The following is a 49,813-nucleotide window of genomic DNA, read 5'->3' as shown; positions in this document are numbered from 1 at the left end:
ATTGCCGATTAAACTCCTCAAGAAGCGTATCATACAAATCCGCTTCAACAAGAATGTTGCGAAAACGGCACACGGTAGTACTGTCAGGGACGATATCTTCCATGCCAAGACCTGCAAAGCGACTAAAAGACAGGCGGTCGTTAACCTGTTCTTCAACTTCTCCGTCACTCAGACCATACCAGGTGCGGAGTAATTCAATCTTGAATAAAACAAGGCTGTCATAGCCGGGCCGGCCGGTAGACTTATAGCCTTTTGTATAAGCCACTTCTATTATAGCACGAATAGGTGCCCAATCAATGACTGTGTTTATTTGTGAAAAGAATGTCTGCTTGACCTTTCTTTGCCCAAGGAATAGGTCAGCAAAACTTGGAGAGGATAACTTTTGTTTCATACCATAAAGGTACAAAAAATATTTAAGAAAGACAAATTATAGGAGGAGTTTTGCAGAGGTCTCATATCGCTCAATTCGGATACTTTTGTACGGAATTAATTCAAGAACCATAAACGATGATTATCACAGAAGAATATCTCGACAAAGCTTTCGACAAATACAACATAAAAATGTTCGATAACAAACTGCCGCGACCACGCCTTAGGTTGGCAAAATCAAAAACAAAACTCGGTAGGATGCAATGCAGGCAAACCTGGATGGGAAAATGGTGGACGAAAGACTACACGATTTATGTTTCAACCTATTACGACTTGTCGAGCACGCAGTTCGACGACATCCTGATTCACGAAATGATTCATTACGCGATTTCTTATCTGGGATTGGTCGACACATCGGCCCATGGCACCGTGTTCAAAGCAATGATGGAAACTATCAATCGCAAGTTCCGTCGAAACATAACCGTGACAATGAAAACCGAAGGCTTGGTACCGCGCAACGCCATGGAACGGAAAGATTATCTGGTTCTGGGCGTGACAACAAAAAACGGATCCCATTTTCTGAGTTCCGTTAATCCGAGCGCCGTAAAGAAAATTGAGACTCAACTACAAACAGCAACCGAAATAAAAAGCTACGATTGGTTCAGCTCGAAAGACGATTTCTTCCAGAACATGCCACGCGTTCGGTCTTTGCGTGGCATTCGAGTAGACGAGCTTCGATTCAAAGAAATGATTCGCAAAATGCGACTTCTCACCTCTCCGTTCCTTCTCACTTAGAGCGCATAGTCCAGTTGATGGAAACGATTTTTCCGTTTCGCACAACAGCCTTTATCTGATAGTTTTTTCGCGAAAGTCCGCCCTGGCGGTTTATTTCCAGTCGGGCAGGAATATTAAGATGCTGTTCGGCCGTTCCGTCATCGTTTTTCTCAGTAGTCACATCAGCCCCCTCGCCCAGGAACCAATTAACCGTTTTCACATCGGCCTGATAGAGCTTATCCCTTGAATATTTCTCCACGCTAGCAGCCGTCGCCCCTGCCGAACCAAGGAAATTAAACGATGGCGCAACGGCTTCGGCAATCTGCGCTCCGTTTTTGGTATTTATGCCACGCAGTAGCTTCCGAACTGCTTCGACGGCCTTTGTTTTGTCGGCTTGCGACGCTGTGTGAACCAGCAGAACCTTCAATTTCTCGTCGGCCTCACCGTTGTGCGTTCCGTTTGGCTGACGTTGCTTGTAGGCGAGAAACGACTCCTCGGAATTTCCTTTTACAGCCTCGGCCCAATCCATTTCATCGAGTTTCGTTTCGAGTTCGTGCTTGTATTCCGACGACGGATTGGATTTCAGAAATGCAATGATTTCTGCTCGGCTCGTGCTTTGCAAAATTTTTCTTCTTTCGTCGTTCTTTTGCTTCATTGCCGCGAGTTGGATTTTCACAGCCTTTGTGTGGGCTGCAGGAGCATCGGGATAATCCTCGAGGAACTGTTCGAGTATTCCGGGACTTGCGTTTTTCATTGTATATTCGAACGCCTCGGGTTCGGTGGTGTCGCCATCCTTTTGCTTGTAGAAATAAAAGAGAACGCCACATATAGCCAAAGCAATAATGAACGAAACGAGAAGCTGCACATGATTCTTATTTTGCTGCTCGGCAGGTTCGGCTTCCGACTCCGGAATTTCTTCCATGTCGGCTTGCTGAGCGTAGCTGTTTAACATTTCGGGTTCATAATCGTCTTGCTCATCCTCCCGACTAACGAATTCTTCTATTGGCGACGGCTGATATTGCACTTCGCTTTCTTCAACATCTTCCGACCCGCTATTTTGCGAACCTACGTTGTGAAACTGCTCCGTACTGTGACAATTCGGGCATGTTTCTTCGCTCTTAAAATAGAGTTCGCCGCAGTTTGAACATTTAATGAGATGACCGGCTATTTCTACGCCGCAACTTGGGCAAACAGGTGCTTTGTCGCTCACCTGATGGCCGCACTCCGGACATTTGATAATCATTTTTCTCTGACTATATTTATTTCTTGTGTTACCTGAAAAATCTGTGTGTAAAAAGAGTTCTTAGCGTCTTTTCCTGAAGCGAATTTCGCGCATACTGTGCCTTCCCATCAACCTACTTTTGTCTACATATCCTTTCACGCCATTTATGTGTCCTTTGCCGGTGTATTGCCATGCAAAGATGTCGCGTCCGTCTTTCAACACCGGTTCCTGACGCGAATATTGTGCAATGAAGAGTTTATAGCCGTCAAGAATACCGCTAAGGTATCGGTCGTAAAAATTAGTATAGGTATAAACCAGTGGCCGAACTCCATATTCAGCAGTCATCAATTGCAGAAACTTTTGCAAACTGTCGCGCAGAGCATCTCTTTGCAATCCACCAGTTGTTTCCACATCAACCATAGGAATCAGGTCTTGTTCCTGCGGCCTACATTGCATACGGAAGTTGCGCAATTGCTCAATTTGCGGAACGGCCGGCCTATAGAAATGATACGACCCAACATTCATTCCAACCCGTTTGGCTGCCTCGATATTCTCAAGATACCTCTTGTCGATTCTAGCTCCTCCTTCAGTAGCTTTCAGATAAACGAAGTTGAGTTTGTGGTTGCTGTTTTCGGCAACCGTTTCCCACCAAACACTACCTTGATAATGACTCATATCCAATCCATGAACATGGTTACAGGTGTCTTCGCACTGAACGCCGTATTGCGCGTTGGCACTTAGATAAATGAATGTACTTAAGAAGATTAAAAATGAAATTCGCTTCGTTCTCATGTTTGCAAAGGTAGCATATTAGGTCGATAAATATTTTTGGCGAATATTTTATTACGTCTTTGCCAATTTATTTAACTCCATGTATAATTCATATATCTCCGCTCTATTAAAACCGAACTCGCGTATCTCTTGTTCTAAATCAAGAAAGCGACACTCGTGCACAGGCTAAGCCAATTTCGAGCGAGTTTGTCGATTTAGGAGACGGCATCGAGGCCGAGGTTCAAATTTCCGAATCGGGTACACACATCAAGCCGCGCACTCGAGCAATAATAAATAAGCATTATTCCATACGTGCATATCAAGGTGGGGTGTTGAAAGGCTCTATGAAAGGAACTTTTAATGGTTCCACATTCACTCCCGACGCCAGCTCGGCTACTAAAATGATTCTAGAGCCGGGAAGCTATAATTTTGTATGCTACAACGATAAGTTCCAAGAGGTCGGTAATAATCTGGAGTTAAATATAAATGACGCTAAAGAAGCCTATATCTGCCAGACAACACAAGAGATATATGGTTATACTGCTCAACAGCATATTACTTTCAATATGAGGCACGCATGCTCACGTATAGAAGTATTTCTGGAATGTTATGGCAAATTATCCTCTGGCACAACAGCTTCAGTAACTCCTGTCGGAACTAGCGCCAAAACAAAATTGGTGTATGTTGGGGCGACGAATTCTTTTACACAGACCGCGGGCAGTATTTCTCCATCTACCTTGACCTTTTCTGGAGCAGAACTAACAGGAACGAATGTCTTTGGAGCAGTAACAGCTGATAAAAAAATATATTTATTGCCCGGAACAGACTTTACAAAATTACAAATGAAGTTCACCGGTGGAACCTTTGGGAAAAACCGCAATATGAGTGATGCTCCCGCAATGCTCCCCCGGAGAAAATCGACGCAGAGTGAGGGTCACACAACGCTCCCTCGGATAAAATCGACGCAGAGTGAGGGTCACGCAATGCTCCCCCGGAGAAAATCGACGTAGAGTGAGGGTCATGCAACGTTCCCGCAGATAAAATCGACGTAGAGTGAGGGTCATGCAACGTTCCCGCGGAGAAAATCGATGTAGAGTGAGGGTCACGCAACGCCCCCCCAGAGAAAATCGACGCAAAGTGAGGGTCATGCAACGCTTCGCCAAAGGGCGACGAGTCAAATCCAACGGCGAGAGCGCAGCCTGTCTCACGGCGCTCCCTCATTCGCCCGCGAGTTCCGCAGAACCGATGGCGGACCCCCCAACCCGATCGAGAAGAAGACCCCGGAGAAGATAAAGTATAAGGGGAAATAATTCCCTCTCCCTCCCCGAATCCGGGGAAGAAAGATAAATCGTTTATATAATCATTAAGACCTGCATCCGTCGTGACGACGCGTGCAGGTCGACCGTTTTTATATATACATGTATTCGGTTTAAGAGAAATTATCCTGCCCTTGTCGGACGGGGGCGGGCAGACGTATCGGCATGGGTATCGGACAGACACGGGGTCTGTCCCTACATGCGGCCTGTCGGCCGAGCCCCATAACATTTCTCCTACCTGTTCCGTCTGGGCTTTTATGCCAATTCGGGCGGAACGCCCGCAGGTGTAGGGACAGACCCCGTGTCTGTCCGATACCCATGCCGATTCGGCCTACCCGGCCGAGTGCAGGTTTGCTTTTTATGGGATTAAATGATTTGTGGTATATCCACCCTCTCAAAAACTCACCTTAAAAATAAATATTACCTTTGCCGATGCTTGATAGCAGACGCTTAAACCTGAAAAACAAACGGTTTGCAACCGCACTGGCATCCATAAGAAATACACAAAAAGCAATTATGATTTCAGTTGAAAATTTGAAAGTGGAGTTCGGCGTGAAGCCGCTCTTTCAAGATGTTTCTTTCGTGGTGAACGACCGCGACAGAATTGCTCTTGTGGGGAAAAACGGAGCGGGCAAATCAACCCTGCTGAAAATTCTGTGCGGGGCGCAGAAACCAACCGGCGGAAACGTGGCTACGGCCGGAGATACTACCATTGGGTACCTGCCGCAGGTGATGAAACTTTCAGACGATACATCGGTTAAAGAAGAAACCCGAAAGGCGTTTGCCGATAACACCGAACTGCAACGCCGAATAGAACGGATGCAGAACGAAATGGCCGAACGAACCGACTATGAAAGCGAGGAATACGCACGATTAGTGGAGCAATTCACGCAAGCTCACGAACAATTCATCATGATGGGCGGCGAGAATTATGAGGCCGAAATAGAACGCACACTCATTGGTCTCGGCTTCGAACGCACCGACTTCGAACGACCCACACGCGAGTTCTCCGGTGGATGGCGAATGCGAATAGAACTAGCCAAAATTCTTCTTCGTAAACCTGACGTATTACTCCTCGACGAGCCAACAAACCATCTCGATATAGAATCCATTCAATGGCTCGAACAGTTTCTCGTGCAAGGCGCCAAAGCCGTTGTACTGGTATCGCACGACCGCGCCTTTATCAACAACGTAACCAACCGAACATTGGAGATAAACTGCGGAAGAATCGAGGATTATCGGGTGAAATACGACGAGTATCTCACCCTTCGAAAAGAACGTCGCGAACAGCAACTGCGGGCCTACGAAAATCAACAGAAAGAAATTGCCGATACAAAAGCTTTCATCGAACGTTTCCGCTATCAGGCAACTAAAGCCGTACAGGTTCAACAGCGAATCAGACAGCTGGAAAAGATTGTTCCAATTGAAATCGACCAGGTAGACACATCGGCCCTCCGACTGAAATTTCCGCCCTGTTTGCGAAGCGGCGACTATCCCATTCTCATCGATTCGCTCTCAAAAAGCTTCGGCTCGCACAAGGTCATCGGAGATGTGATGATGGAAATTCGGCGCGGCGAAAAGGTGGCCTTCGTGGGCAAGAATGGCGAAGGCAAGTCAACTCTTGTAAAGTGTATCACCGGCGAACTCGACTATACCGGCGAACTAAAAATCGGACATAACGTTCAGATTGGATATTTTGCCCAAAACCAGGCACAGCTACTCGACGAACAACTAACAATTCGCGAAACAATCGACCGCGTAGCAACCGGCGAAATTCGCCTGCGTATAAACGATATCCTGGGCGCGTTTATGTTCGGCGGAGAAACGGCCGATAAGTATGTAAAAGTGCTCTCGGGTGGCGAGCGTTCGCGATTGGCAATGATAAAACTGCTTCTCGAACCAGTGAATCTGCTCATCCTCGACGAGCCCACCAATCATCTCGACATGGTCTCGAAAGAAGTGCTCAAGGAAGCTATACGAGCTTTCGACGGAACGGCTATAATCGTGTCGCACGACCGCGAATTTCTAGACGGCCTGGTTAGCAAGGTCTACGAATTCGGACACGGGCAGGTGCGCGAACACATCGGCGGGATATACGACTACATTCGCAAACGTAACGCCGGTAGCATTCAGGAGGCAATCGACCGGAACATTGCCCCAACTCAGGATTCCAAACCCGAAATACCTGTAGAAAACAACCGCAAACAGCAATACGACCAGCGCAAACAACAACAAAAGAAACTTCGTAAGGCCGAACGTGCCGTCGAAGAATCTGAAAAGAAAATATCGCAGATGGAAAAGCGAATAAACGAACTCGACCAACTGCTTATGAAGCCTGAAAAAGCTTCCGACATGACACTCGTCACCGAATACACCGAGCTCAAACGCACCCTGGACGACGAAAACAATCGCTGGCTCAAACTCTCCGAAGAGCTCGAACAACTGAAATAAGAGAAACACTTTTAATCTTTTAAATAAACATCAGAACAATGAAAATGAAACAAATCCTACCGATGATGCTCATCGCATCAGCGCCCATGGCAGGTATGGCACAAGAGCAGGCCGGTATAAAAGCCGAAAACCTGAACAAAGCTGTTAAACCTGCCGACGATTTCTATGAGTTCGCAACTGGCGGCTGGCAGAAAAATAATCCGCTTCCAGGAGCCTTTTCACGCTTCGGCTCGTTCGACCAATTACAGGAAAACAACAGCAAACGCATCAACTCAATCCTAACCGGACTGCTCAAAAAGCAAACTAAACCCGGAACGGTTGAGCAGAAATTAGGCGACTTCTACAAGCTCGCAATGGATTCCGTGCGCCGAAACAAAGAAGGCGTTACGCCGGTTATGCCACTGCTACAGGAGATGGAAAACGCTAAGACTGTAGCTGCCCTACGCGACCTGCAGCTCAAATACGCAACCTTCGGCTATGGAGTTCCGATGGGCTACGGATTCGACGCCGACCAAAAGAACGCTAAGCAAAACATCTTGAACATTTCGCAAGGCGGACTAACCCTCGGACTCAAAGAATACTATCTCGACAACGACAAAGCAACTGTCGACATCCGCAACGCCTACAAGCAGTTCATCGTCGATATGTTCAAACTCTTCGGATTCAGCGAGGCCCAGGCTATACAGAAACGTAACGACATCATGCGCTTCGAAACAACTCTGGCGCTCATCTCCAAGAGTCGCACCGAACTGCGCGACGTTGAAGCCAACTACAACAAGATGACCCTGAAAGATTTTGAAGAGAAATATCCCAATATTCCATTGCAGAAAATGGCAAACGCCGAAGGAATCAAAACCGATTACATTCGTGAAATGGTTGTTGGTCAACCCACTTTCTTCGCCGGACTCGACAAACTCATCGCAACCGAAAGCGCCGACGAACTACGCGCCTGCATGCAATGGGATGCCATCATATCTTCGGCTAATCTGCTAAGCGATGAAGTACGTGCACGCTATTTCGACTTCTTCAGCAAAACAATGCGTGGAACCAAGGAAGATTATCCACGCTGGAAACGTGCCACACAGCAAACCGAAAGTCAGATGGGAGAGGCGCTCGGCCGAATCTACTGCGAACGCTACTTCCCCGCAACCAGCAAAAAGCGTATGGAAGAACTCATCCACAACCTTCAAATCAGTCTGGCCGAACGCATCAAGGCACAGGATTGGATGAGCGATGCAACAAAGAAAGCCGCCCTCGACAAGCTCTCCACATTCTATGTTAAAGTGGGCTATCCAAACAAATGGAAAGATATGAGCCGCCTCACAATCGACCCCTCGAAGTCTTACTACGAGAACGTACAGAACTGCCGCAAGTTCTGGTCGGAAATGCAAATCAACGAACGCGCCGGTAAACCTGTCGACAAGGAAGAATGGTTTATGACACCCCAAACCGTCAACGCATACTATAATCCGACAACAAACGAAATATGCTTCCCAGCCGGTATCCTACAATATCCGTTCTTCGACCCCAAAGCCGACGACGCATTCAACTACGGAGCAATCGGAGTTGTCATAGGGCATGAAATGACTCATGGATTCGACGACCAAGGACGACACTACGATAAAGACGGAAACATGACCGATTGGTGGACTGCCGAAGATGGCAAAAACTTCGATGCACGCACCGGAAAATATGCCGACTTCTTCAACGCAATAAAAGTTCTGCCCGACCTAAATGCAAACGGAAAACTAACCCTAGGTGAAAATCTAGCCGACCATGGTGGCCTACAAGTAGCTTTCGTAGCTTTCGAAAACGCTACAAAAGGCAAGAAACAAAAGAACCTCATGGGCTTCACTCCCGAGCAACGTTTCTTCTTGGCCTATGCAGGCGTGTGGGCAGCCAACATCACCGAAGCCGAAATTCGCAACCGTACCAAGAGCGACCCTCACTCACTCGGTCGCTGGCGCGTGAACGGCGCTCTACCTCATATCGACATGTGGTATAAGGCTTTCAATGTTAAACCATCCGACAAGCTCTTCATACCCGAATCAGAACGCCTCCGCCTCTGGTAATATACTCGCCTAAGGCAGAGAAACACCCCACGATCTCCGGCGTTTACGCAATCACAACAAGCGTAAGCGCCGGATTTTTATTCCTAATCTGGCGACACACTTCATTACCTTTGTAGCATGAAAACAGCTATAATCGTTGCGATGGACAAGGAGTTCAAGCAACTCAAATCAATTCTCGATAACATAACAACCGAACAACGAGGAAAAAATGAATTCGTCATCGGTAATACCGCGGGCAAAGAAGTAATTCTGATGAAATGCGGAATCGGAAAGGTTAACGCCGCTGTAGGAACCGTTGAATTGATAAACAATTTCCACCCTGACCTCATCATATCCAGCGGATGCGCCGGCGGAGCTGATAAGGAACTAGAGGTTATGGACGTAGCCGTGGCCTCGGAATGTGCATATCACGACGCATATTGCGGAAACGAAGTAAGCTTCGGACAAATTATCGGCATGCCTGCCCGATTCGAAGCGCCACGCGAACTGGTTGAAAAAGCACTCTCGTTAAATGAATTGGAATGGGAAGGAAAACTCCGGATTCGGAGCGGACTGACTGTGAGCGGAGAATGGTTCGTGGACAGTAGGGAGAAAATGAAATCCATCCTCAACCAATTCCCCGACGCCATGGCTGTTGACATGGAAAGCTGCGCCATCGCACAGGTGTGTCACATCTACGGCGTGAAATTCATTTCCTTCAGAGTGATAAGCGACGTACCACTGAACGACCACCAAGCCAGCCAATACTTCGATTTCTGGGAACGCATAGCCGACGGAAGTTTCGAGGTTACGAAACACTTCCTGAGAATAATTTAACATCAACGATAATGAAAAAAATTCCATCCTTCAACATCGACCACGAGCAATTGCTGCCGGGCATATACGTGAGTCGGAAAGACGATGTGGGAACCGAAACCGTGACCACTTTCGACATCAGAATGAAAGCACCCAATCGCGAGCCGGCACTACACATCGGTGCGCTGCACACCATCGAACATCTTGCGGCAACCTATCTGCGAAACGACAAAGAGTGGGCCGACCGAATTATCTATTGGGGCCCAATGGGATGCCTCACCGGAAACTATCTGATTGTACGAGGAAACCTGGAATCGAAAGATATCGTTGAACTGATGAAGCGCACCTTTGAGTTCATAGCTTCATTCAACAGCGAGATTCCAGGGGCTGCTCCGCGCGACTGCGGTAACTATTTATTGCACGACCTGCCCATGGCTCGATGGGAAGCTCGCCGATTCCTCGACACAACGCTCAATCGCATAAAGGAGGAGAACCTCCGTTATCCGGGATGAGCCCCCCTCCTACCCTATCTTTGCAACCGTAGCTTTTCGCGCAGAAAGCCAATGGTGGTAAAAGGCATTTAAAGTGGGATATCGAGGCTAATAAACGATGGATTAGGAATATAGATTAATCCTTTGAAAAATCCTCCTCGGCTCGTAGGGCCGGGGAGGATTTTTAATGTAATTCTTCAGCAGATGCTAACCTTCGACGACCTTCCCATCTTTCTTCTGCTTCGATACGCGGAAGAACTCAACGTTCTTCAGCCGGCGGAAATCGGCCGTGGGTGTGAAGAGAATCTGCGTTTTCGAGATGCACTCCGTGGGTTTGAAATCCTCTTCTCTCGCTACGGCTTTCGAGGTGAACGTGGGCCGGAACGTCCCGAGCGGACCGCCATCGACGATGTAACCCTTCGAGCAATACTCGTTGAGCACCTTGCGGAACTTGTAGAACACGGCAGCCACGTCGGCGTCGCCCACCGTACTGTCCTCGGCCATCCGCTCGCAGAGTTTGTCGAACGAAATGCGCTGTTTCTGGCAAACCGGGCTTGCCACGAACACTTCCTGCCCTTTTTTAGGGCCAACACTCAGTTTTCGTTTGTTCAATGAATAGTCCATAATACTAAAATTTAGATTGTTAAAAAAACACAGCGGCGACGTTATCTGCACACTTCACAGAACCTTTCGCCCGAGTGTCTGCCTCAAATATAACGAAAAGACGCTGTGCCTCCAAACGAGCCATACTACTTTCCTCGCCTCGGAATACTACTTTTATTCTTATCCGATATTAGCTTTCGCAGAAGACAATAGTACTTTTTGGGCAAAACGATAGTACCCTTCCGAGAAAACGATAGCACTTTCAGGAAAAATGATAGTGCTCTTCCGAGAAGACAATAGTACCTTTCATGAAAGACGATAGTACTCTTCCGAGAAGATGATGGTACTCTTCCGGAAAAACGATAGTACCTTTTGAGCAAAACGATAGTACTTTTTGGGTAAAACGATAGTACTTTTTGGGCAAAACGATAGTACCTTTTTCAGACCTCAATACGACCTTTTCGTGACACGCTGTGTATCAGATGATTATCCGATATATTTTCTCTCCATTTTACCAAGCCTTGATGGGTACGGTTTTCTATGAAATGACTGGAAACAGGTAGGGTTGACAGTTTTTCTTGTGATAAATGAACAGAGCGATTAATCTTATACCCGCCGGCCTGTTGACTTTGAGCGCAGTAACATTCACGGCTTGCGATGAAGGATAGTATTCTTGTTCATTTCTTTATACGATTGAAGCCATACCAAAGCTCTCTAGGAGCTCTGATATGGCTTCCGCTATATCTTACGATAATAAATACAGGAGATGCCGACTACTTCAGCACACCAAGTTGCTTACCGACTTTTACAAATGCTGCGATACACTTGTCGAGCTGTTCACGATTATGGCCTGCCGACAGCTGAACGCGGATGCGGGCCTGGTCTTTCGGAACCACCGGATAGTAGAATCCGGTTACGTAGATACCTTCTTCGAGCATTTTCGACGCGTACACTTGCGATAGTTTGGCATCGTAGAGCATCACGGCGCAGATTGCACTTTGCGTTGGTTTGATGTCGAAGCCGGCTGCCATCATTTTGTCGCGGAAGTAGTTCACATTTTCAACTAAGCGGTCGTGAATCTCATTGCTTTCCTTGAGCATCTTGAAAACCTCCAAGCTGGCTCCGATAATGCACGGAGCAAGAGAGTTGGAGAATAGATAGGGGCGACTGCGTTGACGAAGAAGGTCGATGATTTCTTTTCGTCCGGTGGTAAATCCGCCCAATGCTCCGCCGAAAGCCTTTCCGAGTGTTCCGGTGTAGATATCCACCCGTCCGTAAGTTTTGCATAGTTCGCTCACTCCGTGACCGGTTTCGCCAACAACTCCTGCCGAGTGCGATTCATCTACCATAACGAGGGCATCATATTTTTCGGCTAGGTCGCAAATCTTATCTATTGGAGCTACATTACCATCCATCGAAAATACTCCGTCGGTAACGATTATGCGGAAACGTTGCGCCTGAGCTTCCTGGAGGCATTTCTCGAGTTCGGCCATGTCTGCATTTGCATAGCGATAACGCTTGGCTTTGCAAAGGCGCACACCGTCAATGATTGAAGCATGGTTTAGCGAGTCGGAGATGATTGCATCCTGGTCGGTGAACAGCGGTTCAAACACTCCACCATTAGCATCGAAACAAGCTGCATAGAGAATCGTATCTTCGGTTTTGAAATATTCCGAAATAGCCTGCTCGAGCTCTTTGTGAGCGTCCTGAGTGCCGCAGATAAACCTAACCGACGACATTCCGAAGCCACGTTTGTCCATCATCTTCTTGGCTCCTTCGATGAGTCGAGGATGGTTCGATAACCCCAGATAATTATTAGCGCAGAAATTGAGCACTTCCTTGCCTTTAACCAAAATGGAAGCTTGTTGCGGACTTTCAATCAGACGTTCTTCCTTATAAAGACCTGCTTCTTTAATCTCTGCAAGAGTATTGCTGAGATGTTCTTTCATTTTTCCGTACATAACATTAGATTTTTTAATTTTCGGAGGCAAAGTAACTCAATAATTCCGAGAACAAAGTTGGGCGCTAAAGTTTTTTTATGATGCGTTTATGCTTTTGCACAATTTTAATACTTTAATTTCAGACGTTCGGTTTAAAAGCTCTTATTTTGCATTCCGTAAATAAAACACAACAAATAATAATATGAAAAATATCTTAGTGATTGGTTCTACAGGTCAGATTGGCTCGGAACTTACCAGAGAATTAAGAAAACGTTATGGGAACGAAAATGTCGTTGCTGGCTATATCAAAGGAGCAGAACCGACTGGAGAATTAAAAGAAAACGGCCCATCAGCCGAGTGCGACGTCACTAATCCGGAAATGATTTCCAACGTCGTAAAGAAACATAACATCGACACAATCTACAATCTAGCCGCATTACTTTCTGTTGTTGCCGAAGCCAAACCACGATTGGCATGGAAAATCGGAATAGACGGACTTTGGAACATCCTGGAAATTGCACGCGAAAATAAATGCGCCGTGTTCACCCCGAGTTCAATCGGATCGTTCGGCCCCAACACACCTCATTTGCAAACTCCACAGGATACCGTTCAACGTCCCGGCACGATTTATGGAGTTTCAAAAGTAACAACCGAGTTGTTGAGCGACTACTATCAGAAAAAATATGGTGTCGACACACGCTCGGTGCGCTTCCCGGGCATTATCTCATACGTAACACCTCCCGGAGGCGGCACAACTGATTATGCAGTCGACATATATTATTCGGCCGTCAAAGGCGAACAATTCGTTTGCCCTATTCAGAAAGGCACAATGATGGACATGATGTATATGCCCGATGCCCTGAATGCAGCTATCCAATTAATGGAAGCCGACGCCTCAAAACTCATCCACCACAACGGATTCAATATCGCTTCGATGAGCTTCGACCCGGAAGAAATCTATAATGAGATAAAGAAAAGTAAACCAGACTTCAAAATGGTATATGATGTAGACCCATTGAAACAAAGCATAGCCGAAAGCTGGCCCGACAGTATGGACGACTCTTGCGCACGTGCCGAATGGGGATGGAAACCGCAGTTCGACCTACAATCGATGACAATCGATATGCTCAAACATCTAAGCGAAAAACTCTTGAAATAATTTTTCTTGCGATATACTATTAAGATTAAAGCGCAGGTCTGCAATGAGCAGCACCTGCGCCTTTCGTTATATATAGAGTGGGATTATTATTCTCGGATTTCAAGTCTAACTACATTCTCGACGTGAGGTGTATGAGGGAACATATCGACGGGTTGCACAGCAGTTACTTTATAGTACCTATCTAACAAGGCAAGGTCTCGAGCTTGAGTAGCCGGGTTACAACTCACATAGACAATGCGGGCAGGGCGAGCTTTGATGATAGTATCTATAACATCAGGGTGCATACCAGCTCGTGGCGGGTCGGTTATTATTACATCAGGTCTTCCATGCTCGCTGATGAACTCCGGAATTAGGATATTTTTCATATCGCCTGCGAAGAATAGGGTGTTTTCGATATTGTTTATCTGAGAATTTATACGGGCGTCGTGGATTGCTTCGGGCACATATTCGATTCCGATTACTTGTCGGGCTTGTCGAGCTACGAAGTTGGCAATAGTTCCTGTTCCGGTGTAGAGGTCGTAGACAAGTTCATCACCTGTGAGCTGTACGAATTGTCGGGCCACGGAATATAGTCGGTATGCCTGCTCAGTGTTGGTCTGATAGAAGCTTTTGGGCCCCACCTTGAATTTGAGATTGTCCATGAGTTCGAAGATGTGGTCATTGCCTTTGAACAGTTGAACAGAAAGGTCGCTGAAAGTATCGTTAGCCTTTTGATTATCCACGTAAAGCAGGGATGTTATCTGGGGAAACTTCTGCGCGATATGCTCCATGAGACGGCATGCTGTGTCACGGTCGTCAGGATGTTGGAAGTGAAATTGTATGAGAAGCATCCACTCACCCGTATTCGAGTTACGGAGCATTATGTTGCGCAAGAGTCCTTCGTGTAGTCGCTGATCGTAGAGGCTAATTTCGTTTTGAAGGGCATAGTCTCTGATTTCATTTCGGATAAGATTGTTAAGATTATCCATGAGATGGCATCGCTCGATAGGATATATCTTATCGAATGCTCCGGTTATGTGGAAACCTATAGCAGGTTGGTTTAGTCCAGCATCAACAGGTAACGAGGCTAGTTCTTCCTTGGTATACCATCGTTTGTTGGCACATCCGAATTCGAGTTTATTCCTATAATGTTCCGTTTGTTCGGAGGGCAATATGGGTTGAATTTCGGATAATTCAATCTTACCTATTCTCGTCAACTGGTCAATCACCTGCTGTTGTTTAGCCTTGAGCTGTTCATTGTAGGGAAGATTTTGCCATTTGCATCCACCACATATTCCAAAGTGCTTGCATTTGGGCTCTACCCGCATAGGACTGTAGGTTTTAAATCTCACCGCGGTTGCCTCGCAATGGTTTCGGCGTTTTTTCGTGATTTGCAGGTCAACAATATCACCTGGAACGACGAATGGCACGAATATCACCATATCGTCTACGTGTGCCAGGGCTTTACCCTCGGCTGCCACAGCTTCGATTTCTATGCTTTCGAGTAGAGGCAAGGCTTTTCTTTTTCTGGACATATTCTTGTTCGTGTTTATGAGATGGGCAAAGGTAGCTATTTTAACATGAGCTCTATTGTGACACATAGTGTCTGCAGTCCCATATACTGACAGTTTGATAGCTCACATGCCGGCATTAAAGCTCTAGACTAGAAAAATAGTGGCAAAATGATGTTTGATGTGCCCGTATCTTACTATATTTGCACGGCTGACTATTAAGCCAACGAAATAAATATCTAAACAATAAAAATACAGAACGAGACATGACAACAGACAAAAAATTTCGTGTGGAGAGCGACCTGTTAGGCGAACTCCAAGTGCCTCAAGGGGCGTATTACGGCGTGCAAACACAACGTGCCATCAACAACTATCACATCTCGCGTAAAAAGATGCGCGACTATCCCGACTACGTTATCGCCATTGCCTATGTGAAGCTCGCTGCTATTGAAGCTAACCATGAGCTTGGACAAATCAACGATGAGATTTCGGCCGCAGTTGCTCAAGCCTGTCGCGAAATAATCGACGGTAAATTCCACGAAGATTTCCCCACAGACATGGTGCAGGGTGGAGCCGGAACATCTGTGAACATGAATGCAAACGAGGTGATTGCTAACCGCGCACTCGAAATCATGGGGCATCAGAAAGGCGAATATCAATATTGCTCACCCAACGACCACGTGAACTGCGCACAGTCGACCAACGACGCTTACCCTTCGACGATTCGCCTTACGTTCATTCGCATGAACAAGAATCTCGTGGCCAGTCTGCAAAAACTCATCGCAGCCTTCCGCGCCAAGGGCGATGAGTTCAAAGACGTTATCAAGATGGGCCGTACCCAACTGCAAGACGCTGTGCCAATGACCAGCGGACAAGAATTCCACGCCTATGCAAATAATCTCGAAGAAGAGGTTGCCAACCTGGAGCGCAACGTAAGGTTGCTCCACGAAATCAACATGGGCGGTACAGCCATCGGAACCGGCTTGAACGCTGCGCCAGGTTTTGCCGAACTCTGCACCAAGAAACTGGCCGAACTAACCGGCGAACCATTCGAACTGGCTACCGACTTGGTTGAAGCCACGCCCGACACGGGAGCTTACGTAAGCTACTCCTCGGCCTTGAAACGTCTCGCCGTTAAACTGTCCAAGATTTGCAACGACCTTCGCCTCATGGCCTCCGGTCCGCGTTGCGGCTTGAACGAAATCAACCTTCCACCCATGGCTCCCGGTTCAAGCATCATGCCCGGGAAGGTTAATCCGGTTATCCCCGAAGTAACAAACCAAACCTGCTTCAAGGTAATCGGCAACGACACAACCATCATGATTGCCGCCGAAGCCGGCCAGCTCCAACTCAACGTTATGGAGCCAATCATCACCGAATGTTTGATTGAAAATCTAACCTGGCTGCCGAACGTTATGGATACCTTGCGCGAGAAATGTATCGACGGTATAACCGTGAACAAAGAGCGCTGTCTAAATATGGTTAGAAATTCCATCGGAATAGTTACGGCTCTGAATCCCTACATCGGCTATAAAAATAGCACCAAGATTGCCAAAGAAGCCCTTGCAACTGGCGGTTCGGTATACGACCTCGTGCTCGAAAAGAAACTCCTCACCAAGGAAAAACTCGACGCTATCCTGGATCCATCACACATGCTCGACCCGGAAGAAATGGTGAAATAATTTATATTGATTATCTAATGGTTGTTTAACCCAACCGTTCAATCAAACGGGCTCGCATCCACAAAGGTTGCGAGCCCGTTTTCCATTATCACATTTTATACGTGAATTAGTAGACTTAAGTAGATTCTTAAAACTAACCCACGTATTCTTGTTTTACATCTCCGGAGAATCCCGAACCATATTTACACTATTATTATACAAGTTCGGAAGACTCCGAATATTATTTTCACTACTATTACACTTATTCGGGAAAGTCCGAATACTATTTACATTACTATTATACATCTCAGGAATGTTCCGAACTTAATTCACACTATTATTTTATATCTTCGGGAAGTTCCGAACTATATTTACACTATTATTTTATAATTTCGGGGAATTCCGAATACTATTTACACTACTATTATATATCTCCGGAAAAGTCCAAAGGTTATTTAAACAGTCTTTTATACATTCGGGAAGCTCCGAACTTAATTTAAACTATTATTACATATCTCCGGAAAGTTCCGAACTACATCTATACTATTATTTTATAACTTCGGAACTTTCCGGAATCAATAACCAGAATCGTATAGAGAGATTTTGAATATTTTAGGCTCACGATAAAACCTAAACCTCTTCAAAACCTCTCTCCACGCTACTCACATTTCCAAAATGTTTTTAGAATCTTTATGGAAAGAAACAGCAACCATTCTCTCCCAACTTTGCCGGATATATCTCTTCACCGACCGCAAGGTTAAGCATGAGTTCTTTTCTCAAATAGACAACATAAAATAAAAATCTTAGTATAAACAACTACTTAGCCTTTCTCATCTTACTAAGCCTATTTACGATTAGGCTCTATAATGTTCAACTTCCTACTTCCATAAACTATTGCGGTGTCATATCCACCTTGGAAAAGATTATCACCGTATTTGTAGATTGGTTATTCCATCTCAAAATAGGCATTGGAATGAAAACGTTTAGCACTTGTGTGTCTTGTAGTCGCCCCCCATCATTAATTTCTTGATAACCTTTTTCTATTCTCCATATAGTCGTCTAATTTATACTCCTGCATTTGAATAATTCTGTAGATATATATGTCATTGCCGATTACATATAAAATAGTGTTCATGCATCCCAGGTCTCTGCAATACAATAGGTACTTAGGATGTTTACGCATTATTTTCCGAAAAACTTTTGGAGCGTTCTTTCCAAGCTTTCGCGAAAAAGTTCTGTAATAAGAATCCTGCCAGCTATACTCTCCTTCATCACAATATATGTATAAACGTCCTTTATATCTTTTGCCAAAATAATAAAGATTAAAAGCTAGTTTGCTTGTATCTACCTGCAATGTCTGCCCATCTTTCAGTCTTAAATTCAAAACGTAGAGTGGTGTTCCTGATTTCACACTATTCTCAAATTCTTTAAGATATCGTGCATTCGTAATTTTACAACTTTGGAAATAGTTTGGTGGATACATGCTATCAACTCTGTTTTTCGCCCGAATGACGCTTATACTATCACTACCGGAACACGCAAACTCTACAAGTAAGTCGTATGTCTCTTTATCCGCATTGTCCAACCATTTTGCATAAGACTGTATGATATTGTCAATGTAAGAAGCAGAGTCAAGCCTGTTATAAGCCTGTTCTATCTGTTCAGTTAAACTCTGAGCATTTGAAATGTTCAAAAATAGACACCCCATAATGAAAATTAAACTTATCCTTTTCATATTTACTTTAATCCATTTATATCTATATATATAACCACAATTTGTTATTAACAGAAGATAATTTAAAGAACACCACATATCGCGGAGTTGTGGTGTAGCCCACCAATAAGGCGGAGAGTATTAAAAAGATTGATTTACTCATTTTGGGTATCTTTCTGTAGAGAATAATACTCGTGCCATTATCTGAAGTTTATTCTGTATCGATATTGATTATGCATCTCCCTCTGGAACTCTTCTATGAGTACAGAACAATCTTTTTTCAGGAAACAAGGCTATTAGCCCATGCAGTTTTGTATTGCATTTGCGCTAACAGCGCAAGACCAAACTCCTCCAAGTTGACTAAAAAGTTATCTGAGATATTTTTCGCCAAACTCTTTCAACGTCCATCGCCTCAATATTGTGGAGTCGTTGTAAGAAAACACTTTTACTCCGCCATCGCGAGTTGTGGCAAAAATAACTTTGCCTATATCTCTATGATATTCCATATTGAATAACGAAAAGAAGCCCGTCAGACTGTCGTTCTCAAATTCCTTTATCAGTTCGGCAGGCGGGAATGTTACTTTCACACCCGAATATCGTCCGGTAAACCATCCCATCCAGGCCCATCCGCCATACGTTTTGTCTTTACTGAACACAAAAGAGTCTGTGTGAGGATATTTTTTCTTTCTACTACCTAAGGCTAAGCTATAAATAGGTTCAGCACACACTTTATTAAGGAATCCCGGGCCACAGAAGTCTTCATCTACAAAAGGAGAATTCCTCACGTCGGGATCAATTATATCTACTTTGAAGGGTATGTTGAAGGCTCTTACATGATAAACATATATACTGTCTAAAAACTTCCCTTCACGACTGCGTTTTATCAAATAGCGTGTCAGGTTGTTGAGTTCATTCACCTGTTCTGGCGAGTAGAACATCGACTGTTGTTTGTTTAGCACCACATATCGCGGAGTTGTGGCGCATCCCACCAATAAGGCGGAGAGAATTAAAAAGATTGATTTACTCATTTCTTCATTATGTATTTCTCACCAAACTCTTTTAATGTTAATTTCTCCAGGGTTATGGAGTCGTTGTATGAAAACGCCTTTATATCACCATTGCGAGTTGTAGCAAAAATGGTATTACGGTTTCCGTTTGAAATTCCATATATGCCTAAGGCAAATAACCCCGTCAAACTATCGTTCTCCAATTCTTTTATCAGAGCTGCCGGTGGAACAATCTGCTTAGCCCAACTACGCCCTTTAAACCATTGTGCAGAAACAAAACCGGCATACCTCTTATTTTTATCGAACACGAAAGTGTGTGTATAGGGATATCTTTTTTCCTTTCTCAAGCCCCAAAATCCGTTGTAGACCCAAGAGCTTGGCGATAAATACTTAAAGAAGACAGCCTCGTCGAAATCTTCATCTACAAACTTATAATGAGATATTATAGAATCGTTGGTCCACGAAAGTGGTGTGGTACATATTCTTACGTGATAGATGTATATACTGTCGAGTTCTTTTCGCTCTGTGCCTCTTCCTATTGCAAGACATGCTAAATAGTTGAGTTCTTTTATCTCTTCCGAATTACAGAACATCGACTGTTGTTTATTTAGCACCACATATCGCGGAGTTGTGGCGCATCCCACCAATAAAGTGGAGAGAATTAAAAAGATTGATTTACCCATTTCGATTATTTGTTCTATGGTGAAAAACGACATTGATTATTCGTGCTCGGCAGCATTCGGGCATCTTATATTTCTATCAAGCGAACGTGTAGTCGACCCATCATGATTTCTTGATAACCTTTCTATTCTCCATATAGTCATCTAATTTATATTCCTGCATTTGAGAAATTCTGTAGATATATATGTCATTGCCGATTACATATAAAATAGTGTTCATGCGTTCCAAGTCTGTGCAATACAATAGGTACTTAGAATGTTTACGCATTATTTTCCGAAAAACTTTTGGAGCGTTCTTTCCAAGCTTTCGAGAACAAGTTCTATAATAAGAATCGTACCCACACTCTCCTTCATAACAATATACGTATAAACGTCCTTTATATTTTTTGCCAAAATAATAAAGATTAAAAGCTAGTCTGCTTGTATCTGCCTGCAATGTCTGCCCATCTTTCAGTCTTAAATTCAAAACGTAGAGCGGTATTCCTGATTTTACACGATTCTCGAATTGCTCAACATCTCGCGCATTAGAAATTTTACTACTTTGGAAAAAGTCTGGAAATATACTATCAACTCTGTTTTTCGCCCGAATGACGCTTATACTATCACTACCGGAGCCCAGCATCTTTACAAGTAAGTCGTATGTCTCTTTATCCGCATTGTCCAAACATTTTGCATAAGACTGTATGATATTGTCAATGTAAGAAGCAGAGTCAAGCCTGTTATAAGCTTGTTCTATCTGTTCAGTTAAACTCTGAGCATTTGAAATGTTCAGAAACAGCCAGCCCATAATGACCATTAAACCTATCCTTTTCATATTTACTTCAATCCATTTATATATAATCACCATTCGTTATTCTATATTGTTTGCTGGCCGGCCTGCAAGGTTGAGGCAAAAGTGTTTTACACTTGCAGGAGTTCTGCAAAGCTCATGCAGAATCGTTTTGCGTTTGCAGGCAGACGCAAGGTATATACAAAAAATACGGAACAAAAAATCAGCTCGTCAATGAGTGACCTGCCACCATTGGGTATGGGTTTTGTTTAGAAAGGCCGATTCGTAACTAGAGACGGTGGGATCACTTATGGTTATACCGCTGAAACGTGTCACAGAAATGTATCGACTGGGTGTTTCGCCCAAGTTAGTATAGATACTTGGAGTGGTCGATTTATAGGGTACAAGTCGACTCAGCGTAGATTGGAAGGCGGTATAGAGAGCCGTGCCACCGCAGAGTTTGTCGACATAATCGCCCATATCATAAAAAATGGTATTGCGATAACCATCGAGCTTCTGAACTTGCAGAGTGTCGGCAAGGTTGAAAGTGTATGCGGCGTTGATTTGTTTCATCACTCCGGCCATCTCGTCGGCCACAGCGCAATCAGTTATACCGATGTTGCCACAGGGGGTGCTGTAGGTTGAGTAGAAGTTGTGAAATTCGTTGACGATACGTTGATAATCGGGCGACAACTGGGCCAAATAGCGCCACATTTTATGGTATGGCATTCCGTAGGCCATCACTTCACTTGCACATCCGATGAGGTGTGATGTGACGTTGCGGAGTTCATAGGCCACTTCGATGTTCGACATGTAGCAGTCGTCGAACATAATGAACTGCATATGCATTCCGGCCCTACTAATAGCTTCGGCGAGAGTTGGAATGTTTGTTTGGGTATAAGGTTCCGAGCCGCCAAAATAGCGTGTGGATACTCGTCTGCCACCGTTTGAAAAGAGCCATCCGGTGCCGTGGCATCCTATTATCATTGCGTATTGATTGGCAGGCGCTTTTGATTTCATCGTGCCGAGAACATTGGCTATACCTCCGGCGGTAGTGAGTTCCGGGAGGTTTGCAGCGGCATATCGCTCTAGGGTGTCCTCGTGGCATACGCCGTTTTTATAAGTTATCTCCATCATCACGGCGGAAGACGATGACGTAGAGATGAAGATGATAAGACGGTTACGATATAAGCCGCCATCTGCTTCGATAGCAGTTTTCATGTCGCTGATGTTACGTTGGAAAGCCTGATATAGACTCCCGAAGTTACTATTCCGGGCAGCGCTCCAGGGCATGTAAACAAACAGGGTTTTGTCGGCATGTGCTTGCGGGAGCGGATAAGGTGCCGGCACGTCGGTTTTGCACGAAGCGAGTACGAAAAGCAATGTTCCGAAGAGGAGCTGTAGGAGTTTTTTCATTTCTTTTTAAGTTCTGAAAGTGATTGTTTCAAGGCAGTTATCTTCTCCTCGGAGTCGCTTTGTTTTTTGCGTTCGAGGGCTACGACAGCCTCAGGAGCATTGGCTACGAAACGTTCGTTGGCGAGTTTCTTTTTGATGCCCGCGAGGAATCCCTCAAGATGAGCCAGCTGGGCTTCCTGCTTTTTGATTTCGGCCTCAATGTCAATGAGGCTGCCAACGGGTACGGCATATTCGTCGGTTCCGACCATGAATTGCGCAGTATCGGCAGCCTTTTCACTCACGTTTTCTATGCTGGCGAGATTAGCCATCTTTATAACGATGCCATCGTAAGCTGCGAATCGATTCTGTCCGATAGCGTGGAGAACGAGTTGCTCTTTGGGGGCGATATTCTTTTGATTGCGAACAGTGCGAACGCCGCTAACAATCTGCTTCACGAGTTCAATATCGGAGCTTAGCCGCTTGTCATCCTCCGTAGGAACAGCGATCTGCAATCTTTCGCACATGATGGATTCGCCAGCCTTACGATCGAAAAGATGTTGCCACAATTCTTCGGTGATAAAAGGCATGAATGGGTGAAGCATGTTGAGCAAGGTCTCGAAGAATCGAATCGTAATGTTGTAAGTTACGCGGTCGATAGCCGTACCGTAAGCAGGCTTAATCATTTCGAGATACCAGCTGGAGAACTCGTCCCAAAAGAGACGATAGACAACCATCAAGGCCTCTGAGATGCGATACTTCGAGAATAGATCGTTCAACACCTCGTTGGTTTCGCGAAGTTTGGCTTCGAACCATCGGGTAGCGATTCGGCTGGCTTCGGGCTGTTCGGTATCGGCCACTTCCCACCCCTTCACGAGTCGGAATGCATTCCAAATCTTGTTGTTGAAATTGCGTCCTTGTTCGCACAACGTTTCATCGAAGAGAATATCGTTGCCGGCCGGTGCGGAGAGCATCATTCCCATGCGTACACCGTCGGCACCATATTTATCTATCAATTCTATTGGGTCGGGAGAATTGCCAAGTGATTTCGACATCTTGCGGCCGAGCTTGTCACGCACAATACCCGTGAAATACACATTCTTGAAAGGCATCTTACCCTTGTATTCGTAGCCCGCCATAATCATTCGTGCCACCCAGAAGAAAATAATATCGGGGCCAGTTACGAGGTCGCTCGTGGGATAATAATATTTTATGTCCTCGTTGTCCGGATGGTTGATTCCGTCAAAGATGGAAATAGGCCAGAGCCACGACGAAAACCACGTGTCAAGACAATCTTCATCCTGCTGAAGGTCGGCAGCAGTCAATGCATTGCATTTCTGTTTTGCCTTTGTCAAAGCCTCTTCGGCAGAAGGTGCAACCACATATTCGCGCTTGCCATCGACAATGAAATAATAAGCCGGAATACGATGTCCCCACCATAGTTGTCGTGAGATACACCAGTCTTTGATATTTTCGAGCCAATGGTGATAGGTATTCTTGTATTTCTGCGGATAGAAACGAATGTCATCGTCCATCACCGGCTGCAGTGCAAGGTCGGCAAAGTGCTGCATCTTAAGGAACCATTGTGTAGACAGTTTCGGCTCGATGGGCACGTGCGTACGTTCAGAATATCCAACCTTGTTATCATAATCCTCCACCTTTTCCATTAATCCCGCATCTTCGAGATCTATGGCTATCTGCTTGCGCACGTCCATACGATCCATGCCGACGTAAAGTCCGGCAGCTTCGGAGATTGTTCCGTTGTCGTTGAAAATGTCGATGGTTGCAAGACCGTGCTTCAATCCGAGCTGATGGTCGTTGATATCGTGCGCAGGTGTCACCTTCAGACATCCGGTACCGAACTCTACATCCACATACTCATCTTCGATGACAGGAATCTCTCTACCCACCAACGGAACGACAACGTGCTTGCCTTTGAGCCACGTATTCTTCGGGTCGTTAGGGTTGATACACATGGCCGTGTCGCCCATAATCGTCTCCGGACGCGTGGTAGCCACGATAGCATATCGACCGGGCTCCTCAACCACCATATATTTGAGATAATAGAGCTTTGAATGTTCCTCCTTATATATCACCTCTTCATCGCTCAATGCTGTTTGTGCCTGCGGGTCCCAATTCACCATGCGCACACCGCGATAGATGAAACCTTTATCGTATAAATCGCAGAACACCTTGATGACACTATTCGACCGTTCCTCATCCATTGTGAACGCTGTACGATTCCAGTCGCACGAAGCTCCTAACCGGCGTAATTGCTTCAAGATGATACCACCATGCTCATTCGTCCAATTCCACGCATGTTTCAGGAAATCATCACGAGTGATATCGGTTTTCTTTATTCCCTGCTCGGCCAGCTTAGCTACGACCTTGGCCTCCGTAGCAATCGAGGCATGGTCGGTTCCCGGAACCCAACATGCATTTTTGCCCTCCATACGAGCGCGACGCACCAGAATGTCCTGTATAGTATTGTTCAACATGTGCCCCATGTGCAACACACCGGTTACGTTGGGTGGCGGCATCACAATCGTATATAGTTCCCGTCCGTCGGGCCTCGAACTGAACAATTTGTTTTCCTCCCAATATTTATACCATTTCGACTCCACATTCTGCGAGTCGTATTTACTTGCAAGCTCCATTCTGTGTGTATTATTAATTCTTTATTAACATTAAAAACGAATGCAAAAATACAAAAGCCATGCTAAATAATCTACCTTTGTACCGGTAATATAGTGGTAATGAGAGCTTCTCTACACTTTTAGAAATCAATCATCTTGCACACAAAAGAAGAAAAATTAAAGGCCTTTTCCAGATTGTTAGACATTCAGGAACGACTACGAAAGGAATGCCCTTGGGATAGAAAACAAACCTATGAAAGTTTGCGACCTCACACTGTAGAAGAAGTCTTCGAATTAACCGATGCACTCATCAAAAACGATTCCAAAAACATCTGCAAAGAACTTGGTGATGTGATGGAACACATCGTGCTCTACTCCCTGATCGGAAGCGAAACGGGCGACTTTGACATTGCAGATGTTTGCAATATGCAGTCAGATAAACTCATGTTTCGCCACGACTTTATCGACTGGCAAGGATGGGAACTCTCCAACCATGAGATGAGAATAAACTCCGCTGGACAAGTGGTTTATAAAGATGAATCTGCAACATCTATCCAATATTCACAAGCCCCAGAGACATCGGCCCAAGTAGAATCGACTTGGGAACAACAGAAACAAAAGGAACGCGATGGAAACAAAACCGTTCTTTCCGGAGTTCCCTTATCCCTACCATCGCTCATAAAAGCATTTCGTATCCAAGAAAAAGCCCGCAACGTAGGCTTCGATTGGGAAAATCGAGATGACGTTTGGAACAAAGTGCGCGAAGAACTCAGTGAACTGGAAACGGAACTAAAAAAAGGAGATAAAGAAACCTCCACGCGGGAACTGGGCGACTTCATCTTCTCCATTATCAATGCTGCCCGACTCTACGATCTCAACCCTGACAATGCTCTCGAATTTACCAATCAAAAGTTCATCCAACGATTCAACTATATTGAGAAGAAAGCTTACGAAAGTGGGTGTGAACTCAAATCGCTCACACTCGAAGAGATGGACAAACTGTGGAACGAAGCAAAGAAAATTAATAACGAAAACTAATCAAATGAATATGAAACAACTTTCAACACTAGCAATCCTAGCCATGACATTCCTCATTGCCGCAGGATGCAAAGGCGATAAAGCTAAACCCATGCTCGAAAAGAACATGGAGAACCTAGACTCCATTAACACAGCTGACAGTACCATCTACGGCACAATGGCTGACGGCGGAATGAACTCGCTCATCCTCGTAACCGATAACGGCGATACGCTCGAATTCCTCGAAAACCCTGACGATACAGCCGAAGTCGTTAAAGGCGGGAAACTCGTAGGCGACAGATTCGCTACCATAGGCTACAAACAGTATGGCGACCTCTTCATCAGAAAAGCCATTAATCTAACATCGCTCATGGGAACATGGACAAGCCTCGACCGGAACTTCGAAATTAAAGACGGTGGAGTAATAATCTCAAACCTCGACAGCGAAAAGAATCCATGGACATCATGGAAAATCTACAATGGGCAACTCATTCTCTCGAAAGATACCTTCGACGTTTACGAACTCGACGCCGAAACATTGAGCTTAGAGAACAAAGAAGGAATCTTCAACTTTACACGGAAAAGAAAATAACCTCCACTCCTTGGAACCATTCAAAGTCCACATCATCGGCTGCGGGAGTGCCTTGCCCACACTCCACCACTCGGCTTCTAGCCAAGTAGTTGAAATCAGGGGCAAGATGTTCATGGTCGACTGTGGCGAAGGAACTCAAATACAACTACGGCGTAGCCGAATACACTTCCATAAAATCATTGCCGTCTTTATTTCTCACCTCCACGGCGACCACTGTTTCGGTCTTCCCGGAATGATTTCAACATTTGGAATGACTGGCCGAACAGCTCCCCTACACATCTACGCCCCCTCCGAACTCGGTCCGATGCTCAAAAGCGGAATCGACTTCTTCTGCAAAGGACTCGAGTTCGAAGTAATATTCCACCCCATTGACACCACCCAAAGCCTAACCATATATGAAGACCGAAGTCTAACCATCAGAACCATCCCCCTTGACCACCGCATTCCATGTACCGGATTTCTATTCCGCGAGAAACCTGGGCTACCACACATACGTCGCGAAATGATTGACTTCTACAACATTCCTCTAAGCCAAATAAACAATATCAAAAATGGAATGGATTGGCATACACCAACAGGCGAGACAATTCCATACACTAAACTAACCACCTCGCCCAATCATGTTCGCAGCTACGCTTACTGCTCCGATACCCGTTACATGCCCCAACTTCACGAACTCATCAAAGGCATTAATACCCTATATCACGAAAGCACCTATACCAGTGACTACGTTGCCCGTGCCGCCCAATATTTTCACAGCACTGCTTCCCAAGCTGCCACCGTAGCCCGTGACGCCCAAGTAGGTAAACTCATCCTTGGCCATTATTCGGCACGATACAACGACGAAACACCTCTTCTAAACGAAGCTCGCCAAATATTTGCCAATACCCATCTGGCTGACGAAGAGAAATCTTTCGACATCTAAAAATAATTTCAAACCAATAGAGACAACTCCAATTCGAACCTATCGCTCGGAAGTGGCGTGGTTCTTATTGATATAAATTGATTACCAGCTTATTTCATGACCAATTTATCACTTACGGCTGCCTTAAAGTTCATGTCTAGACCCTTTACACTATGTGTGAGTGCGCCAAAGGAAATGAAATCGACACCTGCTTTTGCATATGGTATCATGTTTTCGAAGGTTATTCCGCCACTCGATTCTGTTTCGCAGCGGCCTGCAACAATATTTACGGCCCTTCGAGTGTCTTCTGGCGTAAAGTTGTCAAACATTATGCGGTCGCAACCTTCGACCAATGCTTCGTTGAGTTCTTTGAAGTTGCGTACTTCGCACTCTATTTTCAAATCTTTACCTTTTTCTTTGCAGTAGGCTTTTGCATGTGAAATAGCATTATGAATACCTCCACAGAAGTCGATATGGTTATCTTTTAAGAGAATCATATCGAAAAGTCCGATACGGTGATTTATTCCTCCACCTATAAGCACAGCCTCTTTTTCGAGCATACGCATACCTGGAGTGGTTTTGCGAGTATCTAAAACTCTCGTTTTCGTGCCGGCATCGATAAGTGCTTGTTGGTATTTGTGGGTCATGGTGGCTATGCCGCTCATACGCTGAAGAATGTTGAGCATTAGGCGTTCGGTTTGCAGCAGACTTTGTTCGCGCCCTTTTACGCTCATAACTATATCGCCTGGGGTTACGTGTGCGCCATCTTCGATATTTATTTCTACCGCGAGCTCGGGATCGAAGCGGTGGAAAACGCGCTTTGCAATGTCTACTCCGGCGAATATTCCTTCTTGTTTTATCATCAATTTGCTTTCGCCTATGGCGTCGGAAGGTATGCAACAAAGAGTTGTATGGTCGCCATCGCCAATATCTTCGCTAAAGGCGAGGTCAATTAATCGGTCGTTTAATTCTTCTACTCTTAACATGTCGTTTGAATATATGTGGAAAGGATTATGGCGTGTTACAACCCGAGTTTCTTTGATATTTCTAGCATCCTATTAATTGGGCGCACTGCCTTTTCAGCTATTTCCGAGCGAATCTCTATCGTAGGCCATTCGTACTTAATGCAATTGTAGAGTTTCCGCATTGTTATTAGTTTCATGTGGTTGCATTCGTTGCAAGCATACGGTTCTTCTATCGATGGTGCCGGAATGAAGGTTTTCTGCGGTGCCTGCCTCTGCATTTCGTGTAGTATGCCTGCCTCCGTAACTACGACAAACTCTTGCGCTTTGTCATTTATACTGAACTTTAGCAAGGCGGCAGTACTACCTATCTTATCGGCAAGTTCGGCTACCTGACTCGTACATTCGGGGTGTGCTAATACTTTTGCGTTAGGGTACTGTTGTTTAAGTTGCTTAATACCTTCAACGGAAAAGCGTTCGTGCACATGGCAAGCACCGTCCCAAAGTAGCATATTGCGACCTGTTATACGATTTATATAACCTCCAAGATTCTTGTCAGGTCCAAAAATAATCTTCGTGTCTTTAGGAAATGACTCTACTATCTGGCAGGCATTACTACTTGTTACAACAATATCACTGAGCGTTTTTGTTGCTGCCGTTGTATTCACATAGCTTATCACGGTGTGGTCGGAATGGTCTTTTATGAACTGCTCGAACGAATCAGTGGGACAGCTCTCCGCCAATGAACAAGATGCATTTAGATCGGGTACAAGAATAGTTTTATCGGGACAAAGTATCTTATTAGTTTCACCCATGAAATGCACCCCGCACATCACTATAATATCAGCGTCGGTATTAGCTGCTTTCTGTGCTAGGGCAAGACTGTCGCCTACAAAATCTGCCAAGTCTTGTACTTTCGGATAAGTGTAATAATGCGCCATAATCACGGCATTCTTCTCTTTACACATACGTTTTATTTCAGCCTTTACATCCGTATTGACAGATATTGGCTCGTCAATAAAACCCTGTTCTATCCATTCTTTCTCTATCATATCTTATTGTCTTATCAATTATTCTTTCTGCGAGTCATTGGCATGCTTCGGATAGTCTATTGTATAATGTAGACCACGACTTTCCTTGCGCTCTATCGCCTGACGGGTGATGAGATAACCAACGTTTATCATATTCCGCAACTCGCAAATATCTTTCGTTGCCTTTACTTGCTTAAAAAGATTCTCGGTTTCTTCATAAAGAAGATCAAGCCTGCTCCATGCACGTTTCAAACGCAAGTTACTCCGCACAATACCAACATAGTTGCTCATTACTTCACCCACTTCCTTAACACTCTGTGTTATCAGCACCCGTTCTTCATAGGTAAGTGTTCCGGTGTCGACCCATTCGGGTATGTTAGCGTTCAACTTATAGTTGTCGATAACACTAATAGAATGCTCTGCAGCCGATTTAGCATAAACAACAGCCTCGACAAGCGAGTTGCTTGCCAAGCGATTTCCTCCATGCAATCCTGTACAAGCGCATTCGCCAACCGCATACAGTCGTTTTATGGTACTCTCGCCATTTAGGTCAACCTTAATGCCACCACACATATAGTGTGCACTTGGACACACTGGAATAAACTCCTTGGTTATGTCGATTCCCAAGCTAAGGCACTTCGCATAGATATGTGGAAAGTGTTTTCTTGTTTCGGCAGCATCTTTGTGCGTCACATCAAGACACACATGGGCAAGTCCGTGTATCTTCATTTCATGGTCTATGGCTCTTGCAACGATATCGCGAGGTGCGAGCGAAAGTCTTTCATCGTACTTCTGCATAAACTCATCACCATTCGGAAGACGAAGAACACCACCATATCCACGCATTGCTTCGGTTATCAGAAAAGCCGGACGAGTTTCTTTCGGATTGTAGAGCACCGTAGGATGGAACTGCACAAACTCCATATCAGCAACCGTTCCTTTTGCTCTATACACCATTGCGATGCCATCGCCAGTAGCTATACTGGGGTTCGACGTTGTACCGTAAACCGCACCGCAACCACCTGTTGCCATAAGTGTAATCTTGCTTAAGTAGGTATCTATTTTCTGTGTGACAGGATTCAAAATATATGCACCGTAACATTCTATATCAGGGGTACGACGCGTTACTTCAATTCCGAGATGGTGTTGAGTAATAATTTCTACGGCATAATGATTCTCGAGCACCGTAATATTCTCATTACTGCACACCGCCGCCATAAGTCCGCGCTGTATTTCTGCTCCCGTGTCATCAGCATGATGAAGTATGCGAAACTCACTATGTCCGCCTTCGCGATGTAAATCGTATGTACCCTCGTTATTCTTATCAAAGTTTACGCCCCATTCCACAAGGTCACTGATGGCTTTTGGAGCATTTCGAACAACATGTTCCACCGCCTGATGATTAGAAATAAAGTCGCCAGCCACTATAGTATCGGCTATGTGCTTCTCGAAGTTGTCTACCGACAAGTTAGTAACTGAAGCTATACCTCCCTGCGCCTTTGTTGTGTTAGCTTCATCAAGAGTTGTCTTGCAAACCAGCACGACTTTCCCTTTACCACCATTTGCTATGCGAAGAGCATAGCTCATTCCGGCAATGCCACCACCTATAACAAGAAAATCTGATTTATGAATCATAGTTCTTCATGTATTCTGTTTTCATACGATCTGAATAATTACGGGCAAAGTTACTCGAATTAAAGCGTTGCTCATACGATGCAAGGAAAAAGTAGTAAGCCTGGAATACTCTACGTGATTATTGCTAGTGCTAACCTAAATTAGTGATCGTCCTCTTTCGACTTTGTATTGATATTCCTAAGTGCAGAATCGCAAAGAAGAGTGTTTATGAACAAACAGCTGTATATTTGCAGCCACTTCTCCAATAGCGGAGAAATACAAAAATTTTTATTTATAACTTCAAAAACAAAAATCTATGAGAAGTAAACTAGCATTATTTGCCTTGACTGGCATCGTGTTAATTACAACAGGTAGTTGTAACAAAGAAGAGAATTATGCCGACTTGAAAGTCGAGAAAACTGAAATCACATTGGCAAAAGGTGATACTACAAAGGTTGTCATCGCGCAAGGAAGTGGTTCTTATCACATTGTCTCGGCCGATACAACCATCGTAAAGCCTGAACTGACTAAAAATCATGAAATCTTACTAATCGGAAAAGCCAAAGGCTCCACTTCAGTTTCCGTCGAAGATGTCTTGAGTAAACAACATAGCCAGATTGCCGTAAAAGTGAATCTCACTTATGTAAACGCCTCCATCAGCAGACTCATCGAACTGTTCGGCATGCGATCCGACAGAACAATCAGCGCGCTGAGCAACGGACAGGAGCCTTCCGAGGTACAGAAATATTCAACCTTGAACCACTTCTTAATATCGTTCGAAGGGAATAATATGAATATGGAGCATGAACAGATTGATTCTCTGAACGTGGTCTTTAAGCTAACGCCGGTGGAAAGAGTCAATAATAAGGAAGTATTCATGAAACTTCTGGAAGTAGTCTCTGCCGAAAAAGAGGCGAAATACCATGTTTCGTTCATCGGGAAATATGATGCGTCAGGGAAACTTCCGAATGCTGATTACAAAAAGTACGTAACCAAAGAACAGTTCGTTCAGGCGTTGAACGATGTAGATTGGCAAACCGATTTGCTCAAAACCAATTTCAGATTCAACGACAAAACAAACCTCGAATTACAGTGTGATAAAGGTAAACTGCAAATCATCGTTGCATCGCTAACTGTACATGACAGATGGAAATGGTATTTCCGCTTCCTTGGCAAGAGCTTCGAAGAAACTCTTCGCGAACAATTCTTCCGAGTAACCAGCACTGGAATAATTCCACCGGGACGACAATTGCTTATGATGAAAGGTACCGACCGATATTCCAATAATTTCAAAGCAGTGTTCATAGCCCCGATGGACGAGCCGATAAAAGAAATCGAGATGTCATACTCCGACATCGAAGGAAATATGGATAAGATAAAAGAGACATGGTTCAAGATGGTCGACAATAACGACCGAGAAAAGAACTTCGGCAAGTTTGACAGAACTATAATCATACCGAAACAGGGAGGTGGCTCACCGGTAATACTCCGGTCGTTCGAAGAAACCAAGCAATGGTTAAATAACAACTCCCCGAGTTCGGTTGCCTCCATCAGTCCCGTATTCCGCTCGGAAAACGACCAAGTGATTATGCCTTCCTTCATTGGCGAGAGGCTCATTGTTGTCCTTACCACAATACCTGCTCCTTCCGATGCAAAACAAATCGTTGGAATATTACATCGATAGCCATTCATAACAACTCGGAGATTTCTTTTGCTATAAGAAATCTCCGAGTTGCCTATAAAATAGCCATTGAAAAACGCAAATCATCCGACTACCAGAACTTAGTTCTCCGTAACTCTATTCAGCAGAAAAGGGTGGAATATTATTGTTCCTCAAAAGTGCGATTGAATATGAAGAGGCGCTCTTGATAAGACTTATGACCAAAGAGGATATTGTCGTATTCCATACTTGGCAAGCGGGTCAACGACCATATCTTAACAAGGCTATAGAGTGACACGAAAGCTATAAAGAGCTTACGGTTGGTGCGAATTGAAAAACACTTGATTAGTTCGCTCCAAAGAATCCAATAAGAGAAGATGAAAAGCATGCCTAAACGCTTGCTTAGCGTGTCGAACTGACTGAAGAAGAAGAAAGCAATTAGATAGCCAAGCAGAGCGTTCACAAAGATTGTATTGCTCTTGTTAAGCGCACGTAGTTTATTGTAGTAGCAAATCACTAAGAAGCTGGTCATGAATCGTTCCATATAGCCAATTGAGAAGGGCGTTGCCTTGTTGTAAAGCTCGGTATAGGCGCGTAGTTTTGCGCTGAACTGCTCGTCTAGTCCCAGCAAAGTTGCGGTTGAGAGAACAACCGGGATGTTGAGCAAGAAGATAATGTTGCACGCGATGATTATGCCTAGATAAACCCACCGGTTCATCTTACGATGCAGCACGAAATAGAGCGGCAGATAGATGAGACCCGTAGCATGGAACGAAGCACCCAGCAAACAGAGCGTGAAATAAGGCACAGGCTGGCGTTTTTCGAGGAACGGCAGGGCGTTGAGGAAAAGCATTATAGCCATTGAGTTTCGGAAGAGGTTGATGCTTATGTCAAGTCCGCCAAACACGAAGTAGAGCATCAGTGCAAAGGGTATGTTATCGATTCGTCCTTTGAAGAAATTGAGCAGAAGAATCAGGTTTGCGAGACATATCACGAACTGAAAGAAGAAAAATTCGTCGAACATTGCTCGGCACACGAGGTTAAGAATCACGAAACCGGGTTCAAAATTATCAATCATCCCAAGTTTATAATCGAAAACATCGCTCAGCTTAGCTTGGTGAAAGTAGGAATAGTAGGTTATCCAGTCGCTGAAGATGAATCCTCGGAAGGCCAGAAAGAAGAAGAAGAAGAAGATGGCAAACCCCGTACTGTATTGCTTCACCCGCTCGTTTGCCGAGGGCGACGCATAGAAGAATGCACACACCTCGAGCAGGGCAACAAGGGTGAAATAGGGTACGGGTGTGGTGACCATCTCTTGTTTTAGGCCTATGAAGTTATTTAAACCAGTCGCGCGGCTTATTCAGCTTTGGCAGTTGCATCTTCGAGAAGTCTGGCATTTTGGGAATCTTCGGTAAACGTGTCCGGGGCAGATGCGGTGCGATGAGCAGTGCCCACACGGCGTCGAGAAGGAAGCCTAGGAAGAAGAAGGCCACGACGATAAGCGACCGCGGAGTGCTCGATGCTTTATAGGGCATCACGGGGCGTTGCAGAACGGTGTAGGCAGGAGTCGACTCTTGCAGCTTGGCCATTGCGCCTTGATATTGGGCCATCATCTGGGTATAGACGTTATATTTCATCTGCATATCGTTCTCGAGTTCTTCGACTTTCGACTGGTAAATTTGCAACGTTAGGTCTTGGTTAGAGTCGGCATAAGCGGCGTATTTCGCCTGTGCTTTCTTGTAGCCTGCGAGTGCCTCGCCGACGAGTTTCTTATAGTAGCGCACGTCGTTACGCGACTTCTTTGTTTTGTATTTGTTGATGTACTCCTGCAGTCGTTGCTGGATAGTGTCGGCCAAGATAGCTGCCACGAGCGGGTCTTGGTCGGTACACGAAATGGTGATGATACTTGTTTTGTTATCCACCAGGCATGCCACGTTTGCTCGGATTATTTCGCACCGGTCGTAGTCGAGCTTCGACATCTGGAACTCATCTTTTTCGCCGGTGCCTGCGCCTGCTTTGAGCAGTTTATCGTTCTTGTTCATTTTCTGCGACAGTTTCAGCATCCACAGCGCCCAGAATGGGGCTTTGTTGTCTTTGGTAAGATGTTCGATATAGGTTCTCACAGTGTCGTTGCCCACGATTCGTACTCGCACGTCGAACAGGTTTCTAATGAATTCTGTCGAGCCCACCACAACGGGATATATCTCGGGATATATGGCATCGGGCGATTTCTTCCCTCCTATATCGAATCCGAATTTAGAAGCCATATCGGATATATTGTCCGACAGACCTCCACTTTGAATCTCGGGGGCTAGAATAACTTCCGACGTGTAAGTTTTCGGGTTATTGACGGCCACGATAATTCCCAACACCGTGAAGGTGATAAGGAATATAGCGAGCGACCATTTTCGCTTGAACATTTTCGAAAGCGCTCGTATGATGTCAAATTCTTTCGATGGATTCTCTTCTTTCATATTCTATAAAACTAGGTGTTCTTTATTAATCACGTATGTTTCCGGGGTGGAGTATAGCTCCGATGTCTGTCCGGTCACCCCTCGCTCCTTAGGCCGAAAAATATGCGAGCCAACAGGCCCGACGTTATCATCGATTACAGAACGCCCCTTGTGGTTGTATCGGGCATATATCCATACTTTATATTCGGGCCCACCGGCCTCTATATGGATTCGGCCTCTTCGGCTCGAGGGGTGATTGGACAGGCATCGGTTTACCGCTTAAGTTAAACGACAATCAACACTTAAGTTAAACGAAAACCGACACTTAAGTTAGACGACAACCGCCCACCCTTAGGAACGACTGTTGCCCACCCTTAGGGACAACTGTTGTCTTCCGCTAGGAACGACTGTTACCCGCCCTTAGGGACAACTGTTGCCCACCCTTAGGGATAACTGTTGTCTTCGACTAAGAACGACAATCGCCCACCCTTAGGAACGGCTGTTATCTGCCGCTAGGGACGACTGTTGCCTACTCTTAGAAACGATTATCACCCGCCGCTAGGGACGACTGTCGCCCACCCTTAGGAGCGATTATTACCCACCCTTAGGGACGACTATCACCCGCCGCTAGAGACAGCTGTTGCCCTCTCGTCGAAGCGACGGAACCCCGTAGGGGTGGCAAGACCACAGGCAGGCGGTGGAGCGACAGCGAAACCCCTGTAATCATGCCCGGTAGACGTTAACCCCGAAGGGGTGACGGACGCCCGTTTGTCGCCTTCGTCGTCTCCCTGCGGTCAGGGATTGTACAGTCTGATTACGTTCCGTCGCCCCTTCGGGGCTCTCCACTTGAGGTCGACTATTGTGCAGGGGTTCCGCCCTGCCGGGCTCCACCACCTGCCTATGGTCCACCGCCCCTCCGGGGCTCCTCCGACTCGACAATCGCCCACCCTTAGGAACGACTATTGTCCGCCCTTAGGAACGGTTGTTGCCTGCCGCTAGGGACGACTGTCGCCCACCCTTAGGAGCGATTATTACCCACCCTTAGGGACGGCTATCACCCACCGCAAGGGACGACTGTCGCCCTCTCGTCGAAGCGACGGAACCCCGTAGGGGTGGCAAGACCACAGGCAGGCGGTGGAGCGACAGCGAAACCCCTGTAATCATGCCCGGTCGACGTTAACCCCGAAGGGGTGACGGAAGGCGATGAAGCATATAACTGCTAGGTAAAAGGAGCATCCCATACGCAATGGTAGTCCACCCCCCTGGGCCGCTCACCTATCTTTCGGGCGGGCACTCCACCGACGATGGCGTAAGGCTCAACATCGCGAGTAACGACAGCGCCGGCACACACTACGGCCCCTTCGCCCACCGTAACGCCCTGCAAAACGGTTGCACCAACGCCCAGCCAGGCATAATCGCCAATGCGGATGGGCAGATAGCTAGCCGAGAAGTGAGGCGAACGGACGGAATGACTGCCGGTGATGAGCCTGCAATCGTAGGATAACGAAACATTCGATCCGATTTCGATTCCCCCGCGGGCGTCGAGCATGCAACCACGGTTAAGATGGGTGTAATTACCTATAACAACGCGGTTGGCGTTCATGATGTAACACCGTTTCATGATGAAACTCTTCTGGCCGATACGCAATCGGGCCACTCGGAGTAGCGGTCGGCGCAAGGCCCAGAAGGGAATATGCGGCAGAATATCGTTAACCATATATTCCTCCAGAAAGGCGAACATCCATCGGTATGCCGTGCTCGACTTGAGCATCTGGCGCACCGTTCCTTTAAGGAAAAAGAGGGTTGTTGCAAGTAGCGAGCCGCCGCGACGGGTGATTCGGTAGTTGTAGAGCAAACTGCGATAGGGGTAATTGGATGTACCCTCGAGCCGGTAGGTTTGCAGGGTGGTGTTTGCCTTGCAGAAGCGACATCCGGAGCGGAAGAGGGTGTATATCATGTGATAGTCGAGTGCGAATCCGAGGGCTTTTGACTGCGCCGTGTCGAAAGGATATTCGAGTTGCAGGCGAGTTCTGACGAGCGATGAACCGTGGCGATATATTGGATAAAGGGCCAACTGCGATGCGTCGTCAGGAGTCGATATGGCCAGACTATCCTGCCCGCTGATTTGAATACTGTCGGCATATATCACATCGGCCTCATCTGCTTTACCAAGCTCGATTACCTGCTCCAGAGCGCGGGGCGAGGCGAAAGTGTCGCCGGAGTTGAGGAAGTTTATCCATTCGCCTGCGGCATGTTGTGCGCCCTTGTTCATAGCATCGAAAATACCATTGTCGGACTCGGACGAGAAATAATCTATCCTGTCGACATATTCATTTATAATCTCCACAGTTCCGTCGGTACTGCCGCCGTCTATGATTATATATTCCTTCTCCTGATAAGTTTGCCCAAGGGCGCTCTCAATGGTTTCCCGAATGTTTGCTGCGTCGTTGAATACAACGGTTATGATGCTCACCTTGTTCTTCATCTTCCGAGAAATTTATTTATCCCATATCCCGCTTGCACGCGAGGTTATGAGCAGTCGGCATTGATAGAAATGAATCGCACCCATCACCAAATAGGCGGCGGCCATACTGAACACTACTCCTTCGATGCCTATGCGGTGACCGAAACAAAGCATGGCAGCCAAATATAGTGCGGTGACAACGATGGAGGTTATCATCTGCACGCGAATTTTGTTGAGACCGTTGATGAGATAGGTCGCAGCATTGTTGAAATTGAACAGCGAGATAAATGCAAATACACTCAACGACACGCTAAGGGGAACGCTCACGGCCGAACCGACCCATAGTCTGTAGAACCAATGCGAAAGGAAAAGCATAACAACGCCAACTACTTCTATCATGAGCCAGGAACATAGAGATGTCCGGAAGTTCGACCTTATCCAGGCATAATCGCCCTTTATGTAGGCGTCGGTATAGGCGTTCCACATGGGTGAAATGATAACCGTGTAGGCAATGGCCATGAGATTGAAGAACTTGTAGGCAATGTTGTAAACCGTTACCGACTCGGGCCCGCAGAACTGAATGATAAACATGTTCGAGGCGCCGTAGATTACCAAACAACTTGTTATCTGGATGAAGAAGAAGTTCAGCCCTTTCCCGACAATTTTCGACAGAAGGTCCTTGCGGAACTCGCCGAACCGAGGGCGAAGCTGCGGATAGCGCACAAAGAATGGTATGGCCGCCAAAAGATAGGTTACAACGGGGGCAGCAGTGAATGCCAAAACAACAAGCAATAGGTTGCCCTGGGTTGTCTTCGTGAGAACATAGACAATTGCAAGGGCGGCAACATTACTCGCAACGGTGAGAAGGTCGGCCAAAGCATACTTCTGCATGGCCATGAACACATAGCTGATATTCTTCATAACGAAGAGCATCATCGTGAAAGCGAAAGCCACAACCATAGCGTTACGAAGCTCGTCGGAAGGTAGTACACGAGTATTGAACACACTGTTGAAATCGAGCAGCGAGAGGGGCAGAATCATCAGCACCACAGCCACCAGAGCAATCACAGTTAGCGCAAAGAGAGTTGTACTGAGATAAGCTCGCGCCTCTGGGTAGTTATTCTTCGAGATAGCCATGGTCATATAGTTGCGCATGCCGTTGCCCATGCCGATATCGAAAACGGATATCCAATAGATTATCGATGTGATGGTCATCCATATGCCATAAATCTCGTTGTTGAGATAGTGCAGTGTGACTCTCACGACAATGAGCGACGTTGCCAGTCCGATGACCTTCAGTATAGCAGAAAACAAGATATTGCGAACCAATATCTTGTTTCTTCCGTTCGTGCCTGTGAGAGCGTTCCTTAGTTTATCCAGCATAACAAGGGCTGTGGTTTTATCTGAGCAGATTCGCAATCGTAGCCATCATGGCGGCAATGCTGGCTGCGCTACTTCCGATACTTAACGTCTCGGCCAGAGACAGCCTGCTTTGCGTGCGATTAGGCACAATGATTTCACAACCGGGGCGCACACGGGCGTTGTGTCCAACCTTAGCCATCTTGCCGTTCATGTAGCATATGTAGGTTTTACTACGCTTGGCATCGGAAGCGAATCCGCCAGCCTGGTCAATGTAGTAGGCCACATTCTTACCCTCGACAAAACCCACCGAATTGGGCGACATAACGGCTCCGCTAATCTTCACCGTTCCATCGTATTGCGGCACAATGATGCGGTCGCCCTCGCGGAGAACTACGTCGGCATCGCTGCCTGGATTAGCGATTGCCTTGTCAAGTTCGATACCCACAGGATAGCTGTCGGGCAAGCGGAACTTCTTCTCGGCAGCCTCGCGATTGTTCTGCATGGCTTGCATGATGGCGGCGTTGTTACTCTTGATGGCTAGCTGAACCATGTCCTTCTGTTCCTGGTCGAGTTTCTGTTTGAAGTTCTCCTCTATTCGTTTCTTCTCCAAATCGTTGAGTCTGCGTTCTATTCGCGCTCCTTGTATATAGGCCATATCGGTTGCCCCGCCGGCCGACTTAAAAATGTCGCTCAACCTGGTATTGCGTGAGCTCATGGTATAACTTCCGGCAAACATCACCTCGCCTTCGATGGTAACGTTCTGCTGGCGCGATGTACCAGGGCTCTTACGCACAAACACCTCGTCATAGGGCTCGAGCACGAAGCCGGGAACGCCGTCAACAACAAAACCGTCTTTGAGGGCGAACGAATATGTTCGGGCTATGATGGAGTCGGTTGTAAAGGCTCGCGGATTAACCATTCTGCGCGACACGTCGACCCTTACGGTGGAGGCCGATTGTTTCAATCCGCCGGCCTGGAGTATGAAGTCTTCAAGCGATTCGTTATCGGCATACTTATATGTTCCGGGATAGAGAACTTCACCGTGTATGGTTATAGTTTGTTCTTCTTTCACCTCGGTTCGGGTAGGCACGAAAAGCAAATCTTCGTTCTGCAGAGGGATGTCGGCCGTCTTACCGGTGAGGATTCCTGCGATGTCTACAGATATAACCTCGAGCGTACGGTCGGCCTTCATACGGTGAAGCACGCCTCGTGTGCCGAAAGCCACTTCGGTTAGTCCTTCGGCGGCGTGAATGAGCGAACGCACACTGTTAATTTGTCCGCCAACCTCATACATCCCTGGGCGGAACACGGCGCCTTTAATCTCGACCATGTTTTCATATCTCGGAATAACCGAATCAACACTAACGGAGTCTTCATCGGCCAGTCGGAAACGACTCATCTCGAATTCATTCACGTTGAAGATGGAATATTGTCGCCCCGTTTTACGCCTCACGCGCACTGACTTGGAGTAAGCATCGCCCGCAAATCCGCCAGCATAACGAATGAGCGTGCCTAGACTTTCGCCGCGCTTCATTTCGTAAAACATCGGACGCTTAACCTTTCCACTCACCTGTACCAGCATGTCGTAAGCTCCAACCACAATCACGTCGTTATCGGCCAATCGGACATTACCGCTCAAGTGTCCACGACGCAGGAAGTCGTAGACGTCAACAGTGCTGATGAGACGTCCGCCGCGATAGACCTTTATGTTTCGAAGTGTACCGAGGTCGCCTATTCCGCCGGCCATATAAAGTGCGTTGAACACTGTGGCAAAAGCCGATAGGGTATAGGTTCCCGGCGTTTTCACCTCGCCCACCACGTTCACGATGATGGTATGGGTTTGTCCTACCGACAAGCGTATAGTTGAGTTGCTATAGCGCTGCCCCATTTTCTGACGTATGCGTTCGTTGGCCTGCGCCACGGTTAGACCGCTAACCTGAATAGGACCGAAACCTTCGATGGTTACTATTCCGTCGGGAGCAACGGTTGTTTCGATAGATTTTTGCGATGCACCGTAGATATCGATAAAGACGGCATCTCCCGGGCCTAGTCTGTAATTGCGCGGAAGCGCCATGTTCATATTCGGCTCGAACGATAGGTTGCGGTTGTTGAAAATGTCGCGTCCCCAGACCTCTTTCTTATTCTTGCCGAGTCGTTTAATTAGGGCCTCATACATCGCCACGGTGTCCTGCGGCAACCAGTCGTCCATTTCCTCCTGCATCTCGAGAAATTCACCGTCTTTCTCATCGTAGGTGTTGCGTATTGAACGTTCCTTACTGATTCGTCCGACGGCATATTCATCGTTCTCGCGATAATCTTTCAGTGTTTCTTCGGCAATTACCTTACGATTCTTTGGAGTTGGTGTGAGTTGTCCGTTATTCTTCCGGGTTCTATCATCGCTTGAACCATCGGTTTTAGCGCCATCAGTGGCTCCGAAAGCCTCGCTACCTTTTTTCATCTTTTCATAAGTTCTCCTCACGCGACGAATCTGCGAAATATCAACACCACTTTGCATTAGTTTAGTTACTATCTGCGATTGCGGCGTACCTTTCTTGATTTCCTTTCGCAAAAACTCCATAACCTGCGTGTCGGTCATAGACGATTGTGCCGCCATGCTCATTGCATATAGTGAGAAGAGGATGAAGAAGATATATCTTTTCATAAAATGTTTAGAATTTCTTACCACTGACTCTGTTCAGAACAGACGAGCAAATAACGCTCAAATTGTTCTATTTATTTTGTTTGATGAAGAATTTTCGTTCGGTTTGCAGTCTCACAAACAAGAAGTTGCTGCCCTTTACACTCATTCAGATTATCTCAAGTTTGATGGTGTTTATCGTTCCGTATTTAGTTCATCACACATTTCTTGTTGCAAAGGTAAGATAATAACCCTTAAACAACCACTAACTCAATGTTGTTGCCTTCTCACAACGTAGCTTTTAGGGGTATAGCAAACTGTTTCGCTCTATATCACGTGTTAGAAGAGTCGCCAGCAATTTTTTTCGTTGTTATGATGCATCAGATGAATAGTAAATAAACTTTTTCGCTATTCTGACGTATCAGATTAGATAAAGAGTTTCTAGGAACTCAAAATAGATTGTCGAGAATCACTTTTTGATTGCTTTGATGAATCGTACACAGGTGAATCGGTCGGCGTGAGTTTCGATGTTGGTATAATTCAGTGTGGTTAATAAGTCATGAATCTCGGGGAGGTAATTCGGATTTGTTTCGAAGTATATCGCACCGCCGTTCTGCAAAGATTCCATGCCGAATAGAGATATTACGCGATAGAACAGGAGAGGATTCGAATCGGGAACGAATAGGGCAGTTGCCGGCTCATAACGAATCACATTTGGCTCCATGGTTTGCCTCTCATGCTCGGTTATATAGGGCGGGTTGCTTACGATTATGTTCTGGTTCGTGCTAATGGGCGGAGGGTTGAGGGCGTCGACAAGTTGGAAGTTCACGGCGGCATTGAGATTTATGGCGTTTTCGCGGGCTGTGAGGAGAGCGTCGGCCGATATATCCCAAGCCGAGACTTGGGCGTTCGGTGTGTCTAGAGCAAGGGTCACGGCTATGCAACCGCTGCCGGTTCCGATGTCGAGAATCTTTAAGGCCGGCGGAGGTTGCAGACCGCAAAACGGGCGGGTTACGTCCGAAAGAATCCATCGACATAAATCCTCGGTTTCGGGACGCGGAATTAAGACGTTCGGGTTCACTTTAAACCATCGACCAAAGAACTCGGTGCGGCCCAGAACATATTGCACCGGTTCGGCGTTGGCTAGTCTTTCAATGATTCTAGCAAGTAGTCTCGAATGCTCAGCTGGCAATTGGTTAACTTTGTCCGTGTAAAGGTCGGCCTGCGAGAATCCGAACTCGGTTTCGAGCAACATTCTAACAATGGCACGAGCCTCGGATGGTTCGTATAAAGGAATGAGTTTGAGATATAAATCTTTGTAGGTCATGACGACGCAAAATTAAAAATTAAGAGAATGAACAGAATAGAGCTGGACGAGATGTTTATGCGGCGATGCCTACAATTGGCTCGCAACGGGAGAGTGGGAGCGCGACCGAATCCTATGGTTGGTGCGGTTATCGTCGATAGCACCGGTAGGATTATCGGTGAGGGTTATCATGCAAAATTCGGCGAAGCGCATGCCGAGGTGAATGCTTTCGAGTCGATTAGTGCATCCAACGAACATCTGCTTTCCGGCGCTACGGTGTATGTTAGCTTGGAACCATGTTCGCACTACGGGAAGACTCCACCCTGCGCCGACTTGATTATAAGGAAAGGTGTTCGTAGGGTTGTTTGCGGTTCGATAGACCCATTCTCGTCGGTTCACGGCAGAGGAATAGAACGAATCAAAAAAGCTGGAATCGAAATTGCGGTGGGAGTTCTAGAGGCCGAATGTCTTGAGCTGAACAGGCAGTTCGTTGTTCGCAACACCTTGCATAGACCTTATATTATATTGAAATGGGCGCAGACGGCCGATGGATTCATCGGAACCGGAACTACGCAACAACTTCACATCTCGACGACGTTCACACAGATGCTTGTTCACAAGATGCGCGCCGAGACAGATGCAATAATCGTGGGGAACAGAACCGAACAACTGGAACATCCGCAGCTTAACGTGCGATTTTGGAGCGGCAGGAATCCTGAAAAGATTGTTCTTAGTGGCGATATAAATATTCTCGGCCTGCTTTCATCGCTCTACGACAAAGGCGCACAAAGTATCATAGTGGAAGGCGGTGCTAATACTCTCAATAGCTTCATAAATGAGGAGCTCTGGGATGAATTGCGCGTTGAAACATCTACTTATTCAGTTGGCCCGATACCTTCGGGAGTTAGGGCGCCGCTTGTCCCATCTTCGGCCCGACTGATTCGGGTGGAGAACTATGGAAACATTATCGAAACTTATTTGAAATGTAGAACAGCAGGAAGTAAATTATAACCGCGCTAATTAAACCAGCAATGGCATCTACAAGATAGTGCGCCTGGATGTAGACCGTTGCGCAGCAAAGCAAAATATATAATGGCGCCATCACGGCCAGAAGTTTTCGGTTGCCACTATGCCAAATCAGCATCATGCAAATGGTGCTCACACCTACATGCGAGCTAGGGAATGCCGCCGTTGGACGTTCGCCAGCTTCTTTAGCACTCTCGACAAGATTGTAAAACAGTCCGCTTGTGTATCCAGGACTCGGCAGGCACTCCTGATGCGTGTTGAAATAGTCGTGAACGTTGGGGAAGACTCCGTCGGATATGTTTTTGATTCCCACCGCATGATAGTAGAAAGTTGGGCCTACGACGGGGACGAAAATAAATATCACGTAGTAAATGAAAAACGATGCCAAAACAATGAACGATGCTCGCTCGAACTCCTTATATCGCCAGATGAAATAATAAACAACCGTTAGGGCTATCATTGGATAATAGGCCGCATAACCCATATCGAAAAGTTCACTGAAAACGGCGTCGGGAAATTCCTTGTGGAACAGCAATGCTGGCTGAAAACCGAATATCGACTGCTCCCAGGCGGCAAACAAATGGTCAAGATTAGGCAGAAGCCGGTTCATTTCGTAGGTATCAGGATACCACCAGGCTAGCAATCCCATTTGCGCACCTACCCGCACTAGTCGGTTGAATCGGCAAGGCGCAATTCTATAGACTCCCCACAGTGCAGCGGTCATTGCAACGACGCGCAATCGGCCGAATATAAGTTCCTGCGGGTTATTCATCTTGGTGTATAAAAAGAGAATAACTATGAGTGTGAAGAGCAAATAGCCCATCACAACCCACTCTAAAGGCATGAGACCTTTGAGGGGTTTCTTTTCGAGCTGAAAAAGATTCTTTATTGTTGTTTTTTGCATGATAATTTCTGTGTGTTTCTCTGGCTTGAGAAAGTTTTATAACCATCCGTTCGCTTTATACCATTCAATGGTTTCGCGCACGCCTTTCTTCAGGTTATATTCAGGTGCGAACCCAAGTTCGTTGATTGCCGGACGGATATTACAACGCCAGTTACGTTGTTTCAAGATGTGATATTTGTCGTTGTTAAGGGCTGATATTTTGCCCGTGATGTGTGCGATGGCGTCACCGAAGAACGTGATGACGCGCAGCACCCATACGGGTGCGGTTATTCTTATCCACCACGGGCGTCCGAGGGCTTCGTGAATGAGCTTACTGAACGTAGCGCTTTGATAAACCTCTCCGTCGGTGAGGAAATATGCACTTCCAGGTTTTCCACGGTCGAGTGCTAGGAACACGGCTTGCACAACGTCTTTCACATAGACGAAAGTTATGTCTTGCTGTTTATAGCCCACGGCGAAATCCACATGTCCTTTGATTGATTTTGCCATCAGGAAATAATCCTTCTCCCGCGGACCATAGACACCTGTTGGACGAAGAATGACAGATGGGATTCCCGACTCTGTCACAATCCTCTCAGCCTTTAGTTTACTTTCCCCATAAGCTGTATTAGGTTTCGGCTGATCAGTAGGCTCGATATCCTTGTAAGGTTGCTGTTCCCTAATTGCTCCGAAGATACTGAGACTCGACAGAAATACCATTCTTCGGGGCATCCAGTCGGGCTCTGATAGCACATTTACCAGATTGGCTGTTCCGTTGGTGTTCATACGGAAGAAATCGTTTTTGTCGAGGCATTTGGTTACGCCCGCAGCATGAACAACATAGTCGAACTTGTGTCCGGCCAGTTGCTTTCTCAGATTCTCTTCCGACGAGAAATCGAGTTCTATAAATCTGATTCGTGTATCTTGCAGAAACTTGCGCGATGAAGAGGAGCGCACCGCTACCCATGTTTCCATATTTCGATTTAAAGCCTCTTCTACGATAAACGACCCGATGAATCCGGAACCGCCCGTTATAAGTATCTTATCCATTAATAATTAGCTTGGAACGCTTGCAAAGGTATAAACTTTTGAGTTACTTTGTCGGGAAATAAATTCACAGTCAAAGCCCTATGAAAAAAGAACATAAAAGCACAAAACGACTCACTAAAAAACAAATCTTCGAAATGCTGACAAGCTTTTTCCAGGCGCAGCCCGAACGTATATTCAGTATCAAACAAATCTTCCATTCTCTCAAACTCAACACCCATCCGCTGAAGATGCTTGCAATCGATGTGATGGAAGATATGGCGTGGGATGACTTCCTATCAAAAGCCGGCGAAAATGCATACATGCTCAACACGAAAGGACAGGTTCAGGAGGGTACGTTCATTCGCAAAGCCAATGGGAAGAATACATTCCAACCCGACGATGGAGGTACACCCGTGTTTGTTTCGGAGCGTAACTCGATGTCGGCACTCAACGGCGACCGAGTAAAGGTACAGTTCATGGCCCGAAGGCGCAATCACATCAAAGAAGCAATGGTTATCGAGATTCTGCAAAGAAGAAAAGATACATTCGTAGGTAAACTGAAGGTTGAACGCGACTTTGCCCTACTCATCACTCAGGAGAATATGTTCGTGCACGACATCATCATTCCCAAAAAGAAACTCAAAGGTGGTACAACGGGCGACCGCGCCTTGGTGCAGATAACCAAATGGCCCGATTCAGACAGCAAGAACCTAATCGGAGAAGTTATTGATGTGCTGGGCAAGGCGGGCGACAACGATGTTGAAATGAACTCCATTCTGGCACAATACGGTTTGCCCTATAGATACCCCAAACGCGTTGAGGAAGCGGCCGAGAAAATTAACGCAGAAATAACCGAAAAGGATATTGCCGAGCGCGAGGATTTCCGCGATGTGTGGACTTGTACCATCGACCCGAAAGACGCTAAAGATTTCGACGATGCGCTCTCCCTGCGCCAGCTCGACAAGAATCTATGGCAAGTGGGAGTGCATATTGCAGACGTTTCGCACTACGTGAAAGAGGGCGACATAATAGACCGTGAGGCTCGACAACGCGCCACCTCAATCTACCTTGTCGACCGAACCATTCCTATGCTGCCCGAACGCCTCTGCAACTTCATCTGCTCGCTTCGGCCGAACGAGGAAAAACTTGCCTTCAGCGCGATATTCGACCTCGACAACGACGCCAACGTAAAAGCATTCCGCGTGGTTCACACCGTCATCAAAAGCAATCGACGCTATGCCTACGAGGAGGCACAACAGATTCTCGAGCAAAACGGAGTGGTTGACGGAACAGGCAGGCCCGCCCCCAAACCAGGCAAAAACGGATATAAAGGCGAATATGCCGAGCAAATCATAACTCTCGACCGATTAGCAAAGCAGCTCCGCAAACAACGTTTCAAAGACGGCAGCGTGAACTTCGATTCTGAAGAGCTCCATTTCGACGTCGACAAAGACGGGCACCCAACAAGTTGCTACTTCAAACATTCCAAAGACGCTAACAAGCTCATCGAAGAGTTCATGCTGCTGGCCAACCGCCATGTAGCCGAAAGTGTCGGTAAGGTTGCGAAAGGTAAGAAAGCCAAGACCCTACCCTATCGTGTGCACGACAATCCCGACCCGCAGAAATTCGAGAATCTCCGCCAGTTCTCCGCTAAGTTCGGCTATCGGCTCAAATCGTCGTCAACCAAAGGCGCAACAGCACGTGCAATCAACACCCTTATTGAAGATGTGCAGGGAACACCGCAAGAAAAACTCATTCAAACCATAGCCCTGCGCTCGATGATGAAAGCCAAATACACCACGCACAACATAGGGCACTTCGGTCTAGCCTTCGACTACTATACGCATTTCACTTCACCCATCCGACGCTATCCCGACACGATGGTACACCGACTAATAACTCGCTATCAAAACGGCGGTCGATCGGTGAACAAAGAGCGATGCGAAGAACTTTGCGAGCATTGCTCCGACATGGAGCAGGTTGCACAGAACGCCGAACGCGATTCAATCAAATATAAAATGGTAGAGTTCATGAGCAATCATCTAGGAGAAATCTACGACGCCCACATAAGCGGCATCCAGAGCTATGGCATCTACGCTGAAATCGACGAAAATCATTGCGAAGGACTCGTTCCGATGCGCGACCTGGACGATGATTATTATGACTTCGACGAAGACAACTATTGTCTCATCGGTCGACGCCGACACCATAAATATCAGCTCGGCGACCCGATACGCATACAAGTGGCAAACGCCAATCTCGATCGAAAGCAGTTAGATTTCACTCTGGCCGATTCGCCTGCCCGAAATACAAAGCAAAGTTCTCTTGCAAAGGACCGCAAGAAATCCAAACGAAAAAGATAAAATCTCATCATCACAATCTCCTCTCCCCTAAACAGAGAGGAGTTTTTACATACCACAAACCGCATGACAACCCGAAAAATATTCTTCTCGCACCGCGAAGAGCTATGGAACGCCTGGAGTCACGGAGCCGGAATAATCCTTGGTTTAATCTTCGGAATCTTATTCCTCTCACGAACCATCGTCGCCCACAGCCGCTGGGCAATATTCGCCATAACGCTCTACATCTTCGGAATGCTTGCAAGCTATATTTCATCAACCGCCTATCACGCCCTCTCGGCCCACTCACGATACAAGGAAACGCTCCGAAAGTTCGACCACGCCGCAATCTACTGGCACATTGCCGGCTCCTACTCGCCCATAACCCTCATAGCCCTACGAAATCAAAGTTTATGGGGATGGGCACTATTTGCATTCGTGTGGTTATGCGCACTAGCAGGTACGATGCTCACATTCCGTAAACTCAAAGACCACAGTAATCTCGAAACCCTCTCTTTCGTCGGTATGGGACTCTCGGTCGTCGTTGCCTTCCGTCCGCTTTTCCAAGTTCTTGCCTCCCAAACCATCGCATGGATAATAGCCGAGGGCGTGATGTATATAACCGGTGCAGCTTTTTACTCTCTCCATCGCCGCAAATACATGCACACCGTTTTCCATTTCTTCGTTATCCTCGGTACACTCTGCCACCTCGTCGCCGTTTGGCAAATTCTTTCAGAATATCTCTGATTCTATCCGTAATACATCCCGTTAAATACTCCCCTTCAACTCGACATGCTTTCCAACACGTTGGAAGAGCCGAACTAAAAAACAGCAACGTTTCAAACACGTTGGAAGAGCCAAACCAAAAAACAGTAACGCTTCAAACACGTTGGAAGAGCCGAACCAAAAAACAGTAACGCTTCAAACACGTTGGAAGAGCCGAACTAAAAAACAGTAACGCTTCAAACACGTTGGAAGAGCCGAACTAAAAAACAGTAACGCTTCAAACACGTTGGAAGAGCCGAACTAAAAAACAGTAACGCTTCAAACACGTTGGAAGAGCCGAACTAAAAAAAAGTAACGCTTCAAACACGTTGGACGGGTCGAACCAAAAAGCAGCGACGTTTTCAAACACTTTGGATACGTTAGAATCTCCCTATTCGTCTTAAAACTAGTTGTAGAGGTCTCAATTTGTCCATAAAGAATTGCTACTTTTGCGGC

38 protein-coding genes are annotated in these 49,813 nt (G+C 46.2%); 15 read left to right on the top strand and 23 right to left on the bottom strand.

The window, feature by feature from the left end:
- Positions 1-391: IS5/IS1182 family transposase (locus tag HMPREF9140_RS00985; protein ID WP_006951128.1), on the bottom strand; the 391-nt coding region annotated here is incomplete at its 3' end.
- 116 nt (positions 392-507) lie between these two features.
- Between HMPREF9140_RS00985 and HMPREF9140_RS00980 the strand changes: the two genes are divergently transcribed.
- On the top strand, positions 508-1,164 hold the full coding sequence (locus HMPREF9140_RS00980) for a SprT-like domain-containing protein (protein ID WP_006951127.1): 657 nt from the start codon (positions 508-510) through the stop codon (positions 1,162-1,164).
- Here HMPREF9140_RS00980 and HMPREF9140_RS00975 read toward each other — a convergent pair.
- The gene (locus HMPREF9140_RS00975) at positions 1,157-2,386 is read right to left on the bottom strand and encodes a zinc ribbon domain-containing protein (RefSeq protein WP_006951126.1); all 1,230 of its coding nucleotides are present in this window, start codon (positions 2,384-2,386) and stop codon (positions 1,157-1,159) included. The genes HMPREF9140_RS00980 and HMPREF9140_RS00975 overlap by 8 nt on opposite strands.
- 60 nt (positions 2,387-2,446) lie before the next feature.
- Complete coding sequence (locus HMPREF9140_RS00970; protein WP_006951125.1) at positions 2,447-3,157, bottom strand: glycoside hydrolase family 25 protein; 711 nt, start codon at positions 3,155-3,157, stop codon at positions 2,447-2,449.
- Between the two features lie 323 nt (positions 3,158-3,480).
- Between HMPREF9140_RS00970 and HMPREF9140_RS00965 the strand changes: the two genes are divergently transcribed.
- The 5 genes from HMPREF9140_RS00965 to HMPREF9140_RS00945 all read left to right on the top strand — a co-directional run bounded on the left by HMPREF9140_RS00965 (position 3,481) and on the right by HMPREF9140_RS00945 (position 10,282).
- Complete coding sequence (locus tag HMPREF9140_RS00965; RefSeq protein ID WP_006951124.1) at positions 3,481-4,146, top strand: hypothetical protein; 666 nt, start codon at positions 3,481-3,483, stop codon at positions 4,144-4,146.
- 822 nt (positions 4,147-4,968) lie between these two features.
- Entirely contained in the window at positions 4,969-6,903 is a 1,935-nt protein-coding gene (locus HMPREF9140_RS00960) for an ABC-F family ATP-binding cassette domain-containing protein (protein WP_025073373.1), read from the top strand.
- Between the two features lie 38 nt (positions 6,904-6,941).
- Positions 6,942-8,975, top strand: a complete 2,034-nt coding sequence (locus HMPREF9140_RS00955; RefSeq protein WP_006951121.1) for a M13 family metallopeptidase — start codon at positions 6,942-6,944, stop codon at positions 8,973-8,975.
- Between the two features lie 117 nt (positions 8,976-9,092).
- The gene (locus HMPREF9140_RS00950; RefSeq protein ID WP_006951120.1) at positions 9,093-9,791 is read left to right on the top strand and encodes a 5'-methylthioadenosine/adenosylhomocysteine nucleosidase; all 699 of its coding nucleotides are present in this window, start codon (positions 9,093-9,095) and stop codon (positions 9,789-9,791) included.
- Between the two features lie 11 nt (positions 9,792-9,802).
- Positions 9,803-10,282 carry an S-ribosylhomocysteine lyase gene (locus tag HMPREF9140_RS00945; protein ID WP_006951119.1) on the top strand — a complete coding sequence of 160 codons (480 nt, stop codon included), beginning with the start codon at positions 9,803-9,805 and terminating at the stop codon, positions 10,280-10,282.
- Between the two features lie 186 nt (positions 10,283-10,468).
- Here the strand turns inward: HMPREF9140_RS00945 and HMPREF9140_RS00940 are convergent, their stop codons facing one another.
- Together HMPREF9140_RS00940 and kbl are read right to left on the bottom strand one after the other, a co-directional pair.
- Positions 10,469-10,885, bottom strand: coding sequence for an HU family DNA-binding protein (locus tag HMPREF9140_RS00940; RefSeq protein ID WP_006951118.1), 417 nt, complete (start codon positions 10,883-10,885; stop codon positions 10,469-10,471).
- Positions 10,886-11,637: 752 nt separating this feature from the next.
- Positions 11,638-12,825, bottom strand: a complete 1,188-nt coding sequence (gene kbl / locus HMPREF9140_RS00935) for a glycine C-acetyltransferase (RefSeq protein WP_006951117.1) — start codon at positions 12,823-12,825, stop codon at positions 11,638-11,640.
- Positions 12,826-13,006: 181 nt separating this feature from the next.
- On the opposite strand from kbl, the gene HMPREF9140_RS00930 reads away from it, so the two are divergent.
- Complete coding sequence (locus HMPREF9140_RS00930; protein WP_006951116.1) at positions 13,007-13,963, top strand: NAD-dependent epimerase/dehydratase family protein; 957 nt, start codon at positions 13,007-13,009, stop codon at positions 13,961-13,963.
- 86 nt (positions 13,964-14,049) lie between these two features.
- Here the strand turns inward: HMPREF9140_RS00930 and rlmD are convergent, their stop codons facing one another.
- Positions 14,050-15,477: a 23S rRNA (uracil(1939)-C(5))-methyltransferase RlmD gene (gene rlmD / locus HMPREF9140_RS00925; RefSeq protein WP_006951115.1), complete on the bottom strand. Its 1,428-nt coding sequence runs from the start codon at positions 15,475-15,477 to the stop codon at positions 14,050-14,052.
- A gap of 242 nt (positions 15,478-15,719) precedes the next feature.
- On the opposite strand from rlmD, the gene aspA reads away from it, so the two are divergent.
- Positions 15,720-17,135, top strand: coding sequence for an aspartate ammonia-lyase (gene aspA, locus HMPREF9140_RS00920; protein ID WP_006951114.1), 1,416 nt, complete (start codon positions 15,720-15,722; stop codon positions 17,133-17,135).
- Between the two features lie 997 nt (positions 17,136-18,132).
- Here the strand turns inward: aspA and HMPREF9140_RS00915 are convergent.
- The 6 genes from HMPREF9140_RS00915 to HMPREF9140_RS00890 all read right to left on the bottom strand — a co-directional run bounded on the left by HMPREF9140_RS00915 (position 18,133) and on the right by HMPREF9140_RS00890 (position 25,333).
- Positions 18,133-18,849, bottom strand: a complete 717-nt coding sequence (locus HMPREF9140_RS00915; RefSeq protein ID WP_006951113.1) for a hypothetical protein — start codon at positions 18,847-18,849, stop codon at positions 18,133-18,135.
- Positions 18,850-19,196: 347 nt separating this feature from the next.
- On the bottom strand, positions 19,197-19,856 hold the full coding sequence (locus tag HMPREF9140_RS00910; RefSeq protein ID WP_006951112.1) for a hypothetical protein: 660 nt from the start codon (positions 19,854-19,856) through the stop codon (positions 19,197-19,199).
- Positions 19,853-20,551 carry a hypothetical protein gene (locus tag HMPREF9140_RS00905; RefSeq protein ID WP_006951111.1) on the bottom strand — a complete coding sequence of 233 codons (699 nt, stop codon included), beginning with the start codon at positions 20,549-20,551 and terminating at the stop codon, positions 19,853-19,855. The genes HMPREF9140_RS00910 and HMPREF9140_RS00905 overlap by 4 nt, the downstream gene beginning before the upstream one ends.
- Before the next feature lie 67 nt (positions 20,552-20,618).
- Positions 20,619-21,329, bottom strand: coding sequence for a hypothetical protein (locus tag HMPREF9140_RS00900; protein ID WP_025073372.1), 711 nt, complete (start codon positions 21,327-21,329; stop codon positions 20,619-20,621).
- A 186-nt stretch (positions 21,330-21,515) separates the two neighbouring features.
- Positions 21,516-22,700, bottom strand: a complete 1,185-nt coding sequence (locus HMPREF9140_RS00895) for a clostripain-related cysteine peptidase (protein WP_006951109.1) — start codon at positions 22,698-22,700, stop codon at positions 21,516-21,518.
- Positions 22,697-25,333 (bottom strand): valine--tRNA ligase, encoded by a 2,637-nt coding sequence (locus HMPREF9140_RS00890; protein ID WP_006951108.1) that lies wholly within the window; start codon positions 25,331-25,333, stop codon positions 22,697-22,699. Before HMPREF9140_RS00890 ends, HMPREF9140_RS00895 begins: the two co-directional genes overlap by 4 nt.
- A gap of 135 nt (positions 25,334-25,468) precedes the next feature.
- Here HMPREF9140_RS00890 and mazG point away from each other — a divergent pair, with 135 nt between their 5' ends.
- Genes mazG through HMPREF9140_RS00875 form a run of 3 tightly spaced genes read left to right on the top strand, consistent with a single transcriptional unit; the run spans position 25,469 to position 27,846 of the window.
- Positions 25,469-26,350: a nucleoside triphosphate pyrophosphohydrolase gene (gene mazG, locus HMPREF9140_RS00885; protein ID WP_025073371.1), complete on the top strand. Its 882-nt coding sequence runs from the start codon at positions 25,469-25,471 to the stop codon at positions 26,348-26,350.
- A gap of 10 nt (positions 26,351-26,360) precedes the next feature.
- The gene (locus HMPREF9140_RS00880) at positions 26,361-26,921 is read left to right on the top strand and encodes a lipocalin-like domain-containing protein (protein ID WP_025073370.1); all 561 of its coding nucleotides are present in this window, start codon (positions 26,361-26,363) and stop codon (positions 26,919-26,921) included.
- A gap of 10 nt (positions 26,922-26,931) precedes the next feature.
- Positions 26,932-27,846 carry a ribonuclease Z gene (locus tag HMPREF9140_RS00875; RefSeq protein ID WP_006951105.1) on the top strand — a complete coding sequence of 305 codons (915 nt, stop codon included), beginning with the start codon at positions 26,932-26,934 and terminating at the stop codon, positions 27,844-27,846.
- A gap of 89 nt (positions 27,847-27,935) precedes the next feature.
- Here the strand turns inward: HMPREF9140_RS00875 and nadC are convergent, their stop codons facing one another.
- The 3 genes from nadC to nadB are packed head-to-tail and all read right to left on the bottom strand — an operon-like array spanning position 27,936 to position 31,453.
- On the bottom strand, positions 27,936-28,811 hold the full coding sequence (gene nadC, locus HMPREF9140_RS00870; protein ID WP_006951104.1) for a carboxylating nicotinate-nucleotide diphosphorylase: 876 nt from the start codon (positions 28,809-28,811) through the stop codon (positions 27,936-27,938).
- Between the two features lie 35 nt (positions 28,812-28,846).
- The gene (gene nadA, locus HMPREF9140_RS00865; protein WP_006951103.1) at positions 28,847-29,839 is read right to left on the bottom strand and encodes a quinolinate synthase NadA; all 993 of its coding nucleotides are present in this window, start codon (positions 29,837-29,839) and stop codon (positions 28,847-28,849) included.
- An 18-nt stretch (positions 29,840-29,857) separates the two neighbouring features.
- A complete protein-coding gene (nadB, locus tag HMPREF9140_RS00860; RefSeq protein WP_006951102.1) occupies positions 29,858-31,453 on the bottom strand; it encodes an L-aspartate oxidase in 1,596 nt (531 codons plus the stop codon).
- 295 nt (positions 31,454-31,748) lie between these two features.
- Here nadB and HMPREF9140_RS00855 point away from each other — a divergent pair, with 295 nt between their 5' ends.
- Complete coding sequence (locus tag HMPREF9140_RS00855) at positions 31,749-33,116, top strand: pilus assembly protein N-terminal domain-containing protein (RefSeq protein ID WP_006951101.1); 1,368 nt, start codon at positions 31,749-31,751, stop codon at positions 33,114-33,116.
- A 139-nt stretch (positions 33,117-33,255) separates the two neighbouring features.
- On the opposite strand, the gene HMPREF9140_RS00850 is transcribed toward HMPREF9140_RS00855, so the two are convergent.
- The 6 genes from HMPREF9140_RS00850 to prmC all read right to left on the bottom strand — a co-directional run bounded on the left by HMPREF9140_RS00850 (position 33,256) and on the right by prmC (position 43,336).
- Positions 33,256-34,404, bottom strand: coding sequence for an EpsG family protein (locus HMPREF9140_RS00850; protein WP_006951100.1), 1,149 nt, complete (start codon positions 34,402-34,404; stop codon positions 33,256-33,258).
- A gap of 22 nt (positions 34,405-34,426) precedes the next feature.
- Complete coding sequence (locus HMPREF9140_RS00845) at positions 34,427-35,566, bottom strand: Wzz/FepE/Etk N-terminal domain-containing protein (RefSeq protein ID WP_006951099.1); 1,140 nt, start codon at positions 35,564-35,566, stop codon at positions 34,427-34,429.
- 1,198 nt (positions 35,567-36,764) lie between these two features.
- Complete coding sequence (locus HMPREF9140_RS10895) at positions 36,765-38,030, bottom strand: glycosyltransferase (protein ID WP_006951098.1); 1,266 nt, start codon at positions 38,028-38,030, stop codon at positions 36,765-36,767.
- A gap of 12 nt (positions 38,031-38,042) precedes the next feature.
- Entirely contained in the window at positions 38,043-39,392 is a 1,350-nt protein-coding gene (locus HMPREF9140_RS00835; RefSeq protein ID WP_006951097.1) for an MATE family efflux transporter, read from the bottom strand.
- Positions 39,393-39,408: 16 nt separating this feature from the next.
- Positions 39,409-42,033, bottom strand: a complete 2,625-nt coding sequence (locus HMPREF9140_RS00830) for an SLBB domain-containing protein (protein WP_006951096.1) — start codon at positions 42,031-42,033, stop codon at positions 39,409-39,411.
- Between the two features lie 445 nt (positions 42,034-42,478).
- Positions 42,479-43,336, bottom strand: a complete 858-nt coding sequence (gene prmC / locus HMPREF9140_RS00825) for a peptide chain release factor N(5)-glutamine methyltransferase (RefSeq protein WP_006951095.1) — start codon at positions 43,334-43,336, stop codon at positions 42,479-42,481.
- A 27-nt stretch (positions 43,337-43,363) separates the two neighbouring features.
- Here prmC and ribD point away from each other — a divergent pair, with 27 nt between their 5' ends.
- Positions 43,364-44,326 (top strand): bifunctional diaminohydroxyphosphoribosylaminopyrimidine deaminase/5-amino-6-(5-phosphoribosylamino)uracil reductase RibD, encoded by a 963-nt coding sequence (ribD, locus tag HMPREF9140_RS00820; protein ID WP_006951094.1) that lies wholly within the window; start codon positions 43,364-43,366, stop codon positions 44,324-44,326.
- On the opposite strand, the gene HMPREF9140_RS00815 is transcribed toward ribD, so the two are convergent.
- The gene (locus tag HMPREF9140_RS00815) at positions 44,280-45,245 is read right to left on the bottom strand and encodes a phosphatase PAP2 family protein (RefSeq protein WP_006951093.1); all 966 of its coding nucleotides are present in this window, start codon (positions 45,243-45,245) and stop codon (positions 44,280-44,282) included. The genes ribD and HMPREF9140_RS00815 overlap by 47 nt on opposite strands.
- A 36-nt stretch (positions 45,246-45,281) precedes the next feature.
- Positions 45,282-46,274, bottom strand: coding sequence for an NAD-dependent epimerase/dehydratase family protein (locus HMPREF9140_RS00810; protein ID WP_006951092.1), 993 nt, complete (start codon positions 46,272-46,274; stop codon positions 45,282-45,284).
- Positions 46,275-46,354: 80 nt separating this feature from the next.
- Here HMPREF9140_RS00810 and rnr point away from each other — a divergent pair, with 80 nt between their 5' ends.
- Positions 46,355-48,616 carry a ribonuclease R gene (gene rnr / locus HMPREF9140_RS00805; protein ID WP_018572340.1) on the top strand — a complete coding sequence of 754 codons (2,262 nt, stop codon included), beginning with the start codon at positions 46,355-46,357 and terminating at the stop codon, positions 48,614-48,616.
- 63 nt (positions 48,617-48,679) lie between these two features.
- Positions 48,680-49,339 (top strand): PAQR family membrane homeostasis protein TrhA, encoded by a 660-nt coding sequence (trhA, locus tag HMPREF9140_RS00800; RefSeq protein ID WP_006951090.1) that lies wholly within the window; start codon positions 48,680-48,682, stop codon positions 49,337-49,339.
- Positions 49,340-49,813: the final 474 nt, after the last annotated feature.

Source organism: Prevotella micans F0438 (assembly GCF_000243035.1).
Taxonomy (GTDB): Bacteria; Bacteroidota; Bacteroidia; order Bacteroidales; family Bacteroidaceae; genus Prevotella; species Prevotella micans.
The sequence above is the reverse complement of the archived record's forward strand: the minus strand, read 5'-3'. Positions and strand labels throughout refer to the sequence as shown.

Bases quoted from the DNA above. Each gene is read 5' to 3' on its own strand.
- HMPREF9140_RS00980 (WP_006951127.1), top strand. From the start codon at position 508: ATGATTATCACAGAAGAATATCTCGACAAAGCTTTCGACAAATACAAC.
- HMPREF9140_RS00975 (WP_006951126.1), bottom strand. From the start codon at position 2,386: ATGATTATCAAATGTCCGGAGTGCGGCCATCAGGTGAGCGACAAAGCA.
- HMPREF9140_RS00970 (WP_006951125.1), bottom strand. From the start codon at position 3,157: ATGAGAACGAAGCGAATTTCATTTTTAATCTTCTTAAGTACATTCATT.
- HMPREF9140_RS00965 (WP_006951124.1), top strand. From the start codon at position 3,481: ATGAAAGGAACTTTTAATGGTTCCACATTCACTCCCGACGCCAGCTCG.
- HMPREF9140_RS00960 (WP_025073373.1), top strand. From the start codon at position 4,969: ATGATTTCAGTTGAAAATTTGAAAGTGGAGTTCGGCGTGAAGCCGCTC.
- HMPREF9140_RS00955 (WP_006951121.1), top strand. From the start codon at position 6,942: ATGAAAATGAAACAAATCCTACCGATGATGCTCATCGCATCAGCGCCC.
- HMPREF9140_RS00950 (WP_006951120.1), top strand. From the start codon at position 9,093: ATGAAAACAGCTATAATCGTTGCGATGGACAAGGAGTTCAAGCAACTC.
- HMPREF9140_RS00945 (WP_006951119.1), top strand. From the start codon at position 9,803: ATGAAAAAAATTCCATCCTTCAACATCGACCACGAGCAATTGCTGCCG.
- HMPREF9140_RS00940 (WP_006951118.1), bottom strand. From the start codon at position 10,885: ATGGACTATTCATTGAACAAACGAAAACTGAGTGTTGGCCCTAAAAAA.
- kbl (WP_006951117.1), bottom strand. From the start codon at position 12,825: ATGTACGGAAAAATGAAAGAACATCTCAGCAATACTCTTGCAGAGATT.
- HMPREF9140_RS00930 (WP_006951116.1), top strand. From the start codon at position 13,007: ATGAAAAATATCTTAGTGATTGGTTCTACAGGTCAGATTGGCTCGGAA.
- rlmD (WP_006951115.1), bottom strand. From the start codon at position 15,477: ATGTCCAGAAAAAGAAAAGCCTTGCCTCTACTCGAAAGCATAGAAATC.
- aspA (WP_006951114.1), top strand. From the start codon at position 15,720: ATGACAACAGACAAAAAATTTCGTGTGGAGAGCGACCTGTTAGGCGAA.
- HMPREF9140_RS00915 (WP_006951113.1), bottom strand. From the start codon at position 18,849: ATGAAAAGGATAAGTTTAATTTTCATTATGGGGTGTCTATTTTTGAAC.
- HMPREF9140_RS00910 (WP_006951112.1), bottom strand. From the start codon at position 19,856: ATGAGTAAATCAATCTTTTTAATTCTCTCCGCCTTATTGGTGGGATGC.
- HMPREF9140_RS00905 (WP_006951111.1), bottom strand. From the start codon at position 20,551: ATGTCGTTTTTCACCATAGAACAAATAATCGAAATGGGTAAATCAATC.
- HMPREF9140_RS00900 (WP_025073372.1), bottom strand. From the start codon at position 21,329: ATGAAAAGGATAGGTTTAATGGTCATTATGGGCTGGCTGTTTCTGAAC.
- HMPREF9140_RS00895 (WP_006951109.1), bottom strand. From the start codon at position 22,700: ATGAAAAAACTCCTACAGCTCCTCTTCGGAACATTGCTTTTCGTACTC.
- HMPREF9140_RS00890 (WP_006951108.1), bottom strand. From the start codon at position 25,333: ATGGAGCTTGCAAGTAAATACGACTCGCAGAATGTGGAGTCGAAATGG.
- HMPREF9140_RS00880 (WP_025073370.1), top strand. From the start codon at position 26,361: ATGAAACAACTTTCAACACTAGCAATCCTAGCCATGACATTCCTCATT.
- nadC (WP_006951104.1), bottom strand. From the start codon at position 28,811: ATGTTAAGAGTAGAAGAATTAAACGACCGATTAATTGACCTCGCCTTT.
- nadA (WP_006951103.1), bottom strand. From the start codon at position 29,839: ATGATAGAGAAAGAATGGATAGAACAGGGTTTTATTGACGAGCCAATA.
- nadB (WP_006951102.1), bottom strand. From the start codon at position 31,453: ATGATTCATAAATCAGATTTTCTTGTTATAGGTGGTGGCATTGCCGGA.
- HMPREF9140_RS00855 (WP_006951101.1), top strand. From the start codon at position 31,749: ATGAGAAGTAAACTAGCATTATTTGCCTTGACTGGCATCGTGTTAATT.
- HMPREF9140_RS00850 (WP_006951100.1), bottom strand. From the start codon at position 34,404: ATGGTCACCACACCCGTACCCTATTTCACCCTTGTTGCCCTGCTCGAG.
- HMPREF9140_RS00845 (WP_006951099.1), bottom strand. From the start codon at position 35,566: ATGAAAGAAGAGAATCCATCGAAAGAATTTGACATCATACGAGCGCTT.
- HMPREF9140_RS10895 (WP_006951098.1), bottom strand. From the start codon at position 38,030: ATGAAGAACAAGGTGAGCATCATAACCGTTGTATTCAACGACGCAGCA.
- HMPREF9140_RS00835 (WP_006951097.1), bottom strand. From the start codon at position 39,392: ATGCTGGATAAACTAAGGAACGCTCTCACAGGCACGAACGGAAGAAAC.
- HMPREF9140_RS00830 (WP_006951096.1), bottom strand. From the start codon at position 42,033: ATGAAAAGATATATCTTCTTCATCCTCTTCTCACTATATGCAATGAGC.
- prmC (WP_006951095.1), bottom strand. From the start codon at position 43,336: ATGACCTACAAAGATTTATATCTCAAACTCATTCCTTTATACGAACCA.
- ribD (WP_006951094.1), top strand. From the start codon at position 43,364: ATGAACAGAATAGAGCTGGACGAGATGTTTATGCGGCGATGCCTACAA.
- HMPREF9140_RS00815 (WP_006951093.1), bottom strand. From the start codon at position 45,245: ATGCAAAAAACAACAATAAAGAATCTTTTTCAGCTCGAAAAGAAACCC.
- HMPREF9140_RS00810 (WP_006951092.1), bottom strand. From the start codon at position 46,274: ATGGATAAGATACTTATAACGGGCGGTTCCGGATTCATCGGGTCGTTT.
- rnr (WP_018572340.1), top strand. From the start codon at position 46,355: ATGAAAAAAGAACATAAAAGCACAAAACGACTCACTAAAAAACAAATC.
- trhA (WP_006951090.1), top strand. From the start codon at position 48,680: ATGACAACCCGAAAAATATTCTTCTCGCACCGCGAAGAGCTATGGAAC.